Annotated in this window: 59 protein-coding genes, 1 tRNA gene and 1 pseudogene (1 of these 61 running past the window's edge); 37 read left to right on the forward strand and 24 right to left on the reverse strand. The window is 65.0% G+C overall.

The window, feature by feature from the left end:
- Window positions 1-155: DMT family transporter (locus tag Q1V43_RS14700; RefSeq protein ID WP_300520120.1), on the reverse strand; the 155-nt coding region annotated here is incomplete at its 3' end.
- A 166-nt stretch (window positions 156-321) separates the two neighbouring features.
- Here Q1V43_RS14700 and Q1V43_RS14705 point away from each other — a divergent pair.
- The gene (locus Q1V43_RS14705) at window positions 322-1,176 is read left to right on the forward strand and encodes a D-amino-acid transaminase (protein WP_300519558.1); all 855 of its coding nucleotides are present in this window, start codon (window positions 322-324) and stop codon (window positions 1,174-1,176) included.
- 56 nt (window positions 1,177-1,232) lie between these two features.
- Here Q1V43_RS14705 and Q1V43_RS14710 read toward each other — a convergent pair whose 3' ends face one another.
- The 5 genes and pseudogenes from Q1V43_RS14710 to Q1V43_RS14730 form a co-directional block, all read right to left on the reverse strand.
- Complete coding sequence (locus Q1V43_RS14710; RefSeq protein WP_300519561.1) at window positions 1,233-1,643, reverse strand: hypothetical protein; 411 nt, start codon at window positions 1,641-1,643, stop codon at window positions 1,233-1,235.
- Window positions 1,627-2,262, reverse strand: a complete 636-nt coding sequence (locus tag Q1V43_RS14715) for a DUF5671 domain-containing protein (RefSeq protein WP_300519564.1) — start codon at window positions 2,260-2,262, stop codon at window positions 1,627-1,629. The genes Q1V43_RS14710 and Q1V43_RS14715 overlap by 17 nt, the downstream gene beginning before the upstream one ends.
- A gap of 73 nt (window positions 2,263-2,335) precedes the next feature.
- Window positions 2,336-2,719 carry a hypothetical protein gene (locus Q1V43_RS14720; RefSeq protein ID WP_300519566.1) on the reverse strand — a complete coding sequence of 128 codons (384 nt, stop codon included), beginning with the start codon at window positions 2,717-2,719 and terminating at the stop codon, window positions 2,336-2,338.
- Window position 2,720: 1 nt separating this feature from the next.
- Window positions 2,721-3,028 (reverse strand): annotated as a pseudogene (locus Q1V43_RS14725) (DUF1244 domain-containing protein).
- A gap of 125 nt (window positions 3,029-3,153) precedes the next feature.
- The gene (locus Q1V43_RS14730) at window positions 3,154-3,894 is read right to left on the reverse strand and encodes an N-formylglutamate amidohydrolase (RefSeq protein ID WP_300519569.1); all 741 of its coding nucleotides are present in this window, start codon (window positions 3,892-3,894) and stop codon (window positions 3,154-3,156) included.
- Between the two features lie 134 nt (window positions 3,895-4,028).
- Here Q1V43_RS14730 and pyk point away from each other — a divergent pair, with 134 nt between their 5' ends.
- From pyk to Q1V43_RS14805, 15 genes are all read left to right on the forward strand, one after another.
- Window positions 4,029-5,477 (forward strand): pyruvate kinase, encoded by a 1,449-nt coding sequence (pyk, locus tag Q1V43_RS14735; RefSeq protein WP_300519573.1) that lies wholly within the window; start codon window positions 4,029-4,031, stop codon window positions 5,475-5,477.
- Between the two features lie 54 nt (window positions 5,478-5,531).
- Window positions 5,532-5,756 carry a hypothetical protein gene (locus Q1V43_RS14740; RefSeq protein WP_300519575.1) on the forward strand — a complete coding sequence of 75 codons (225 nt, stop codon included), beginning with the start codon at window positions 5,532-5,534 and terminating at the stop codon, window positions 5,754-5,756.
- A gap of 202 nt (window positions 5,757-5,958) precedes the next feature.
- Entirely contained in the window at window positions 5,959-6,159 is a 201-nt protein-coding gene (rpmI, locus tag Q1V43_RS14745; protein ID WP_300519577.1) for a 50S ribosomal protein L35, read from the forward strand.
- Between the two features lie 15 nt (window positions 6,160-6,174).
- Complete coding sequence (gene rplT / locus Q1V43_RS14750; protein ID WP_300519579.1) at window positions 6,175-6,537, forward strand: 50S ribosomal protein L20; 363 nt, start codon at window positions 6,175-6,177, stop codon at window positions 6,535-6,537.
- Window positions 6,538-6,711: 174 nt separating this feature from the next.
- Window positions 6,712-7,785 carry a phenylalanine--tRNA ligase subunit alpha gene (pheS, locus tag Q1V43_RS14755; protein WP_300519581.1) on the forward strand — a complete coding sequence of 358 codons (1,074 nt, stop codon included), beginning with the start codon at window positions 6,712-6,714 and terminating at the stop codon, window positions 7,783-7,785.
- Between the two features lie 35 nt (window positions 7,786-7,820).
- The gene (locus Q1V43_RS14760) at window positions 7,821-7,952 is read left to right on the forward strand and encodes a hypothetical protein (protein WP_300519582.1); all 132 of its coding nucleotides are present in this window, start codon (window positions 7,821-7,823) and stop codon (window positions 7,950-7,952) included.
- Between the two features lie 47 nt (window positions 7,953-7,999).
- Window positions 8,000-8,134, forward strand: coding sequence for a hypothetical protein (locus tag Q1V43_RS14765; RefSeq protein ID WP_300519584.1), 135 nt, complete (start codon window positions 8,000-8,002; stop codon window positions 8,132-8,134).
- 1 nt (window position 8,135) lies between these two features.
- A complete protein-coding gene (locus Q1V43_RS14770) occupies window positions 8,136-8,579 on the forward strand; it encodes an ASCH domain-containing protein (protein ID WP_300519587.1) in 444 nt (147 codons plus the stop codon).
- Window positions 8,576-10,969, forward strand: coding sequence for a phenylalanine--tRNA ligase subunit beta (gene pheT / locus Q1V43_RS14775; protein WP_300519589.1), 2,394 nt, complete (start codon window positions 8,576-8,578; stop codon window positions 10,967-10,969). The genes Q1V43_RS14770 and pheT overlap by 4 nt, the downstream gene beginning before the upstream one ends.
- Window positions 10,970-11,027: 58 nt before the next feature.
- Window positions 11,028-11,477 carry a YtoQ family protein gene (locus tag Q1V43_RS14780; RefSeq protein WP_300519591.1) on the forward strand — a complete coding sequence of 150 codons (450 nt, stop codon included), beginning with the start codon at window positions 11,028-11,030 and terminating at the stop codon, window positions 11,475-11,477.
- A gap of 94 nt (window positions 11,478-11,571) precedes the next feature.
- Window positions 11,572-13,158: a GMC family oxidoreductase N-terminal domain-containing protein gene (locus Q1V43_RS14785; RefSeq protein WP_300519594.1), complete on the forward strand. Its 1,587-nt coding sequence runs from the start codon at window positions 11,572-11,574 to the stop codon at window positions 13,156-13,158.
- A 112-nt stretch (window positions 13,159-13,270) separates the two neighbouring features.
- Window positions 13,271-13,711: a large conductance mechanosensitive channel protein MscL gene (gene mscL / locus Q1V43_RS14790; protein WP_300519597.1), complete on the forward strand. Its 441-nt coding sequence runs from the start codon at window positions 13,271-13,273 to the stop codon at window positions 13,709-13,711.
- A 138-nt stretch (window positions 13,712-13,849) separates the two neighbouring features.
- Complete coding sequence (locus Q1V43_RS14795) at window positions 13,850-14,485, forward strand: outer membrane beta-barrel protein (protein WP_300519600.1); 636 nt, start codon at window positions 13,850-13,852, stop codon at window positions 14,483-14,485.
- 105 nt (window positions 14,486-14,590) lie between these two features.
- Window positions 14,591-14,667: transfer RNA gene (locus tag Q1V43_RS14800), tRNA-Met, on the forward strand.
- Between the two features lie 371 nt (window positions 14,668-15,038).
- A complete protein-coding gene (locus tag Q1V43_RS14805) occupies window positions 15,039-15,728 on the forward strand; it encodes a Crp/Fnr family transcriptional regulator (RefSeq protein WP_300519603.1) in 690 nt (229 codons plus the stop codon).
- A 115-nt stretch (window positions 15,729-15,843) separates the two neighbouring features.
- Here Q1V43_RS14805 and ald read toward each other — a convergent pair whose 3' ends face one another.
- On the reverse strand, window positions 15,844-16,962 hold the full coding sequence (gene ald / locus Q1V43_RS14810; RefSeq protein WP_300519606.1) for an alanine dehydrogenase: 1,119 nt from the start codon (window positions 16,960-16,962) through the stop codon (window positions 15,844-15,846).
- Window positions 16,963-17,111: 149 nt separating this feature from the next.
- Here ald and Q1V43_RS14815 point away from each other — a divergent pair, with 149 nt between their 5' ends.
- Window positions 17,112-17,570, forward strand: coding sequence for an Lrp/AsnC family transcriptional regulator (locus Q1V43_RS14815; protein ID WP_300519609.1), 459 nt, complete (start codon window positions 17,112-17,114; stop codon window positions 17,568-17,570).
- 126 nt (window positions 17,571-17,696) lie between these two features.
- Here Q1V43_RS14815 and Q1V43_RS14820 read toward each other — a convergent pair whose 3' ends face one another.
- On the reverse strand, window positions 17,697-18,938 hold the full coding sequence (locus Q1V43_RS14820) for an MFS transporter (protein ID WP_300519610.1): 1,242 nt from the start codon (window positions 18,936-18,938) through the stop codon (window positions 17,697-17,699).
- A gap of 174 nt (window positions 18,939-19,112) precedes the next feature.
- Here Q1V43_RS14820 and zapE point away from each other — a divergent pair, with 174 nt between their 5' ends.
- Window positions 19,113-20,198: a cell division protein ZapE gene (gene zapE, locus Q1V43_RS14825; protein ID WP_300519612.1), complete on the forward strand. Its 1,086-nt coding sequence runs from the start codon at window positions 19,113-19,115 to the stop codon at window positions 20,196-20,198.
- Window positions 20,199-20,612: 414 nt separating this feature from the next.
- Here zapE and Q1V43_RS14830 read toward each other — a convergent pair whose 3' ends face one another.
- The 3 genes from Q1V43_RS14830 to Q1V43_RS14840 all read right to left on the reverse strand — a co-directional run bounded on the left by Q1V43_RS14830 (window position 20,613) and on the right by Q1V43_RS14840 (window position 23,874).
- Window positions 20,613-21,887 carry a folylpolyglutamate synthase/dihydrofolate synthase family protein gene (locus tag Q1V43_RS14830; RefSeq protein ID WP_300519615.1) on the reverse strand — a complete coding sequence of 425 codons (1,275 nt, stop codon included), beginning with the start codon at window positions 21,885-21,887 and terminating at the stop codon, window positions 20,613-20,615.
- Window positions 21,884-22,828 (reverse strand): acetyl-CoA carboxylase, carboxyltransferase subunit beta, encoded by a 945-nt coding sequence (gene accD, locus Q1V43_RS14835; RefSeq protein ID WP_300519617.1) that lies wholly within the window; start codon window positions 22,826-22,828, stop codon window positions 21,884-21,886. Before accD ends, Q1V43_RS14830 begins: the two co-directional genes overlap by 4 nt.
- Window positions 22,829-22,971: 143 nt before the next feature.
- Window positions 22,972-23,874, reverse strand: a complete 903-nt coding sequence (locus Q1V43_RS14840) for a type II CAAX endopeptidase family protein (protein ID WP_300519619.1) — start codon at window positions 23,872-23,874, stop codon at window positions 22,972-22,974.
- Window positions 23,875-24,072: 198 nt separating this feature from the next.
- Between Q1V43_RS14840 and Q1V43_RS14845 the strand changes: the two genes are divergently transcribed.
- The 8 genes from Q1V43_RS14845 to Q1V43_RS14880 all read left to right on the forward strand — a co-directional run bounded on the left by Q1V43_RS14845 (window position 24,073) and on the right by Q1V43_RS14880 (window position 31,649).
- Entirely contained in the window at window positions 24,073-24,786 is a 714-nt protein-coding gene (locus Q1V43_RS14845) for a hypothetical protein (RefSeq protein WP_300519621.1), read from the forward strand.
- A gap of 101 nt (window positions 24,787-24,887) precedes the next feature.
- Complete coding sequence (locus tag Q1V43_RS14850) at window positions 24,888-25,661, forward strand: DUF6478 family protein (protein WP_300519623.1); 774 nt, start codon at window positions 24,888-24,890, stop codon at window positions 25,659-25,661.
- 24 nt (window positions 25,662-25,685) lie between these two features.
- Complete coding sequence (locus Q1V43_RS14855) at window positions 25,686-26,066, forward strand: hypothetical protein (protein WP_300519625.1); 381 nt, start codon at window positions 25,686-25,688, stop codon at window positions 26,064-26,066.
- Between the two features lie 12 nt (window positions 26,067-26,078).
- Window positions 26,079-26,618 (forward strand): sigma-70 family RNA polymerase sigma factor, encoded by a 540-nt coding sequence (locus tag Q1V43_RS14860; RefSeq protein ID WP_300519628.1) that lies wholly within the window; start codon window positions 26,079-26,081, stop codon window positions 26,616-26,618.
- A gap of 65 nt (window positions 26,619-26,683) precedes the next feature.
- The gene (locus Q1V43_RS14865; protein ID WP_300519631.1) at window positions 26,684-27,397 is read left to right on the forward strand and encodes a glutathione S-transferase family protein; all 714 of its coding nucleotides are present in this window, start codon (window positions 26,684-26,686) and stop codon (window positions 27,395-27,397) included.
- A gap of 223 nt (window positions 27,398-27,620) precedes the next feature.
- Window positions 27,621-29,648 carry an NADPH-dependent 2,4-dienoyl-CoA reductase gene (locus tag Q1V43_RS14870; protein ID WP_300519634.1) on the forward strand — a complete coding sequence of 676 codons (2,028 nt, stop codon included), beginning with the start codon at window positions 27,621-27,623 and terminating at the stop codon, window positions 29,646-29,648.
- A 38-nt stretch (window positions 29,649-29,686) separates the two neighbouring features.
- On the forward strand, window positions 29,687-30,598 hold the full coding sequence (locus Q1V43_RS14875; protein ID WP_300519637.1) for an AEC family transporter: 912 nt from the start codon (window positions 29,687-29,689) through the stop codon (window positions 30,596-30,598).
- A 145-nt stretch (window positions 30,599-30,743) separates the two neighbouring features.
- The gene (locus Q1V43_RS14880; protein WP_300519639.1) at window positions 30,744-31,649 is read left to right on the forward strand and encodes a LysR family transcriptional regulator; all 906 of its coding nucleotides are present in this window, start codon (window positions 30,744-30,746) and stop codon (window positions 31,647-31,649) included.
- Window positions 31,650-31,740: 91 nt separating this feature from the next.
- On the opposite strand, the gene Q1V43_RS14885 is transcribed toward Q1V43_RS14880, so the two are convergent.
- Genes Q1V43_RS14885 through Q1V43_RS14900 form a run of 4 tightly spaced genes read right to left on the reverse strand, consistent with a single transcriptional unit; the run spans window position 31,741 to window position 34,710 of the window.
- Window positions 31,741-32,676 (reverse strand): OmpA family protein, encoded by a 936-nt coding sequence (locus Q1V43_RS14885; RefSeq protein ID WP_300519642.1) that lies wholly within the window; start codon window positions 32,674-32,676, stop codon window positions 31,741-31,743.
- The gene (locus Q1V43_RS14890; protein WP_300519644.1) at window positions 32,676-33,242 is read right to left on the reverse strand and encodes a peroxidase-related enzyme; all 567 of its coding nucleotides are present in this window, start codon (window positions 33,240-33,242) and stop codon (window positions 32,676-32,678) included. The genes Q1V43_RS14885 and Q1V43_RS14890 overlap by 1 nt, the downstream gene beginning before the upstream one ends.
- Window positions 33,239-33,976, reverse strand: a complete 738-nt coding sequence (locus tag Q1V43_RS14895; RefSeq protein ID WP_300519646.1) for a GNAT family N-acetyltransferase — start codon at window positions 33,974-33,976, stop codon at window positions 33,239-33,241. The genes Q1V43_RS14890 and Q1V43_RS14895 overlap by 4 nt, the downstream gene beginning before the upstream one ends.
- Window positions 33,973-34,710, reverse strand: a complete 738-nt coding sequence (locus tag Q1V43_RS14900) for a molybdopterin-binding protein (protein WP_300519648.1) — start codon at window positions 34,708-34,710, stop codon at window positions 33,973-33,975. Before Q1V43_RS14900 ends, Q1V43_RS14895 begins: the two co-directional genes overlap by 4 nt.
- 128 nt (window positions 34,711-34,838) lie before the next feature.
- Between Q1V43_RS14900 and sfsA the strand changes: the two genes are divergently transcribed.
- Both sfsA and map read left to right on the forward strand, forming a co-directional pair.
- Window positions 34,839-35,534 carry a DNA/RNA nuclease SfsA gene (gene sfsA, locus Q1V43_RS14905; protein ID WP_300519651.1) on the forward strand — a complete coding sequence of 232 codons (696 nt, stop codon included), beginning with the start codon at window positions 34,839-34,841 and terminating at the stop codon, window positions 35,532-35,534.
- An 87-nt stretch (window positions 35,535-35,621) separates the two neighbouring features.
- A complete protein-coding gene (map, locus tag Q1V43_RS14910; RefSeq protein WP_300519654.1) occupies window positions 35,622-36,470 on the forward strand; it encodes a type I methionyl aminopeptidase in 849 nt (282 codons plus the stop codon).
- A gap of 389 nt (window positions 36,471-36,859) precedes the next feature.
- Here map and rsmD read toward each other — a convergent pair whose 3' ends face one another.
- Both rsmD and Q1V43_RS14920 read right to left on the reverse strand, forming a co-directional pair.
- A complete protein-coding gene (rsmD, locus tag Q1V43_RS14915; RefSeq protein WP_300519656.1) occupies window positions 36,860-37,426 on the reverse strand; it encodes a 16S rRNA (guanine(966)-N(2))-methyltransferase RsmD in 567 nt (188 codons plus the stop codon).
- Entirely contained in the window at window positions 37,427-38,632 is a 1,206-nt protein-coding gene (locus Q1V43_RS14920; protein ID WP_300519659.1) for an FAD-dependent oxidoreductase, read from the reverse strand. It abuts the gene before it with no gap.
- Window positions 38,633-38,814: 182 nt separating this feature from the next.
- Here Q1V43_RS14920 and Q1V43_RS14925 point away from each other — a divergent pair, with 182 nt between their 5' ends.
- A complete protein-coding gene (locus tag Q1V43_RS14925; RefSeq protein WP_300519661.1) occupies window positions 38,815-39,297 on the forward strand; it encodes a peroxiredoxin in 483 nt (160 codons plus the stop codon).
- Here the strand turns inward: Q1V43_RS14925 and Q1V43_RS14930 are convergent.
- Genes Q1V43_RS14930 through Q1V43_RS14940 form a run of 3 tightly spaced genes read right to left on the reverse strand, consistent with a single transcriptional unit; the run spans window position 39,288 to window position 41,710 of the window.
- Window positions 39,288-40,469: a GNAT family N-acetyltransferase gene (locus Q1V43_RS14930; protein WP_300519664.1), complete on the reverse strand. Its 1,182-nt coding sequence runs from the start codon at window positions 40,467-40,469 to the stop codon at window positions 39,288-39,290. The genes Q1V43_RS14925 and Q1V43_RS14930 overlap by 10 nt on opposite strands.
- A gap of 30 nt (window positions 40,470-40,499) precedes the next feature.
- Window positions 40,500-41,252, reverse strand: a complete 753-nt coding sequence (locus Q1V43_RS14935; protein WP_300519667.1) for a glycerophosphodiester phosphodiesterase family protein — start codon at window positions 41,250-41,252, stop codon at window positions 40,500-40,502.
- Complete coding sequence (locus Q1V43_RS14940) at window positions 41,249-41,710, reverse strand: RidA family protein (RefSeq protein WP_300519670.1); 462 nt, start codon at window positions 41,708-41,710, stop codon at window positions 41,249-41,251. Before Q1V43_RS14940 ends, Q1V43_RS14935 begins: the two co-directional genes overlap by 4 nt.
- 354 nt (window positions 41,711-42,064) lie before the next feature.
- Between Q1V43_RS14940 and Q1V43_RS14945 the strand changes: the two genes are divergently transcribed.
- Window positions 42,065-42,811: a VacJ family lipoprotein gene (locus Q1V43_RS14945; RefSeq protein ID WP_300519673.1), complete on the forward strand. Its 747-nt coding sequence runs from the start codon at window positions 42,065-42,067 to the stop codon at window positions 42,809-42,811.
- Window positions 42,804-43,406, forward strand: a complete 603-nt coding sequence (locus Q1V43_RS14950) for a phospholipid-binding protein MlaC (protein WP_300519676.1) — start codon at window positions 42,804-42,806, stop codon at window positions 43,404-43,406. The genes Q1V43_RS14945 and Q1V43_RS14950 overlap by 8 nt, the downstream gene beginning before the upstream one ends.
- Before the next feature lie 45 nt (window positions 43,407-43,451).
- Here Q1V43_RS14950 and Q1V43_RS14955 read toward each other — a convergent pair whose 3' ends face one another.
- Window positions 43,452-44,321: a branched-chain amino acid aminotransferase gene (locus Q1V43_RS14955; protein ID WP_300519678.1), complete on the reverse strand. Its 870-nt coding sequence runs from the start codon at window positions 44,319-44,321 to the stop codon at window positions 43,452-43,454.
- A 215-nt stretch (window positions 44,322-44,536) separates the two neighbouring features.
- Between Q1V43_RS14955 and Q1V43_RS14960 the strand changes: the two genes are divergently transcribed.
- From Q1V43_RS14960 to Q1V43_RS14985, 6 genes are all read left to right on the forward strand, one after another.
- Window positions 44,537-45,952 (forward strand): YcjX family protein, encoded by a 1,416-nt coding sequence (locus Q1V43_RS14960; RefSeq protein ID WP_300519680.1) that lies wholly within the window; start codon window positions 44,537-44,539, stop codon window positions 45,950-45,952.
- A complete protein-coding gene (locus Q1V43_RS14965) occupies window positions 45,949-46,395 on the forward strand; it encodes a GNAT family N-acetyltransferase (protein WP_300519682.1) in 447 nt (148 codons plus the stop codon). The genes Q1V43_RS14960 and Q1V43_RS14965 overlap by 4 nt, the downstream gene beginning before the upstream one ends.
- A complete protein-coding gene (locus Q1V43_RS14970; protein WP_300519683.1) occupies window positions 46,392-47,387 on the forward strand; it encodes a TIGR01620 family protein in 996 nt (331 codons plus the stop codon). Before Q1V43_RS14965 ends, Q1V43_RS14970 begins: the two co-directional genes overlap by 4 nt.
- A 262-nt stretch (window positions 47,388-47,649) precedes the next feature.
- Window positions 47,650-50,550 (forward strand): isoleucine--tRNA ligase, encoded by a 2,901-nt coding sequence (ileS, locus tag Q1V43_RS14975; protein ID WP_300519684.1) that lies wholly within the window; start codon window positions 47,650-47,652, stop codon window positions 50,548-50,550.
- A 72-nt stretch (window positions 50,551-50,622) separates the two neighbouring features.
- A complete protein-coding gene (locus tag Q1V43_RS14980; protein WP_300519687.1) occupies window positions 50,623-51,081 on the forward strand; it encodes a methylated-DNA--[protein]-cysteine S-methyltransferase in 459 nt (152 codons plus the stop codon).
- Window positions 51,078-51,914 (forward strand): EamA family transporter, encoded by an 837-nt coding sequence (locus Q1V43_RS14985; RefSeq protein ID WP_300519690.1) that lies wholly within the window; start codon window positions 51,078-51,080, stop codon window positions 51,912-51,914. The genes Q1V43_RS14980 and Q1V43_RS14985 overlap by 4 nt, the downstream gene beginning before the upstream one ends.
- An 8-nt stretch (window positions 51,915-51,922) precedes the next feature.
- On the opposite strand, the gene Q1V43_RS14990 is transcribed toward Q1V43_RS14985, so the two are convergent.
- The 3 genes from Q1V43_RS14990 to Q1V43_RS15000 form a co-directional block, all read right to left on the reverse strand.
- Window positions 51,923-52,621, reverse strand: coding sequence for a CDP-alcohol phosphatidyltransferase family protein (locus Q1V43_RS14990; RefSeq protein WP_300519693.1), 699 nt, complete (start codon window positions 52,619-52,621; stop codon window positions 51,923-51,925).
- A 102-nt stretch (window positions 52,622-52,723) separates the two neighbouring features.
- Window positions 52,724-53,668, reverse strand: coding sequence for a tyrosine recombinase XerC (locus Q1V43_RS14995; protein ID WP_300519696.1), 945 nt, complete (start codon window positions 53,666-53,668; stop codon window positions 52,724-52,726).
- Window positions 53,665-54,122, reverse strand: partial view of a DUF484 family protein gene (locus Q1V43_RS15000; RefSeq protein ID WP_300519699.1) — the 3' portion only. The gene runs 247 nt beyond the window's last position; 458 of the gene's 705 nt are visible here — the last part of the coding sequence; the start codon falls outside the window, past its right edge — the gene reads right to left on this strand; the stop codon is at window positions 53,665-53,667. The genes Q1V43_RS14995 and Q1V43_RS15000 overlap by 4 nt, the downstream gene beginning before the upstream one ends.

A 54,122-nucleotide genomic window follows, 5' to 3' on the forward strand; every position in this document is an offset into this window, starting at 1 on the left:
ACGATGCTGGTCGTGGCCAGCGCGACCAGAAACAGGATCACCCCCGCCGCCACCGGCGAGCCCAACCGCTGCCCCAGCGCCGCGTTCAGGGCGGCCAGGACCGGAATGCCGATGCCCGCGGCCAGCATGATCAGGGCGGAATTGGTGGATGTCATGGGGCGCTCCTTTGTCACTGCGGCCAGCAAGCCGCAAAGCCCCGCGCGGGTCAACGCAGAAGGTTGGTGCCTTCGCTTATCTTTTACTGCCGGTGGCCTCGTGGTTGATTGGCGCCCGAAACCCGACTATGCCCGAGCCCGGGCGTCACACAGGAAAGGAACCGAAATGAGCCGCATCGTTTACGTGAACGGAGAATACCTGCCGGAGGCGGACGCGAAGATCTCGATCTTCGACCGCGGCTTCCTGTTTGCCGATGGTGTCTACGAAGTGACCTCGGTGCTGGACGGCAAGCTGATCGACTTCGACGGCCATGCGGTGCGGCTGGAACGCTCGTTGAACGAGCTGGACATGCCCAACCCGATTTCCAAGGACGACCTGCTGGAGGTGCACCGCAAGCTGGTCGCCGACAATGGGATTGTCGAAGGGCTGGTCTATCTGCAAATCACCCGTGGCGCGCCAGCCGACCGTGATTTCGTCTTTCCGAACCCGGACGAGACCAGGCCGACCGTGGTGCTGTTTACCCAGAACAAGCCGGGCCTTGCCGAGACCGTGAACCCGGTGAAGGTCATCTCGGTCGAGGACATCCGCTGGGGCCGTCGTGACATCAAGACGGTGCAGCTTCTGTACCCGTCGATGGGCAAGATGATGGCCAAGGCCGCCGGGGCTGACGACGCCTGGCTGGTCGAGGACGGTTATGTGACCGAAGGCACCTCGAACAACGCCTATATCGTCAAGGACGGCAAGATCATCACGCGGGCCCTGTCCACTGACATCCTGCACGGCATTACCCGCGCTGCCGTGCTGCGTTTCGCCAGGGAGGCGCAGATGGAAGTGGTCGAGCGGTCGTTCACCATCGCGGAAGCCCAGGCCGCCGACGAGGCCTTCTTTACCTCTGCCTCGGCTTTCGTCATGCCGGTGGTCGAGGTGGATGGCGCCCAACTGGGCGATGGGAACCCCGGCCCGGTCATGACCCGCCTGCGCGAGATCTATCTGGAAGAGAGCCTGAAAAAGGCGGTCTGATTCCGCCCCGCAGGTCGAAATGGAAACCCCGCGCCAGCACGCGCGGGGTTTTCGTTTCAGGGTCGGTAGTCGTAGCGGATGCAGCCACTTCCTGCGTCGAACTGGCCACCGCCAACCCAGGCCCTGTTCGCGTGGTCGTCACCCAGTTCAAGCGCCGGGCAGAGCTGGAAACTGCGCGCATCGAACTTTTCATAACCGACCGGCGCCCCGGTAAACGGGTCTTGCAGGCTGTCCCCGGGATCGCAGGCGGTCTGATCGGTCAGGGTTTCGGGCAGCGTGTCGCCAGTGGCACGGGCAAGGCAAAGCACGTGGTTGCGGGCCGTTTCGATCTGGCCAATCCTCAGCGCATCGCGCTGCTCCACCTTGCCGCGTCCGGGGCCACCGGCAACGGTCAGCCCGACAGCAACGGCAACCAGGGCCAGTCCGGCTATCGCACCGGGCAGGAGCAGCTCACGCGGCATCGTCATCCCTTCCCACTTGGTCGCGGAAATAGGCAAAGATCGCCCCGGCCACCCCGGCCAGCACGGCGGATTTCAGCGTGATCTGAAGGGTCAGGTCGCCGTCCAGCAAGCGATAGATCAGGTGCACCAGATCGCCCAACACCGTGGTTGCGGCCAGGAACATGGCCAGATAGCCCAGCCATTTGCGCACCGGCGAGCGGCGTTTGCCCGGCGCGCGGGAGACGTCTCGGCTGACGCGCATGTGCAGCCACAGAAACAGCGGGGTTGTCACGATCAGCGAGGCAATCGAGAAGCGCATCCAGTCGCGCTCCCATCCGGTAAACTCGTCACCCGGTTTGGGCACCAGAACGTCCACCGCCTGGAACAGCAGGCTGGTCACGTGCCAGGCGGTCCATCCCAGGGCGCCGAAGAGCAGCAGGTAGAAAAACGCCTCGCGCGCCGACAATTGCGGGCGCGGGCGGGGGATCGGCGGGGTAAAGGGTCTGTCGACCCAGGCCGCCAAAGCCTCCTCGACCTCGTTTCGCGCCCATCCCGCCTCGCAAAGCGCCTGGGAAATCTCGTCGCGGGACCGTCCCGCCTTCAAAGCCTCGCGGGCAAAATCCGCCAATTGATCCGATGGGCGCATGGAAGCCTCCTCTGCGTCTGCAATGGAGGTCATATGGGTTTTGAACGTTGTTCATTCAACCCGTGCCGCCGGATCAGTCTCCGCGCCTTACCCTGGCGCAGCCGGTCGAGGGGTCGAACTCTCCGCGCCCGTACCATTGATCGGCCACCCGTTCGGGTCTGTCGAAGCTGGCACAGACCTCGTAGGTCAGCGCGTTGATCTTGCGATAGCCGTAGGGCGTTCCGGTGGCCGGATCGGCCAGGCGGGTGTCACGGCCACAGCGGTCGAACGGGGCCAGTTCGTCGGGCAGCGTGCCGTCGTTCAGGTCGGCGGTGCAATAGACGAATCCGGACAGGTCGCGCAGGTCGGCCATGCGCGCCTTGTCGCTGCCCGAGGCCCGGCCCGCGCTGTTCTGAGCCATCAGGAAGGCCACCAAAACGACCCCCACCAGCACAATGACGATTTGGCGTGGCGACATGTCAATCCTCGTCCTTCAGCACGTTTTCGCGGAAGGCGACTTCGAATTCCGCCTGTTTTTCGGGGCTTGCGCCGGTCTGGTGCTGCGCCTTCCACTCGGAATAGGGCATGCCGTAGAAGGCCGTGCGCCCCTCGTCCTTGTCCATCTCGATGCCGCGTTCATTGGCGGCCTCCTGGTACCAGCGCGACAGGCAGTTCCGGCAGAACCCCGTCAGGTTCATCATGTCGATATTCTGCACGTCCCTGCGGTCTTCCATCAGGTGTTTGCGAAGGCGGCGGCCTCAAGCTCGATGCGGGTCTGGTCGTCCATGGTCGGTCCTTGGCTGTGTTCGCGGGGTCGGGCGCATTGGACCGTGGGGCGCGGGGAAGGTCAAGCCGGGTGCGCCGGGTGTGTTGGGGCGTGATCCTTCACCGAAACCACGCTGAAACGGCCCTTCACAGCCCGGTGGCGTCCAGCACTTCCTCGAGGATCGGTGCCAGCCGCCTGGCCCAGGCATATTGCTGCGCGTCGGTCTCGATCAGGTCGTTGCGGATCTCGATCAGCACGTTGGCGCGGCCCGGCTTGATGGCGTGGCGGTCGACGCTGTCGCCATCCAGATGCCCGCCATAGGGTTCGTTTTCACCGACGCAGAGATCCGGTTCCGCCTCCAGCCGGCGGATCAGCGGTTTCGCCAGCCGGTCGTCGCGCCCGTAAAGAATGCCCACATGCCAGGGCCGCGGCTGCCGCCCGCGCAGCTGGCGCGTGTAGCTGTGGATCGACAGCAGAACCGTGTCCTGCTGCCGTGCTGCCAGCCGGGCCTGCGCCTTGTGGTAAGGGCGGTAATAGGCCTCCAGCCGGCGTTCGCGTTCCTCCGGGCCCGCGTGTCGGTTGGCGGGAATGATCGTGCCGTCATAAAGCTTCATCAGCACGGTCGGGTCATCCTCGCCCCGGTTCGGGTCGATCACCAGGCGCGAGAAATTGGACAGGATCGCCGGGGCGTTCAGCATCTCGGCCAGGGCCAGGGTTACGCCCGCCGCGCCCGGGTCGAAGGCAATGTGACGCGCCATATCTTCCGGCGAAAGCCCCAGGTCGCCGCCGTTTACCTCCTGCGGCACCGTATTGGCCGCGTGGTCGCAGGTCACAAGCCAGCGGGCGGGGCGGTCTTCGCCGAAAACGTGAAAGGGCAGATATGTCATGGTCGTGTTTCACTCCGGGTTCAGACCCATTTATGCGAGCAAATCGGAAAGCGCCAGTTGTCACGTCGGGCGAATTGTTGCATAGAGCAGGTGGCCCACCGAAAATGACGAATTGCAAAGGGGAGAAGTGCGCGATGAGACGCCTTCGAAACGTCAAGATCGTGGCCACGCTGGGCCCCGCATCAAGCGACTATGACAGCATCCGGGCCCTGTTCGAGGCCGGCGCCGACGTGTTCCGCCTGAACATGTCCCACGGCACCCAGGACGAACAGCGTGCCCGCCATGACATCGTGCGCCAGGTCGAAAAGGACATGGGGCGCCCGATCGCCATCCTTGCCGACCTGCAGGGACCGAAACTGCGCTGCGGCACCTTTTCCGCCTCCGCCGCCGAACTGGACGAGGGCAATCCGTTCCGCTTCGATCTGGACGAAACCCCGGGCGAAGGCCACCGGGTCTGCCTGCCGCATCCCGAGATCTTCGCGGCGCTGAAACCCGGTGCGACCCTGCTGGTGAACGACGGCAAGATCCGCCTGCGTGTTCAGGACTGCGGCCCCGACTTTGCCGATTGCATTGTCGAGGTGGGCGGGACCATCTCGGACCGCAAGGGCGTGAACGTGCCCGACGTGGTGCTGCCGCTGGCCGCCCTGTCGGACAAGGACCGCTCGGACCTGGAATTCGCCTGCCAGCTGGGTGTCGACTGGCTGGCGCTGTCCTTCGTGCAGCGCCGCCAGGACATGGACGAAGCGCGGCAACTGGCCCAGGGCCGTGCTGCGGTGCTGGCCAAGATCGAAAAACCCGCCGCTGTCGATGCCTTCCCGGAGATCCTGGATGCCTCGGACGGGATCATGGTCGCGCGCGGTGATCTGGGCGTCGAACTGCCGGTGCAGGCGGTCCCGCCGATCCAGAAACGCCTGATCCACAGCTGCCGCCGTGCCGGCAAGCCGGTGATCGTCGCCACCCAGATGCTGGAAAGCATGATCGAAAGCCCGGTGCCCACCCGTGCCGAGGTCTCGGACGTGGCCAACGCGATCTATGACGGGGCCGATGCGGTGATGCTGTCGGCGGAATCGGCCGCGGGCTCCTACCCGGTCGAGGCGGTCACAACCATGGACAAGGTCGCGATCGAGGTCGAAAGCGACCCGACCTATCGTGAACAGATCGAGGCCAGCCGCGTGGCGAAACGCTCGACCGTCGCTGACGGTATCGTCGCCGCGGCACGCGAGATCGCCGAGACCACCGACATCAAGGCGATCTGCTGCTTTACCCAATCGGGCACCACCGCCGAACTGACCGCGCGCGAACGTCCCCGCGTGCCGATCATCGCGCTGACCCCGCTGGTGGGCACGGCGCGGCGCCTGTGCCTGTCCTGGGGCACCAACTGTTTCGTGACCGCCGGCGACGTGGAGCGGTTCAAGGCCGCCGTGGTTTCTGCGGCGCGGGCGGCCCGGTCGGGGGGCTTCGCCGAGGAGGCCGACCAGATCGTCGTCACCGCCGGCGTGCCCTTCAATGTGCCCGGCACGACCAATATCCTCAGGGTTGCGCCCTGCGCGGAACGGTTGATTTACGCAACTGACCCGGAGTAAACTTCCTCGCATTCCCTTACCGGTTGTTTCCGGAATTCTGTAAAGGTTTTGCGAATGACGAATGACCTGTATCTGGTGATCGGGGTCGTGGTGCTTGCGCTGTCGATCCCGCCTGTTCTGGGGGCGTTGCTGGACCACCGCGCGCCGCGCGTGCCTGCGATCATGATCCTGATCGGCGGCGGGCTGGTGACGCTGGCCGTGACCCAGCAGCCCGGCGGCTATACGCTCGAGGATATTCCCAACGCCTTTGTCCGGGTGATCGGCCAGTTCATCCGCTGAATTCCCGGCCCGCTGGCTTGCGCGACCGGGCGGCACCGTTCATAGGGGCACTGGTGGCGCCGCGGTGGCCCTCCCGCAAGAATTCCCGCCCGAATCCCCTTGCCTGTGTCCCCGATCCCGACTATACGGCGCACTTCAACTGCGCGGCCGGCTCGAGAGGCATGCCGAGTCGCGTCTGTACCGAACTCAAGAGGAGACGGAAATGCCCAAGATGAAGACCAAATCGAGCTGCAAGAAGCGGTTCAAGGTGACGGCGTCGGGCCGCGTGAAGGCCGGTCAGGCCGGCAAGCGCCACGGCATGATCAAACGCACCAACAAATTCCTGCGCAATGCGCGCGGCACCACGCTGCTGTCGGCCCCTGACGAGAAAATCGTCAAGGGCATGATGCCCTATTCGCGCTAAGCAGGAGGATCAGACATGTCCCGAGTTAAAGGCGGAACCACCACCCACGCCCGTCACAAGAAGGTCGTCAAGGCCGCGAAAGGCTATTACGGCCGTCGCAAGAACACCTTCAAGGTTGCACGTCAGGCCGTCGACAAGGCCAACCAATACGCCACCCGTGACCGCAAGAACCGCAAGCGGAACTTCCGCGCTCTGTGGATCCAGCGCATCAACGCCGCCGTGCGTGCCCATGATGAAAGCCTGACCTACTCGCGCTTCATCAACGGCCTGAACACCGCCGGCATCGAAGTGGACCGCAAGGTCCTGGCCGACCTGGCCGTGCACGAGCCCGAAGCGTTTACCGCCATCGTCGAAAAGGCGAAGGCCGCGCTCGCGTAAGCCCACCGGGCAAACGATATAGCGGAGCAATCCCAGGAAAAGTGGATACCGGTTTTCCGGTTCGGGATTGCGACCACTAGAAATGAAGCCGCGGACCTTTACGGGTCTCGCGGCTTCTTGCTTATTTGCGCCTCATTTCGTAGCAGGGGCATGACGTAATCCAAGGGGGTCCAGATGGACGATCTGAGGCAGAAATATATCGACGCGGTTGCCGGGGCGGCAGACGAAAGCGCGCTGGAGGACATCCGCGTGCAGGCCGTGGGCAAGAAGGGCGAAGTGGCCCTGAAAATGCGCGAACTGGGCAAGATGACGCCTGAGGAACGCCAAGTCATGGGCCCCAGGCTGAACGCGCTGAAGGACGAGATCAACTCGGCCATCTCCGCCAAGAAATCCGCGCTGGCCGATGCCGCGCTGGATGAACGCCTGCGCACCGAATGGCTGGACGTGACCCTGTCCGGCCGGCCCGAGCGGCGCGGGACCATTCATCCGATTTCCCAGGTCACGGAAGAGATCACCGCGATCTTCGCCGACATGGGCTTTTCCGTCGCCGAAGGCCCGCAGATCGAAAGCGACTGGTACAATTTCGATGCGCTGAACATCCCGCCGCACCACCCGGCCCGGCAGGAGTTTGACACGTTCTACATGCACCGCGACGCGGGCGACGACCGCCCGCCCCACGTGCTGCGCACCCATACGTCACCTGTGCAGATCCGCGCGCTGGAGGCCCACGGCGCGCCGATCCGCGTGATCGCTCCGGGCCGCGTCTATCGCTCGGATTACGATCAGACCCACACGCCGATGTTCCACCAGGTCGAAGGGCTTGCGATCGACAAGGACATCTCGATGGCGAACCTGAAATGGTGCCTCGAAGAATTCTGCCGCGCCTTCTTCGAAGTGGACAATGTCGAACTGCGCTTCCGCGCCTCGCATTTCCCCTTCACCGAACCCTCCGCCGAGGTCGACCTGCGCTGTTCCTGGGCGGGCGGCCAGCTGAAGGTCGGCGAGGGCGACGACTGGATGGAGATCCTGGGCTCCGGCATGGTGCACCCGAAAGTGCTGCAATCGGCGGGCGTCGACCCCGACAAATGGCAGGGCTTCGCCTTCGGCCTCGGCATCGACCGGCTGGCCATGCTGAAATACGGCATCCCCGACCTGCGCGCCTTCTTCGACAGCGACCTGCGCTGGCTGCGCCACTACGGGTTCAGCGCGCTGGACGTCCCGACCATGCGCGGGGGGCTGTCACGCTAATGCCGATCTGGATGAATGTTAGTGTGGTCTTGCTGATGGCTCTGGTTGTCCTTTGGGGCGTCAGGGGCCTGATCCGGGAAATTGACCACTCGATGGAAAATTCGGACGCCGAAGACGGCTCCGAACCGGAAGAAACGACCGCTGATGAGGATCGGGGCGACCGCTAGGACGCGCGGCCCGGACCTCTGCCAACCAGCTGACCGAGGAAATGAACATGAGATTCACACCCTCCCGCCTGAAAGACCACCTCGACACCACGGCTTCGGTGGGTGAGATCGCCGAGGCGCCGACCGGTCCGGGCCTTTACGGTGTGACCTTGACCAACGCCACCGGGCAACAGGGAGCCTGATATGAACGACGACATGGAAGACCTGCAGGTCACATATCCCGGCGCGGGGACGTTCAAGTTTGGCGATACGGCCAAGCTGTCGGCAAAGCTGCTCAAACGGGTGCGCGCGGGGCAGAAACGGGCGATCTCGGGCGCGCTTTCGGATTTCGCCGATGATCCGGCCTCGATGCCCAAGGTTGGCCGCTGCGATATTGCCGCCAACTGGGATGGCACGCCTGCGCTGGTGATCCGAACGAAATCGGTCCAGCAGGTCCGGTTTTGCGACGTGACCGAGGAACTGGCCCAGGCCGAAGGCGAAACGCTGGAAGGCTGGCAGCGCGGCCACAAGGCCTATTTTGAACGCAACGGTGGGTTTGACCCCGAAATGATGCTGCTTTTCGAGGTATTCGAAGTGGTTGAGGATCTGGCAAGCCGTCCGGCGATGCCGACGAAGGACAAGACATGAAATTCACACTCTCCTGGCTGAAAGACCACCTCGACACCACCGCTTCGGTGGACGAGATCGCCGAGGCGCTGACCGATCTGGGCCTCGAGGTCGAGGACATCATCAACCCCGCCGAACGGCTGGGCGCCTTTACGCTGGCGAAAGTCACCTCGGCCTCTCAGCACCCCGATGCCGACCGGTTGCGCGTCTGCACCGTGGCCACCGACGAAGGCGACAAGCAGATCGTCTGCGGCGCGCCCAATGCGCGCGAGGGCATTACCGTGGTGCTCGCCAAACCCGGCGACTACGTGCCCGGGATTGATGTGACGCTCTCCGTGGGCAAGATCCGCGGCGTGGAAAGCCACGGCATGATGGCGTCCGAGCGCGAGCTGGAGCTCTCGGACGAACACAACGGCATCATCGAGCTGCCCTCGGGCGAGATCGGCCAGAAGTTCACCGACTGGCTGGCGGAAAACGACCCGGCCAAGGTCGATCCGGTGATCGACATCGCCATTACGCCGAACCGTCAGGACGCGCTGGGTGTGCGTGGCATCGCGCGCGACCTCGCGGCCCGTGGTATCGGAACGCTGAAACCCGCCCCCGAAGCCAAGGTTGAAGGCAGCTTTGACAGCCCGATCACCGTCACCATCGACGAGGATACGCGCGACGACGCCCATGTCTTCATGGGCCGCCTGATCCGTGGCGTGAAGAACGGCCCGTCGCCCCGGTGGCTGCAGGACCGCCTGCGCGCCATCGGGCTGCGGCCCATTTCGGCGCTTGTCGATATCACCAACTTCTTCACCTATGACCAGAACCGCCCGCTGCATGTGTTCGACGCGGACAAGGTCAACGGCAACCTGCGGGTGCACCGCACCAAGGGCGGCGAAACGCTGGTGGGGCTGGACGAGAAGGAATACACCTTTCCCGAAGGCGCCGTGGTGATTTCGGACGACCATGAGATTGAAAGCATCGCAGGCATCATGGGCGGTCTGCGCACCGGCTGTACCGAGGAGACCGTGAACGTCTTTCTCGAGGCCGCTGTCTGGGACACGATCCAGATCGCCAAGACCGGCCGCGCGCTGAAGATCAACTCGGACGCGCGGTATCGCAACGAACGCGGAATCGACCCGCAGTTCAACGCGCCCGCGATCGAGCTGGCGACCCGGATGATCCTGGACTTCTGCGGCGGCGAGGCCTCGCATGTCGTGACCGCTGGCGAAGTGCCTGACACGTCGCGTGCCTACAAGCTCGACACCGATCGCGTGGTCAGCCTGGTCGGCATGGAGATCCCGGCGGATGAACAGCGCGCAACGCTGGAAGCCCTGGGGTTCGTGATGGACGGTGACATGGCCCGGGTGCCCAGCTGGCGCCCGGACGTGCAGGGCCCGGCCGACCTGGTCGAGGAGGTCGCGCGCGTGGCCTCGCTGACCAAACTGGTCGGCAAACCGCTGGCCCGTGTCGAGACCGGCGTGCCGAAACCGGTGCTGACCCCGATGCAGAAACGCGAAGGCATCGCGCGGCGCACCGTTGCCGCGCTGGGCTACAATGAATGCGTGACCTACAGCTTCATCGACGAAGCCAATGCGGCGGCGTATGGGGGCGTGGACGCGAACCGGCTGGAAAACCCGATTTCCAGCGAGATGAGCCATATGCGTCCCTCGCTTCTGCCCGGCCTGCTGGCCGCTGCTGCCCGCAACCAGGCGCGTGGCTTCATGGACCTGGCCCTGTTCGAGGTCGGCCCCGTCTTTCACGGCGCCGAACCGGATGAGCAGGAAACCCTCGTGACCGGCATCCTGGTCGGCCACACCGGGCCCAAGGACCGTTTCGGCGCGCGTCGTCCGGTCGACACGTTCGATGCCAAGGCGGATATCGAGGCGGTGCTGTCGGCGCTCGGCGCGCCGGCAAAACTGATGCACCTGCGCGACATGAACGCCTGGTGGCACCCGGGCCGCTCGGCGAAACTGTCGCTCGGGCCGAAGAACGTGCTGGGCGCCTTTGGCGAGCTGCACCCGAAAGCCATCGAGGCCGCCGATGTGAAAGGCCCCGTCGTTGCCTTCGCGGTGCATATCGGCAAGATCCCCTTCCCCAAGAACAAGGGGGCCACGCGCGCCGCTCTGGGCGCCAGTGATCTGCAATCGGTCGAACGCGATTTCGCCTTCGTGGTGGACGCGGACGTCGAAGCGGTGAACCTGGTGAACGCCGCCCAAGGCGCCGACAAGGTGCTGATCGACGAGGTGCGCGTGTTTGACGAGTTTATCGGCGGCTCGCTGGGCGAAGGCAAGAAATCCCTTGCCATCACCGTGCGCCTGCAACCGCGCGACGCGACCCTGACCGAAAAGGACATCGAGGCGGTCAGCGCCAGGATCGTCCAGAAGGTCGAGAAAGCCACCGGCGGCATGCTGCGCGGCTGACACATATTCTTTCCGAACGCCCCGCCACCTGCGGGGCGTCTCCATCTGTGAGGTTCCCATGACCCTGAACGTCTATCTTTCCGGCGAAATCCACACTGACTGGCGCGAGCAGATCATCGAAGGCGCCAAGGGGCTGGACGTCAGCTTTGCCGCGCCCGTCACGGACCATGACGCCTCGGACGATTGCGGCGTGGCGATCCTGGGCGCCGAGGACAACAAGTTCTGGCATGACCACAAGGGCGCGAAAGTGAACGCCATCCGCACCCGCCGCCTGATCGAGCAGGCCGACGTGGTCGTGGTGCGGTTCGGCGACAAGTACAAGCAGTGGAACGCGGCCTTCGACGCTGGCCAGGCGGCGGCGCTGGGCAAGTCGCTGATCGTCATGCACGGGCCCGACCACCAGCACGCGTTGAAAGAGGTCGATGCCGCCGCGCTTGCCGTGACCGAGACGCCGGAGCAGGTGGTGGAGATTTTGACCTACGTGCTGACCGGGGCGCTGCCGGGCTGAGGCAAACCGGTTTCTTCGAAAAATTCCGGCACCACCAGTCGTTAACGCATGGTCAGCATTCCCTGCCGCGCTTTTCCCCGGCTAGGCTGCGGCCATGGAATTCGATTACGTGATCGTGGGCGGCGGTTCGGGTGGGGCCACCCTGGCAGGCCGCCTGTCCGAAGACCCGAAAGTCACCGTCTGCCTGCTGGAGGCGGGCGGCAAGGGCGACGGGTTCCTGATCCGCGCGCCCGCCATGGTGGCGGCCATGGTGTCCGGCCGGCCACGGCTCAACAACTGGGCGCTGAAAACCACGCCGCAGCCCGGGTTGAACGAGCGGCGCGGGTTCCAGCCACGCGGCCGCGCGCTGGGCGGATCCTCGGCGATCAACGCGATGCTCTACGTGCGCGGGCACCGCAGGGATTACGACGAATGGGCCGCCCTTGGCGCCAGGGGCTGGGGCTGGGACGATGTGCTGCCCTGGTTCCGCAAGTCCGAGGGCAATGCGCGCGGCGCGGACGGGCTGCACGGGGCGGATGGCCCGCTGCAGGTCGGTGACATCTCCGAGCCCCATGCCATCAGCCCTGCCTTCGTTACCGCAGGGAAACAGTGCCAGCACCCGGAAAACACCGATTTCAACGGGTCTGCACAGGAGGGTGTCGGCCTCTACCAGGTCACACAGTTCGGTGACGGTCCCAAACGCGGCGAGCGCTGTTCGGCTGCCGCCGCCTACCTACTGCCGCACCTGAACCGCCGCAATCTGCATGTGATCACCGGCACCCAGGCCCATCGAGTGCTCTTCGACGGGCACCGCGCGGCCGGCGTGATACATGACAGGGGCAGGCTGAGGGCCCGGCGCGAGGTGATCCTGTCGGCAGGAGCCTTCCAGACCCCGCAGCTGCTGATGCTCTCGGGGATCGGTCCCGCCGCCCACCTGCGGTCCCACGGGATTGAGCTGCGTCACGACAGCCCCGAGGTCGGCCGGAATCTGCAGGACCACCTGGACCACGTGATCAGCTACCATTCCCTGCGCCCCGACACTGTCGGCCTGACCCCGCGCGGGATTTACAACATGGCGAAGGCCGGGGTGAAATGGGCGCGCACCGGGCAGGGGCTGTTTGCCACCCCCTTTGCCGAAGGCGCGGGGTTCCTGCGCTCCGAACCGGGGCTGGATCGCCCCGACCTGCAATTGCATTTCGTCGCAGGCATCGTCGACCAGCACATGCGCCGGCTGCATTTCCGCTTCGGCTATTCCTGCCATGTCTGCGTGCTGCGCCCGCATTCGCGCGGACAGGTCACGCTGAAATCCACCGACCCCCGGGCCACGCCGCGTATCGACCCGGGATTTTTGTCGGACGGGCGTGACCTCGACCTGATGGTGAAAGGCGCGCGCCTGACCGAGACGATCCTGGAGGCCCCGGCGCTTGCCCCCTGGCGCGGCCGCAGGCTCTATCCCCATGACGGAACCGACGAGGCCATTCGCGAGGACATCCGCAACCGCGCCGACACGATCTATCACCCGGTTGGCACTGCCCGCATGGGTGGTCCCGACGCGCCCTGCGACCCGCAGGGGCGGGTGCGCGGGGTCGATGGTCTGCGCGTGGTCGATGCCTCGCTCATGCCGCGCCTGATCGGCGGCAATACCAATGCGCCCATCATCATGATGGCCGAAAAGATTTCCGATGGGATGCGCGCAAATTGAGACCCCGGGCGGAATTTTCCCCTGAACGATCCGGGGCAAACATGCCAATCTGAGGCAGGATCTGCGAACGAAGGCCATTCGCGAGCAGGCAGGACAGTAGAGGTGAGGACACATGCTGCAGGAATTCAAGGACTTCATCGCCAAGGGCAATGTCATGGACATGGCTGTCGGCATCATCATCGGCGCGGCCTTTACCGCGATCGTCAAATCCATGGTCGGCGACCTGATCAACCCGTTCGTGGGCCTGTTCATGGGAGGGGTGGATTTCACCAACCTCTATGTGGTGCTGTCGGGCGAGGTGGCCGCGGGCGCCAGCCTGGAGGCCGCGCGCGAGGCCGGGGCAGCGGTCTTCGCCTATGGCGCCTTCATCATGGCCGTGATCAACTTCCTGATCATCGCCTTCGTCGTTTTCATGCTGGTGCGCTACGTGAACAAGGTCAAGGAAGCGGCTGCCAAAAAGGAAGAAGAGGCCCCGGCCGAGGAAGAGGCCCCCGCCGGCCCCACCGAAGTCGAGCTGCTGACCGAGATCCGCGACGCCCTCGCGGCCAAGTGAAAATGCGCCCCTGCTGGGGTGCGCATCAGGGCCGGTGCCATGCGGCGCCAGCCCTTCCGGTTGCGTCCCGCTGACAGGGGCGGTGTTTTGTGCTATACTTATTTCATTGATATCCGGTCTGAAAATTGGAGATCAGTGATGAGATTGCCATTTGCCTTCGCCATTCTTTGCGCCTCCATCGGCTCGGCGGCTCTTGCCGACGGGCCGCAGGATGTGATCGACCATGCAACTGCTGCCAGCCCCTATGCGCCCCTGCCCGGCAATGTCTACGACTGGAGCGGGCCCTATCTGGGCGGTCTGGCGGTCTATGGCGGTGGGAATATGCGATATGCCTCGCCGGATGCGCAGTTCCGGATCGAGGATGATGCGGGGTTTGGCGGCTTCGCCGGATACAACTGGCAACGCGGCCAGGCTGTCTTTGGCGGCGAGCTGTCGGTGCTGGATTTCAACGCTGTGCCGCCTGCATCCCCGGGCGAGGATTTCGGCATGCTGATCGACCTCAAGGCCCGCGCGGGCGTGGCCGCCGGCCGGACACTGGTTTACGGGTTCCTTGGCTATTCCTTTGGCGGATACGAGAGGCCCGCGCCCTTCGGGAACTGGGACGTGGAGGGGCCGACCTACGGGTTGGGCGCCGATGTTGCCGTGTCCGACAATGCTTTCGTAGGGATCGAATATTCGCGCCGCGAGTTGGACGGGCTGGTCGGAAATGGCGGCGGCCAGACCCAGGCCATCGACCTGGACCTCCTGCAATTGCGCTTCGGCTGGCGGTTCTGAACCCATTCCCCGCACAGTTCGCCAGGCTACGCTTTTTTTGCCCGCAACAGGGTGTTTTTCGTTTGACACCGCCCCCGGTCGGCAATAAATCAGCCTCCTGTGAATGGCGTGGTAGCTCAGCTGGTTAGAGCACAGCACTCATAATGCTGGGGTCGGCGGTTCAAGTCCGCCCCACGCTACCATTCACCTGCCGGGCCTGATGGCCGTGGACGACCCCGCCTCTGGTGGGGTTTTCTTTTTTCGCGACAGGAAATCGGGCCGCACAATTCAGCCAACCCGCCAGCGTGATCCGGTCTGTTTTCGCCGCTCCGCGTGCCGGTCTCCTCGGCCCGGCGGACTGCGGGGCCACAGGGGATTTCGTGCCCGGACGGGCGATTGTGAACCGCCCGGTAAATTTTTTGGTGCAAATCGCCGCATGCAAGCAATTGATTTTACGCGAAAACAATCCCTAATTGAATTATGTATGTGTGAAATATCGAAAAATTGATCTGCGTCAAAATGACCCAGGCATGAACCGTCTAAGGTGGCAGACCTCAGCCAAGGAGGGTTCCAGATGCTCGATATGTCGTCCTGCGCCACAACAGAGTTTCCATTGCTCCACCGCCTGTCCGACCACGTTGCCCGCTGCCTTCTGTCGCGCGGGGTGGAGCGGCGATATGCCCGTGGCGAAGTGATCTGCCTGCAAAGCGAACCCGCCCACACGCTCAAACTGATCACCGGGGGGTGGGTCAAGCTCTATCGCGTGACCTGCTCGGGCGACGAGGCCATCCTGGCCACGCTGAACCGCGGCGACAGTTTCGACGAGGTCGCCGCCCTGCGCGGTGGCAGCAGCAAGCTGTCGGTCGAGGCAATGACCGACTGCACGATCCTGCATTTCGACCTGAGTGCGATCTGTTCCTGCGCAGGGGCAGAGGCCGAAATTTCGGCGGCGGTGCTGCGGGCGGCTTCCGACAAGATGGACGAGTTGATCACCCAGCTTGAAGGGCTGAAGATCAAGACCGGGATCCAGCGGCTCTGCGAATTCCTGCTGGAGCTGGCCGGGGATACGCCCAAGGCTGCGCAGTTGGAACTGCCCTTCGACAAGATCATCCTGGCCGGCAAGCTGGGCATGCAGCCCGAAAGCCTGTCGCGCGCCTTCAAGAAGCTGAAGCCGCAGGGCGTGCAGAGCAACCGGCGCGACGTGCGTATCGACAATGTCACGGCGCTGCGCTGCTTTGTCGAGGATGAAGCCCTGGTGGCTTGACCCGGGCAAGCAACCACTTCCGACAAGAAAAAAGCCCGAGGCGCAGGCCTCGGGCAGTCATGTCTCCGGGAGGAGGGATGCGACGCGCCGAAGGGACAGGCGCGCCGCGAGGAGGTTATTTCTTCAACGCCAACGCCGGCGAGATCACGTCAAGCCCCAGCGCCTTGCCGACCGCGTAATAGGTCAGTTCGCCGGCATGCACGTTCAACCCGTTCAAGAGGTGCGGATCGTCCTCGCAGGCCTGTTTCCAGCCCTTGTCGGCCAGCGCCAGCATGAAGGGCATCGTGGCGTTGCCCAGCGCAAGCGTCGAGGTGCGGGCCACCGCGCCGGGCATGTTGGCGACGCAGTAATGCATGATGCCGTCCACCTCGTAGACCGGATCGGCATGGGTGGTCGCGCGCGAGGTTTCGAAACAGCCGCCCTGGTCGATGGCCACGTCGACCAGCGCCGCGCCCGGCTTCATGGTCGACAGCTGTTCGCGGCTGACCAGCTTGGGCGCCTCGGCACCGGGGATCAGAACCGCACCGATCACCATGTCGGCGGTCTGGATCAACTCGGCGGTGGCACCGGCGGTCGAATACTGGTTCTTGAATTCACGCCCGAACACGTCGTCGAGGTACCGCAGACGCGGCAGCGACCGGTCGAGGATGGTCACGTCCGCGCCCATGCCCGCAGCCACCTTGGCCGCGTGGGTGCCGACCACGCCGCCGCCGATCACCACGACCTTGGCCGGGCCCACACCGGGCACGCCGCCCATCAGCACACCGCGGCCACCGTTGGCCTTCTGCAGGGTCCAGGCGCCGACCTGCGGGGCCAGACGACCGGCCACCTCGGACATCGGGGCTAGCAGAGGCAACCCGCCGCGGTCATCGGTCACGGTCTCATAGGCAATCGCGGTGCAGCCGCTGTCCAGCAGGTCGCGGGTCTGCTCCGGGTCCGGGGCCAGGTGCAGATAGGTGAACAGAAGCTGGCCTTCGCGCAGCATCTTGCGTTCGACCGCCTGGGGTTCCTTCACCTTCACGATCATCTCGGCCTTGGCAAAGATCTCTTCCGCCGTGCCCAGCACCTCGGCGCCGATCGCGCGGTAGTCATCGTCCGAGAACCCGGCACCGGCGCCGGCGTTGGTCTCGACGATAACCTTGTGGCCGCGGGCAATGGCCTCGCCAGCCGCGTTCGGGGTCAGGCCGACCCGAAATTCCTGGGGTTTGATTTCCTTTGGGCATCCGATCAACATTTGCGCGCTCCGTTCCCTGTGTTTTCGTAAGCTGCCTCAATTTTGGGCAAGGCCGGGCGCAATTGCTTTGAATTCTTCGCGCAGGCTGCTAGGTCTTGTCGAAGGATTTCCCGCGTCCGGGAAGAATTGCGCAAGGAACGTGTGCGGACATGGAGCTCGACAGCATAGATCGTCGCATCCTGGGGGTATTGCAGAAAGCCGGACGGATCTCGAATGCCGAGCTGTCCGACCGGGTGAACCTGTCGCCCTCGGCCTGTCACCGCCGGGTGCAGCGGCTGGAGGCGGAGGGGTTCATCAAGGATTATGTCGCTTTGCTGGACGCGCGCAAGATGGGATGTCCGACGACCGTGTTCGTCGAGATCACCCTGTCCGGCCAGGCCGACGAGGTGCTGGAGGCGTTCGAGCGCGAGGTGGCGCTGGTGCCCGACGTGCTGGAATGCCACCTGATGGCAGGCAAGTCGGACTATCTGTTGAAGGTCGTGGCCGAAAACACCGAGGATTTCGCCCGCATCCACCGCCAGTACCTGGCCCGCCTGCCCGGGGTGCAGGGCATGCAGTCGAGCTTTGCCCTGCGCACGGTGTTCAAGACCACCGCGCTGCCGGTCTAGGGGGCGGGGGCTCCCGCCCGTCGTTGGGGCCTTCGGCCCCGCCTCCGGTTGGGCGTGGCCGCGCTTCGCGCGGCGGTTTCTTGCCTCCGGCGGGGATATTTTCGGAAAGATGAAAGGGGAAGGCGGTCAGGCTGGTCGCGCCGCCAGCGGCTGTTCCTTCACCGGCAGGTGCACGATGGCCGAGAAGGCGCCGACCCCCACGCCGATCCACCAGACCATCGTGTAATCGCCAAAGGCGTCATACATGCGGCCACCCAGCCAGACGCCCAGAAAGCTGCCCAGCTGGTGCGAGAAGAAGACGATGCCGTAGAGCGTGCCCATGTACCTGAGCCCGTAGATATGCGCGACCAGGCCTGAGGTCAGCGGCACCGTGGCCAGCCAGAGCGAGCCCATGGCGATGGAGAACAGGATCACCGACATCGGTGTGATCGGCATCAGGATGAACAGGGCGGCCACCAGCGTGCGCCCGGTATAGATCGCTGCCAGCAGATATTTCTTGGAATAGCGCTTGCCCAGGTAGCCCGCGTAGAGCGTGCCGGCGATGTTTGCCAGCCCGATGAGCGAGATCGACACCGCCCCCAGCGCCGAGGTGGTCGTGACCCCGATCGAGGCCAGAGGGCCCGAGGGGTCGATTGCGCCGCTCATCTCGGTCACGAAGGCGGGAAAATGCGCGGTGATGAAGCCCAGTTGGTAGCCGCAGGAGAAGAAGCCCAGGAAGATCAGCGAATAGGAAGGGTCGCGGAAGGCCTTTTTCAGGACCGCGCTCAGGCTTTCCTCCAGCTCTGCCCTGGTGGCGACGGTGTCGCTGCGCATCATCGGCAGAAGCAACAGAACCGCCAGGATCGCCACCGCAAACAGGCCGAAGACTGTCTGCCAGGGCATCAGCGTCAGCATCCATTCGGCCATCGGCGCGCCGAAGACCTGACCTGCCGAGCCCGCCGCGGTGGCAATCGCCAGCGCCATTGAGCGGTTATCGTCCGAGGCCGCGCGGCCGACCACCGCCAGGATCACGCCGAAGCCGGTGCCGGCGATGCCGAAGCCCACCAGGATCTCCAGGACCTGATGCGCGCCGGGGGTGACGGCATAGCTCGAGGCCACCAGCCCTGCCGCATAGGTCAGAGCGCCCAGGATGATCGCCTTGCGGTCGCCGATCTTCTCGGCGATGGCGCCGAAGATTGGCTGGCCGAGGCCCCAGGCCAGGTTCTGGATCGCGATGGCCAGGCTGAACTCGGCCCGCGCCCAGCCGAATTCTTCTGCGATGGGGATCTGGAACACGCCGAAACTGGCCCGGATCGCGAAGGACACGAGAATGATGATGCATCCGGCCATCAGGACCGGAGTGATGAGGGGCGCGCGCGTTTCGGTCATGGCGCGCAGGGTCGCGCAAATCCGGCCAGACGGTCAAATCATTGTTTCTGATGTCTTGCACCATGATTTCTTAACTGCGCGACAAGTGGGGCCACGTCGGACGGGGGAAGATGAATGTCCCGCCCCGTCGCACCCCCCCTTTTCTTAACCGCCGGGCCGGTCTATCCCATCCTCATGAGCACGTTGAACAAGATCTATCACGACCGGGTCCGCGCCGGCGATATTCATGCCGATCCCGCGCAGGAATCCGTGCTTCCGATCCTGGAAGACATCCGCCACCACCTCGAAACCACCCGGCAGAAGAAACGCGGCATCCTCGGTGGCCTTTTCCACAAGCCCGAGGAAACGCCGATGGGCCTCTACCTCTGGGGCGGGGTCGGGCGCGGCAAGAGCTTCCTGATGGACCTCTTCGTCGACAATATCGCGATCGAGGGCAAGCGCCGCGTGCATTTCCACGCGTTCATGCAGGAGGTCCACGCGGGCATGCACGAAGCCCGCCAGCAGGGGGTGGATGACGCGCTGGCCCCGGTGGCGGCCGAGATCGCCAGGGACGTGCGTCTGTTTGCCTTTGACGAGATGCAGATCACCGACATCACCGACGCGATGATCGTCGGCCGCCTGTTCGAGCTTCTGATGGAAGCGGGCGTGGTCATCGTCACCACCTCGAACCGCACTCCCGACGATCTCTACAAGGACGGGCTCAACCGCCAGCTCTTCCTGCCCTTCATCGACCTTTTGAAGGCGCGCATGGCGGTGCACGAGCTGATCAGCCCGAACGACTATCGCCAGAACCGTCTGGAGGGCGAGCAGGTCTATTTCACCCCCCCGAATGCCGAAGCCCGCGCGGCGGTGAACGCGATCTGGACCGATCTCACCGGTGGACAGGCCAAACCGCACACCATTACCGTCAAGGGCCGCGATGTCATCCTGCCCGCCTTCCACAACGGCGTGGCGCGGGCGGGGTTTCACGACCTCTGTGGCGCGATGCTGGGGCCGGGCGACTACCTGGCCATTGCCGAAACGGTAAAGGTGTTGATCCTCGACAACATCCCCGCGCTGTCACGGTCGAATTTCAACGAGGCAAAGCGTTTCGTCACGCTGATCGACGCGCTTTACGAGGCCCGGGTGCGCCTGATCGCCAGCGCCGCCGCCCAGCCCGAAATGCTCTATATCGAGGGCGCGGGGAGCTTCGAATTCGAACGCACCGCGTCGCGCCTGCGTGAAATGCAGGACAAGGATTGGGGCCGGGATACGGACTGACCCCCCCTTTTCATCTTTCCCCAAATGTCCCCGCCGGAGCCGAAGCCGAGAGATCGAGCGCGCCGCAGGCGCCCCTTTTGACAACAACGCAAAAGAAAGGGCCGCCCGGTGGGCGACCCCTTCCTGCCTCGACTGGTGCGGACGCGCCGGGCTGTTCCTGAATACCCGTGTCACGTGAAGGTCAACTGCTCGTATTTCCACTATATATTGAGCCATCATGCGGAATTCGTCAATATTCAGTAGCGTTTCATAGGGGCACCCGGAGTGGGCGGAAAAAGTGAGTCCTTTCCGCAGCTTGAGTCGGCCACGAGGGGGTCTTGCGTGGGGAGGGCCGAAAAATCTTTGCTCGACCGGTGGTAAAAAGGCGGGGAAGGGGCAAATCACCCCCGTCACCAAGGCACGGGTGAACCCCTGTCAGCCGTTTTGTTTCAGCACGTCGCCCGCCAGGTAAAGCGAGCCGCAGATCAGGATGCGCGCGCCGGGGTGGTCGGCGGTGATCTTGCGAATGGCAGCCTCCACATCCGGGGCGGTGGTGGCGCCCAGGCGCACTTGCTGGGCGAATTCCGCCGTATCCTCGGCCGGGATCGTATTGGGCTCCCCCGGGATCGACACGGCCGTGAGACTGTCGGCCACCGCCGCCAGCGGGCGCATATAGCCGGTCACATCTTTGGTGTTCAGCATGCCGCAGATCAGGTGGGTCGGTTTCGGCGGTAGCCCGGCCAATACATCGGCCAGCATTTCGCCGGCCGCCGGGTTGTGCCCGCCATCCAGCCACAGTTCGGCCTCGCCTGCCGCCGCGACCAGCGGGCCGGTCTTCAGCCGTTGCATGCGGGCGGGCCAGGTGACGTTTTCCATTGCCGCCACGCAGGCTTCCTCGCCGTATCCCAGAGCGCGCAGGGCGACCACGGCAGCGGCGGCGTTTTCCATCTGGTGACGGCCGATCAGCGCCGGTTTCGGCAGATCGAGAAGCCCGGTTTCATCCTGCACCACCAGACGGCCGCGTTCCTCGTGAAAATGCCAATGCTGCCCATGCACCAGCAACGGCGCACCCAGCCGGGCCGCGCGCGCCTCGATCACGTCCAGCGCCTCGTCGGGCTGCGGGCCAACCACGCAGGGCACGCCGCGCTTCAGGATCCCGGCCTTTTCGCCGGCGATCTTCGCCAGCGTGTCGCCCAGGAACTGCACATGGTCGATCGAGATCGGCGTGATCACCGTCAGCGCCGGTTGGTCCACCACATTGGTGGCGTCCAGTCGGCCACCCAATCCGGTCTCCAGCAGGGTATAATCCGCAGGCGTTTCCGCGAAAGCCAGCAGGGCCGCGACCGTGGTGATCTCGAAATAGGTAATGTTCTCGCCGCCATTGGCCCTGTAGCAGCGGTCCAGCACCTCGGTCAGGGCCGGTTCCGAGATCAGCGCGCCCGCCAGGCGGATACGCTCGTGAAACCGCGCCAGATGCGGCGAGGTATAGGCATGCACGGATTTGCCCGCGCCTTCCAGCCCCGCGCGGATCATCGCCTGGGTCGAGCCCTTGCCATTGGTGCCCGCCAGGTGGATCACGCCGGGCAGGCGGCGCTCGGGATGGTCCAGAGCGGCCAGAAGGCGCCAGACCCGGTCCAGCGTCAGGTCGATGATCTTCGGGTGCAGCGCCATCATCCGGTCGAGGATGACGTCCGATGTCGGCGCGCTCACGCCTTTTCGGCCTTCTCGGCGGGGTCCGCCGGGGCTTCGACAGGGGTCTCTTCCACCATTTCCGGCGCGGGCAGGTCGCCCTTTACCGCGGGCGGCTGGCCGGTCAGCATGCGCAGGATCGTCACCAGCTCGTCCTTCATGTCGCGCCGGTGGGTGACGCGGTCCAGCATGCCGTGGTCCAGCAGGTATTCGGCGCGCTGGAACCCTTCGGGCAGTTTCTCGCGAATGGTCTGTTCGATCACGCGCGGGCCTGCAAAGCAGATCAGCGCGTTGGGCTCGGCGATATGCACGTCGCCCAGCATCGCGTAGGAGGCCGTGACGCCCCCGGTGGTCGGATGGGTCAGGACGACAATGTACGGCAGCCCGGCCTCTTTCAGCATCTGCACGGCCACGGTGGTGCGCGGCATCTGCATGAGGCTCAGGATGCCTTCCTGCATGCGCGCGCCACCGGCGGCGGAAAACAGCACCAGCGGGCGGCGCGTCTGAACCGCCCGCTCGGCGGCGGCGATGATCGCATTGCCCACATACATGCCCATGGAGCCGCCCATGAAGCTGAAATCCTGTGCCGCGGCCACGATGGGCGTGCGGCCGATCTCGCCTTCCGCCACCAGCATCGCCTCACGCTCGCCGGTTCCCTTGCGGGCGGTTTTCATGCGGTCGGGGTATTTCTTCTGGTCCTTGAAGCTCAGCGGGTCATCGACCGGTGCGGGGACCTCGACCTCGGTAAAGATGCCGCCATCGAACAGCGCGCCGAAACGCTCACGCGGGGTGATCGCCATGTGGTGGTCGCAGCTGGTGCAGACATTCAGGTTCTCGGCCAGTTCGCGATGAAACAGCATGGTGCCGCATTTATTGCACTTGGTCCAAAGGTTCTCGGGCACTTCGCGGCGCGAGAAAAGCGAGTTGATCCGGGGGCGGACGTAGTTGGAAATCCAGTTCATCGCCGAGTCCTTGGTTTACGTTGCGCAACTATCTATGCCTCAGCGGCAGGATTTGCAATCGGCCCGTGGCGGTTCTTGACCGCCACCTGGTTCTATAGTGTGGCGGTTCTTGACCGCCACCCGGTTCGATAGTGGGGCGGTTCTTAACCGGCACCCGGTTCGGGCGTCTTGCGGTCCATCCAGCGCCACCAGGCAATGAAAATTCCGACGCTCAGCACGATGACAACGGTAAAGGACCAGGTCATGTAGCCACTTTTCGGCGTCACCACGAGGGCAAAGAGCGTCAGCCCCGCCATCTCGCCCTTTACCCCCATCACCAGAGCCAGCAGGTTGTTGGCGAAATGCAAGCCCGCCGCGGCTCCCAGATTTCCGGTGCGCAGAGTGACCATGCAGGCGATCACCCCCACCAGCGTCGTATTCAGCACATACATGTAGGCGTTCACGCCCCAGGTGGCCGGGGCGAAATGCAGCACCCCGAACAGGGCCGAAGGCAGGACGGCCGCAATCCAGAGCGAGCGGAACCTTGCCCGGAGCTGGCCCAGCAGGTAGCCGCGAAAGACCAGTTCCTCGGCGAGGCTCTGCATGAAGACGACCGGGATCACCAGCGGCAGCCAGAGCAACCATTCCCCCAGCGGGCGCAGCTGCACGATCTCCGGCGCGCCCGGCCACAGGATCTGCTCCAGCCCCGTCACCAGGAATCCGGCCAGGGCCAGCACTCCGATGGCGGCCATGCCATGGCGGAAATGGCGCAGGTTCAGGCGCAGGCTGGGGCCGAACAGGCTGCGGTATCCGCGCCGGTGCAGCAGCGGCAGCACCAGCGCCAGGCCGATGTGCAATCCCAGGAATGGCAGGAAGATCATCAGGGCGGTTGTCGGCGTGGCGGCCAGGGCGATCCCCTGGCGGGTCAGGCCGAACACCGCCACCATGACGATGATCAGCCCCATGGCGACCAGGGCGAAGATGGCCCAGGTCAGGACCAGCCCCAACAGGGTGCGCCAGAGCTGTGGCCGCGCAAGGGCCGGTTGCCAGAACGGAGGCTGTGTCACGCGAAACTCCTGTGTCGTTTCCGCACCTTGGCCCTTCCGCGCTGCGCTGTCCACCAGTCGCCCTGCTTGTCTGGCCCGGCCCGCCCGGCTATGTCGTGGCCAAGGGAGACGGCAGACGTGATTTCCAGGTATCAAACGCGGGCGGCGCTTTGGGCCGTCGTCATGGGGGTGAGCCTCGCAGGCTGTGTGGGCACGGGCATGTTGCCGTCCCTGGGCGGCACACAGGGCGCGCGGGCCGCGCAGAGCATGATGGTGGCCGGCGGGACGCTGCGTGTGAAGGGGCCCGAGGGCTATTGCGTGGACACCGGTGCCAGCCGGACGGGCGAGGCGGACGGCTTTGTCCTGCTGGGTTCGTGCCGGGCGATCTCCCATCATCCCCGCGATCCGCATCCGGAGCGGCCGATGGTGCTGACCGTTGCGGTTTCCGCCCGGGCCGGTCAAGCCCCGGCCGATCCCGAGGCGCCCCCCGCGCGTGACCTGGCCGGGCTCGAAACCTATCTGCGCTCCGACACCGGCCGCCAGGCGCTCAGCCGCACGGGGGATGCGGACAGCGTGCAGATCGCCCGTGCCCTGCAACAGGATGGCGTGCTTTACCTGCACATCACCGACGACAGCCCGAACCCGATGGGCGCCGTGACCGGAGCCTATTGGCGCGCCTTCTTTGATCTGCGGGGCGCGGCGGTCTCCGTGACCGTGACCGCGCTGGCCAGCCAGCCGGTTGATGAAGGCACCGCCCTGGCCCAGATCCAAAGGGCCGTCGCCGCCCTGCGCGCGGCCAACCCCGAGCGTGGAACAACCGCGGGAAGGGCCCTTGCAGGCCTGGCTGATCGTTTCCTTGGGCGAAACAACTCCGGGGCCGGGCCGGCGGACACCCCCGCGCCGATCCCGGGGGCATCCGCCGCAGCACGTTGATTTCCGGCGAAAATGCGAGATTTCTTAATTCAATCGCAGGAAAAAACCCACTAAGACTGGAAACAATGGACACCTCGAAGGCGACTGGTTACAGGCATCCCATGGCAAAAGGCGTAAACGGCATTCTGGATCGTATCCTGCATCGGCGGGTCATGCGCCGCTGGGCCAGGGTGGGGGATCGCGCGGCCACGCTGGACCTGGCCACGCTGCGCCAGCTGCGCGCCCGTGCCCGGGGGCTCCGGCGCCAGATCGACCGGCTGCTCCATGTTGCCGATGGCCGTCTGACCCTGCCGCTGGTCGGCTCCAACGCCTTTCAGAAACCCCTGCATTCCGACTGGGGCTGGCGCCCGCAGCTCTGGCGCGGCCCGATTTCGCCGCCAGGCGCCTCGGCGGTCGAGACCAAGGCGATGTTCGGCGACGAGGTCACGCTGTTTCACGACTGCCGGATTTCCGAACTCACCGTGCGCCAGCTGCGCAACACCCGCGCGCAGGATCTGGCCCCCTTCGGGCTGCGGATGGACGTGTTCCGCTTCGACGGTTCCTTCCTTTCCCTGGTGATCGACCTGCCGGACGAGGCGGTGGCGGGGCTGAAACGCAAACACCTGGTGCGGCTGTCCACCGTGGTCGAGCTGGAAAAGCCGCTGGAAATCTTTGCACGGCTCAACATCAGGCACGGGCCCAACACCGAACAGGTGGTGCGCGAACTGCCTCTGGACGAGGACGAGGTCATGGTCGAGTTCGACCTGGCCTATACCAAGATGAATGAAAAGCGTGTCGAAAGCGCCTGGGTCGACCTGATCTTCGAAAACCCGGAGATGAGCCAGGTCGTGCTGCGCGACGTGACATTCAGCCGCCGCCCGCGCGCGGAAGTGTGAAGTGCAAAGTGTGAGGAGGGCCTGATGAGCACCGAACTGACCCTGACGAAAACCCGCATCCAGGCCGGTGTCTGGGAAGGCGAACTGCGGGTTGCGGGCACGCGCACCGAACCGCGGATCGAGGTCAGCCACCTGACCCAGCCGATCGACGGTGTCGAGATCGCCGAGGACCCCGAAACACCCGGCCGCTTCATCCTGCGCGTGCCGATCCCGCGTGAGGTGCTCTATGACGGGGTGCAGAGCTTCGTGATCACCGAGGCGGTGTCCGGTGAAAAACTGGGCAGTTTCACCATAGTGACCGGCCAGCCGCTGGAGGATGACGTGCGCGCGGAAATGGCGCTCCTGCGCGAAGAGCTCGACATGCTCAAACGCGCCTTCCGCCGCCACTGCCTGGAAACCACCTGACGGGGGCGGGAAATGCGGCTTGAGGACATCTGGAAGGACTACAGCGCTGGCCTGCGTCGCTATCTCTCGGCCCATCTGGCCGACCCGGATGATGTCGAGGACGTGCTGCAGACCGTGCTGATCAAGACCCATGCCAATCTTGACCGGCTGGGCGAGGTCGCCAACCTGCGCGGCTGGCTCACCCGGGTTGCCCGCAACGCCGCCGTGGATTTTCACCGCCGCAAGGGCCGGGTGGTGCCGCATCCCGACGACCTCTGGTACACGGATGACGAGACGCCCGACGACTCCAGCCTGGACCGCTGCGTGCACCCGTTCCTTGACGCGCTGCCCGCCAGTCAGGCCGCGCTGCTGCGCGCAATCGACCTTGAGGGGCAAAGCCAGAAAGTCTATGCCGCCGAACACGGCCTGGTCTATTCCACAGTCAAATCCCGCGTGCAGGCCGCCCGCGCTGCCCTGCGCCGCGTGTTCGAAACCTGTTGCGCGCTGAAGATCGACGCCCGCGGGCGGGTCATCGAAACCACTCGCAAATCAGGCTTTTGCGGCGATTGTTGAAAAAATCTCGTCCCTCTCAGGCCCCCTGCGTCTTTTCTGTGTAACCGTCAGAAAGGACAAACTCGATGATCAAAGTCATCTCCTTCACCATCTGCCCCTTCGTCCAGCGCGTCACCGCCTTGCTCGAGGCCAAGCAGCTCTCCTATCAGGTCGAGTTCATTTCGCTCTCGAACAAGCCCGGCTGGTTCCTCGACATCTCGCCCAACGGGCAGGTGCCGGTTCTGGTGACAGAAGGCGGCGTGGCCCTGTTCGAAAGCGATGCCATCGTTGAATATCTCGAAGAGGCCTACCCGCCGCTGATCCCCGGCCTTGCCCCGGAACAGAAGGCGCAGGACCGCGCCTGGGCGTATCTCGCGACCAAGAATTACCTGGTGCAATGCGGTGCGCAGCGCAGCGCCGATCTGACCACGCTGAAGGAACGCGGCGCGAGGTTGGGCACGGCCTTCGACAAGATCGAAGCGGCGCTGGCCGACCGGCCCGGCCCGTTCTTCGCGGGCGACACGCCGGGTCTGGTGGACCTCGCCTGGCTTGTGCTCCTGCACCGCGCGGCAATCATCGAGGCGCGTTCGGGCTACGATTTCATCGGCGGGGCACGGCCTCGGGTCAAGGCCTGGCAGGCGGCGCTGATGGGCACCGGTCTGGCCGAGGCCTCGGTCGCGCCGGAGTTCGATGCGGCCTTCACCGGCTTCTACCTGTCGGATCAGACCTACCTCGGTCGCGGCTGCGACGCGGACAGCGATTGCGCTGATCAGGCCTGCGGTTCGGGCGGCTGCTGCTGATCGCGGCGGGGCGGTGTTTTTCGCGCCGCCCCCCTTTAACATCTTTAAAATCGGCCCCCGCGCCCGGCTGGAAACTTTAAAGTATGTGGCGTTTGACCCTTTAAACCTTTTAACATTCCGTGACGCGACGTTCTTTACGCGCACGTCACCTTGTTGACGCGGCGTTCCGCGTGACAAGCTCCTGCCCCCCGCGCAACATCCCCCGATACCGCAGGAGGCCCTTATGACCAGCTACCCGAAAATGCTCGCCCCGCTCGACCTGGGCTTCACCACGCTGAAGAATCGCGTGCTGATGGGGTCCATGCACACGGGGCTGGAGGAGCGCGGCGACTGGGATCGCGTGGCCGAGTTCTATGCCGCCCGGGCCCGCGGCGGGGCTGGGCTGATCGTCACCGGCGGCATGGCGCCGAACCGCGAAGGCGGGGTTTTCCCGGGTGCGGCGGGGCTGTATTCCGACCAGGATATTGCCAACCACAAGTCCGTCACCGACCGGGTGCATGAGGCCGGCGGCAAGATCGCGATGCAGATCCTGCACGCGGGCCGCTACGCCTACGGGCCGGACTGCGTGTCGGCCAGCCCGGTGAAATCGCCAATCTCCCCCTTCCCGCCGAAAGAGCTGGATGAGGAGGGAATTCGGAAACAAATCAATGACTTCGCTACCTCCGCCGCGCGCGCCAAACAGGCCGGATATGACGGGGTCGAGGTGATGGGGTCGGAAGGGTATTTCCTCAACCAGTTCCTTGTCACCCATACCAACAAGCGCGAGGACGGCTGGGGCGGGTCATATGAAAACCGCATGCGTCTGCCCATTGCCGTGGTCAAGGCCGTGCGCGAAGCGGTCGGGCCGGATTTCATCATCATCTACCGCCTGTCGATGATCGACCTCATCCCGAACGGCTCCACCTTCGACGAGGTGATCCAGCTTGCGAAAGAGATCGAGGCCGCGGGCGCCACCATCCTCAACACCGGCATCGGCTGGCACGAGGCGCGCATTCCGACCATCGCCACCTCGGTCCCGCGCGCCGCCTTTACCTGGGTGACAAAGAAGCTGATGGGGCATGTGACCATCCCCGTCATTACCTCGAACCGGATCAACCATCCGCAAGTGGCTGAAAACGTTCTGGAATCCGGCTGCGCAAACATGGTGTCAATGGCGCGGCCCTTTTTGGCGGATGCCGATTTCGTCACCAAGGCCGCTGAGGGACGGGCGGATGAAATCGCGCCCTGCATCGCCTGCAACCAGGCCTGTCTGGACCACACGTTCGGTGGCAAGATATCGACTTGCCTGGTCAATCCCAGGGCCTGCTACGAGACCGATCTGGAGTGGCAACCCGCTGAAAAACCCAAGAAAGTCGCCATCGTCGGGGCCGGGCCGGCGGGCTTGTCCACCGCGCTCGTTGCCGATGAGCGCGGCCATGAGGTGACGCTGTTCGATCGGGCCGAAGAGATCGGCGGGCAGCTCAACATGGCCAAGCAGGTGCCGGGCAAAGAGGAGTTCCGGGGCCTTGTCGACTGGTACCGCACCATGCTGGCGAAATCCGGTGTGACCCAGCGTCTAAATACCGAGGTCACGGCCGACGACCTGCAGGGGTTCGACGAGGTGGTGATTGCCACGGGCGTCACCCCGCGCGATCCTGGTATTGACGGGCAGGACCGCAGTAACGTGTTGACTTATATAGACGTTCTGCGCGGAAAGGTGCCGGTGGGTGAGCGCGTTGCGATTATCGGCGCTGGCGGGATCGGCTTTGATGTGGCCGAATACCTGACCCAGAAAGGCGACAGCCCGACCGAGAACCTGGACGCGTGGCTGGCCGAATGGGGCGTGGCCGACCCGGCCCTTCAACGCGGTGGTCTGGCCCCCGGGGGTCCGCAGCCCGAAGCCCCCGCGCGCAAGGCGGTGCTGATGCAGCGCAAGGCCAAGGCGCTGGGCAAGGGGCTGGGCAAGACCACCGGTTGGATCCACCGCTCGACGCTGAAGATGAAACAGGTCGAGATGGTCGGCGGCGTGAATTACGAACGCATCGACGACCGGGGCCTGCACGTCAGCAGCGGCGAGGCGCGCGAGAACCCGCGCGTGGTGGAGTGCGACACGGTAGTGCTCTGCGCCGGTCAGGTCAGCGAACGCAGCCTCGCTGATGCGCTCGAGGCCAGGGGCATGACCCCCCACGTGATCGGCGGTGCCGACGTGGCCGCGGAACTGGATGCCAAACGCGCGATCAACCAGGGCACGCGACTGGCGGCCGAGCTGTAAACCTTGCGCCCCGCCCCCCGGCGCGATACGGGGGCCTCATGGTATTTGCGGCGATCCTTCTGGGCCTACTGCCCTCGTTCCTGATGGTCGGCCTGGGGGGCCTGGTGCGCAAGCGTCTGTCGGCCAATGCCTGGCAGGGGCTGGACAAGCTCAACTTCGAGATCCTGTTTCCCGCGCTGATCTTCGTCGCGGCCTCGTCGCGACCCATTGAACTTGCGGATATGGCGCGGATCGGACCGATGGTCTGGGCGGTGTTGGGGCTGGGCTTTGCCTTGGGCTGGCTCACCCGCCGCGTGGGGCCCGCGCGCTTCCTGTACTTTGCCGGAGCCTGGCAGACCGCCTGGCGCTTCAACACGGCGCTGGCCTTTGTCGCCATTGCGACCCTGCCCGGCGCTGACGTCGGCCAATTGGCTGTCGCCGTGGGCATGGCCATTCCGGTGGCCAACATCCTTGCGGTCTCGGCCCTGTCTCGTGGACAGGCGATGGGGCTGGGCGCGACGCTGAAAAAGGTCGCGCTGAACCCGTTTCTGCTGGCGTCCCTGAGCGGCGTGACCGTCGGCCTGTCGGGGCTGGTGATCCCCGGCCCGGTGATGGCACCGCTGGAAATGCTGTCCAAGGCGGCCATTCCCATCGCGCTTCTTTCGATCGGGGCAACGATGAACTGGGGCGCTCTGGCACGGCTGGACCGGTTCATGGGCGCGCTGAATGCCATCCGCCTGGTGATCCTGCCCGCGCTGACAATTGCCGCCTGCCTTGCGCTGGGTGTCGGCGGATCTCTGGCGCAGGTTCTGGTGCTGTTTGCGGCACTTCCCACCGCCTCGGCGGCCCATGTTCTGGCCGCCGGGTTCGGTGCCGACCGCGAGCTGGTCGCCACGCTGATCGCGCAGATGACCCTGCTGGCCGCTGTGACGCTGCCTTTGTGGATCACGGCCGCTACCCTGGCTTTCTGAGGCCGGAAACACAGCGTTCCTGCGTTTCCCAGCCAAAAACGATTCGCCAATTACCCCGGTATTGTCGGCATCCTTCCACAGTGCTGCCCCAATTGAACGCGATACAATCCAGACCGAGGGGCGTGGACTGTAGAAAGAACAAGACATGGATCGTTTGACTGAAATGGAAGCTTTTGCCATGGTCGTTGACCAGGGTGGCTTCACCGACGCTGCGAAGAAGATGGGGATTTCCAAATCCGCGGTCTCCAAGCATGTGTCCTCGCTCGAGGCCCGCCTTGGCGCGCGGCTTCTGAACCGCACCACCCGCCGCGTCAGCCCGACCGAGATCGGCCTGGCCTATTATGACCGGGCGCGGCGCGTGCTGAACGACGCGGGCGAAGCGGACGCGCTGGTGACGTCGATGCAGTCGGCCCCGTCCGGCCTGTTGCGCATCAGTGTGGCAACTGATTTCGGCGTGAACCACCTGAGCCCGGTTCTGGGTGAATTCCTGCAGGAATTTCCTGACATTACGGTAAATATGGTGCTGAACAACCGCTATGTGGAGCTGATATCCGAAGGGTTCGACATGGCGATTCGGGTAGGCGAACTCGAAGACAGTTCCCTGCGGGCCCGCAAGTTGACCGAGACCACACGCCGCATGGTTGGCTCACCCGGCTATTTCCAGAAATACGGCCGCCCGACGCGGATCGACGATCTGAACGAACACAAGCTTCTGCACTATTCCAGCCAGTCATCGGGCAATGTCTGGAAAGTGCCCGCCCCCTCGGGCGAGGTGCGCCAGGTGCGCACCGCGGGCTGGCTGTCGGTGAACGACGGGCAAAGCCTTCTGAACGCCGCGATTGCCGGGCTCGGCATCGCCTATCTGCCCAGCTTCCTCTATGCCGACGCGCTGGAACAAGGGCTGATCGAGGACGCGATTCCGGAGCTGCCGGAAGACCGTCAGGGCATCTACGCGGTCTATCCGCCGGGCCGCTTCACCCAGCCGAAAGTGCGTGCTTTCATCGACTTCCTGGTCCACGCCTTCGCCGACAAGGGGCCGAACATCTGGTAAGATTTCCTGATCCACTGTCTTGGGATTGACTGGGTGCCCTCCGATGCGGAGTGGCACCCTTTTTTGTTGTCCCGCTGAACTTCCGAGCCATTCATTCGGTCGTGGTCAGGATCACCTCGACCCGGCGGTTGGCCTCGCGGCCCTCTTCGGTCTGGTTCGAGGCCACGGGGGACAGGAACCCGACCCCGTCCGCCGCCACCTGGCCCGCGCCTGCGCCATAGCGGTCGATCAGCGTCTGTCGCACCGATGCCGCGCGTTCGCGGGAGAGGGCGATGTTGTTTTCCAGGCTGCCCACCGCATCCGTGTGACCCACCAGTGTCACGCGCTTGTCGGGATTGGCGGCTAGGTAGCCTGCCAGCTCGGCAAGAGAGGCAAAATCGGCATCACCCAGAGCGGAGGAGCCGGTCTGGAATGTCAGATCGGACAGCACCGCAAAGCCCGCCTGTTCCATCTGGATGCCAAGGCCCACGGGTGTCACCGCCTCTTCGGAGGCGGGGAAGCCGACCACGGGCGGGGTGCCGGTCATGTCCGACCCCGTGGTGAGCGGCGGGAGCTCTTGTCCCGGCCCCACGCGCAGCACCTGCACATAGCCTGCGCCGGGGCTGCGGCTGACAAGCAGGGCGATGTGGCTGCCCTCCTTGCTGGCGGCAAGATAACGGTAGTCGCCAAGGTCCACATGCATGACGGGTTCGCCGAAGACCAGCGTGGCGAAGCGGAAATCGAATCCGCCACACGTGACCTCCTGGCAATCGAATGTCACCCGCCAGCCGTCTTCGCTGAGCTGTGAGCGGAATTGCTGCATCAACTGGGCGGTGGTCAGGCCCGTGCCCGGCAGGCGCCAGGCCTGACGGATCACCGCGCCATCCACCGAATGGGTCGGCACAGAGCCGTCGACAAATGGCCCGGTGGCGATGGCCAGACTGCCGCGGCGGTCGTTGTCCTCGCCGGTCATGACCGCACCTGCCGGCAGTTCCAGCGCAAGCGCCGGACCGGCCAGAAGGAGCGATATGACGGCGGGGCGCAGCATCAGCGGGCCTGCGCGTGGTATTCCGGGTTGGGCACCATGCCCACGGCCGAGGCCATGCGGTTGGACATCGAATAGAACCCGACCGTGGCGGCAATATCCCAGATGTCGCGGTCGCTGAAACCCGCATCGCGCAGCGCCTGGCGATCTGCCTCGCCGGTCTCGCTCGACGCCTTGGCAACCTGTTCGGAAAACACCAGCATGGCGGTCTGGCGGGCGTCCAGCGGCGCGGCGCGCCAGTTCATCACCATCGCCTCGCCCAGGGCCGGATCGCCGGACAGCGCGCGCACCGCGGCACCATGGGCGACCTGGCAGTACCAGCAGTTGTTGATCGAACTGACCACCACCGCGATCATCTCGCGCTCCAGTTTGGACAGGCCGCTGTCGCCCAGCATCAACTCGTTATACATCGCCATAAACGGGCGCAGCTTTTCCATGTCGAAGGCATAGGCCTTCAGCACGTTCGGCACGAGCCCCAGCTTTTCCTCGCAGATGTCGAAGTATTTCCGGATGTCCTCGGGCAGGGGATCGACCATCGGCAGGTCGAGTTTGGTGACGGGCTCGCTCATGTGTCTCCTCCCTTGATGCGATAATGGTAATGACCCACCAATTGCATACCAAGGGAAGCGTAGAGAGGGTTGGCCGCCAGATTACCCTGCGTCACGATCAGGCTGAGCACCTTCGCGCCCTCGGCCTTGGCCCAGTGGGCGGCGGTCAGGATCATGTGACGCCCTGTGCCCATGCGGCGCAGCGCCGGGTCCACATGCAGGGCGTGGATCATCGCGACGCCATCATGGATGGCGACGAACCCGGCCCCGGCGGGAGTGTCATCGGTGCGGCCCAGGATGCCTGTTTTCGGGGTGCAGGCACGTTCCATTACCGCGCGGCGCCGGGCATGGACACCGCCCTGTTCCCAAAGCTCGGTCATGATGTTCAGGGGCGGCCAGACCGCAAAGCCCGACACCGGCGGCGCGGTCTCGCGGGTGATCTTGTCGACCGCGACGGCCCAGATGTTCACCGGATCGATGATGTCGTAACCATGAGCCCCCAGCATCTTGTCCAGCGCCTCGTCGCCCGGGCGGATCTGGAACAGGAGCGGCTGTTTCAGATCACGCATTGCCGCTTCGGCCTGTTTCAAGTCCGCTTCGGTGGTCGGAAAGTTTTCGGTCGTGGCCGAGGCGCGTTTGCCGCCGCCCGCCCCGTCGCGCACGGTCCAGGCCCCTTTCAACTCGCGTTTGGCCGGCGGCCAGGTGGCCTCGCAGACCTCCATCAGGGTTTCGACCGAGGGCAGGGGGGTGATCATGTATCCTCCGCAAAGAGCTGAGACAGAGCGGTCATGGCGGCATCCACCCGGGCGGCATCGGTGCCGCGAATGATGATGTCCGCGCCATAGGCACCGTTGAGTTGGAACGGGTAGGAGCCGACCGACAGGTCGTCGAACTCGGCCGCCAGGCCGCGCAACGGACCGGCGATGTCGCCCTCGCCACGCTGCACGCGCAGGCTTTGCGACAGAAGCGGCGCGCCGCCGGTGAGCATCGGCAGAACGCTGGCCACCATGGCCTGAAAGACCGCGGGAACGCCAGCCATGACATGCACGTTGCGAATGGTGAAACCGGGCGCGATGGAGACCGGATTGTCGATCAGGGTCGCCGTGTCGGGAATACGCGCCATGCGCTGGCGTGCTTCGTTGAACTCGCGCCCGGAGGCGGCGTAGTGGTCGCCCAGCAACTTTGCCGCATCCGCGCGCACGTCGATATGGGCGCCAAAGGCCTCGGCCACGCAATCGGCGGTAATGTCATCATGGGTCGGGCCGATGCCCCCCGAGGTAAAGACCTGGTCAAACCCGCCCGACAGGGCACGCACCGCGGCGACGATGGCCGGCGCGTCGTCCGAGACCACCCGCACCTCTTTCAGGTCAATGCCTGCAGAGGCCAGTTCTCCGGCCAGGTAGTACATGTTGGCATCGCGGGTCCGGCCGGACAGGATTTCGTCGCCGATGACCAGCATGGCGGCGGTTGGATTGCGCTGTGCTCCCATGGTCGACCCTCTGTGTGTCCCAGCGCGGCTGTCCGTTTCCTGCAACGAAAACTGTCCGGAATCGTCAAGAAATCCGGGTCCGCCCGCGAGGGCTGTTTCTTTCCCTGTTCCCGGTATATGCCTCACTCATGCGATTTCCCACCCCCCTTGTCCCTGCGGTCCTGATCCGGCGCTACAAACGTTTCCTGGCCGATTGCCGGTTGGAGGACGGGCGCGAGGTCACGGCCCATTGCGCCAATCCCGGCTCGATGATGGGGTTGAAGGACGAGGGGCTGCGCATCTGGCTGGAGCCCAATGACGATCCGAAGAAAAAGCTGAAATACGGCTGGCGGCTGGTTGAACATGAAGGCGGGCATTTCACCGGCGTTGATACCTCCGTGCCCAATCGGGCGCTGCGGGCGGCTCTGAAAACCGGCGATATCCCCGAGCTGGTCGCGCCTTCCGTGCAGGCCGAGGTCAAATACGGCGAGAACTCTCGTATCGACTTCCTGCTGACCGGTGCCGGGCCGGACAGCTATGTCGAGGTGAAATCGGTCACACTGCGCCGGACGCCCGGCCTGGCGGAGTTCCCCGACAGCGTGACGGCGCGTGGGACAAAACACATGGGTGAACTGGCCGACATGGCCCGCCGGGGCCACCGTGCCGTGGTCTTTTTCCTTGTTCAGCGCACCGATTGCGAACGGGTGACGATCGCGCGTGATCTCGATCCGACCTATGCCCGGGCCTTCGATGCTGCGCGCGCCGCCGGGGTCGAAGCGATCGCCTATGATACGCGGATCACTCCAGAGGGCGTTTGGTTGGGGCAGCGGCGTCCGGTCGTGTGATGGATTGGGGGTAGCATCCCCGCATCCGTGCGATCTGCGCCGATGCCTGTCCCGAGCCGCGCGCACCCTCTGGCGTCTTGGCCCCGCATGGCCTATCTAGGGCCAAAGACAAGAAGGATTGGGCCCTTGGACGACACCCGTGGACGCACCACGCGCGATGGCATTCGCATCTACGAGCCCGGCGACTATGCCGGCATGCACAAGGCAGGTGCTCTGGCCGCCGACATCCTGGACCGCGTCGCGCCCATGGTGCAGCCCGGCGTGACGACCGGTGAACTGGACGCGGCGATCGAGGCGATGGTGGACGACGCGGGCGCCGTGTCCGCGACCATCGGCTACAAGGGCTACAAACATGCCAGCTGTATCTCGCTGAACCATGTCGTGTGTCACGGCATCCCGGGCGAGAAGAAGATCAAGGATGGCGATATCCTGAATATCGACGTGACCGTGATCGTCGACGGTTGGTACGGCGACACCTCGCGCATGTATGTGGCCGGCAAGCTGTCGCGCAAGGCCGAGCGTCTGATCCAGGTCACGCACGACGCCCTGTTCGAAGGGATCAAGGCGGTCAAGCCCGGCAATACGTTCGGCGACATCGGCCACGCGATCCAGAAATACGTTGAAAGCCATCGCATGTCCGTGGTGCGCGACTTTTGCGGTCACGGGCTGGGGCGCGTATTCCACGCCCCGCCAAACGTGCTGCACTATGGCCGCCCGGGCACCGGCCCGATGCTGGAAGAAGGCATGTTCTTCACCATCGAGCCGATGGTGAATCTGGGCCGCCCGGAAACCAAGGTGCTGTCCGACGACTGGACCGCCGTGACCCGTGACAAATCGCTGTCTGCGCAGTTCGAACATTCGGTCGGCGTGACGGCGGATGGAGTCGATATCTTTACCCTGTCGCCTGCGGGCAAGTACCACCCGACCTGGGGGTAGGCGACTGAACCCGCAGGCGCGTCAGGATCAGAGGTTTTAACGTCTGGGCCTTGAGGGGAGCGGTTCCGCTTCGGTCAGATCCCAGCAATCGTAGGCTTCGTTGTGCTGCGGTTCATGCGGGACAGGTTGCACAACGATGCCGCCGAAGCGGGCCGCGCTGACCATTACTGGCTGCCCACGAACAAGGCATCGGACGGAAATGCAGTCGGTCCATTCCCCGGCGTCGCCATACCGCCAGGCCAGGCCACCGGAAAGGCTGGTGTTGGAAAAGGTAATCCGCCTCCCGGTCCCATCGGTGGTGTGCGTCGCGCATTCATGGCAGAAAAGCCAAGAATTGCGTCCGGCGTGTTCTATGAGCTTCCCACAGCCAGGGCAGAAATGGTCCATGCTCAATCCCTTTCGAGAAAAGATATCCTCGTATCCCCGAACTTGCGGCTGTCCAGCAGGCTCACACCCTCGGGCGGGGTGATGGGGGCGCTGTCTTCCCAGACGATGAAGGCCTCGGGGGCCACCCAGCCGCCCGCCAGGGCGGCGGCCAGCGCCGTTTCTCCCAGCCTCTTGCCATAGGGCGGGTCGAGGAAGATCAGGTCATGAGGCTCGCCATCCCCGGTGAATGGGCCCAGCCGGGTTGCGTCGCGGCGCACGATCCGGGTCCGCTCCTGCACCCGGCACTTGGTAATGTTCTCGCGGATGAGGCTTAGCGCCTTGCGCCCGTCATCGACGAAAGTGACTGACGCGGCCCCGCGTGACAGTGCCTCGAGCCCCAGCGCACCGGTGCCCGCGAAAAGGTCCAGCACGCGGGCACCCGTCACCGGGTCGCCGAAACGCCCGCCCGAAAGGATCGAAAACAGGCTTTCGCGCACGCGATCCGTGGTCGGGCGCAGATGCGCGCCCGCGTCGCCCTTGCCGACGGATGCCAGCGCGAGCCCGCGATATTTCCCCGCGATGATACGCATTTACATGAGCGATTTCAGGTCGACGGATGTGTCCGCGACAGAGACCCTGTCCGGGCTTTTACCGCCCTCGATCAGGCGCTTTCCGATCATGTAGGCGCGCGGGTCGTTGGCAGCGTCCACTGCCAGCAGCTCGTCGCCCCTGTAGTACCAGAAGCTCACCGACCCATCCCTGTCGCCCGGACGCGTGACCACCGTGTCATAGCCCGCGTTCAACCCGGCGATCTGCAGTTTCACGTCATACTGATCCGACCAGAACCACGGTTTGGCCACGTAATCCACGCCCTCGCCCATCATGTTGCGCGCGACCACCTCGGCCTGGTCGATCGCGTTGGGCACGCTTTCCAGCCGGATGCGGCTGCCGCGATAGGGGAAGGAGGCGCAGTCGCCCGCCGCAAAGATCGACGGGTCCGAAGTTCGGCCCCGCGCGTCGGTCCTGATGCCGTTGTCCAGCTCCAGCCCGGCGGCTTCGGCCAGGGCCGTGCCCGGGGCGATGCCCACGCCGACCACGACGAAATCAACCGCCAGCGCGGTGCCATCGGTCAATTTCGCCCCGGTGACGCGGGTCTTGCCGGTCAGGTGGTCCAGGCCCACGCCTTCGAGGATTCTGACTCCGTGCGAGCTGTGCAAGTTTCGGAAATAATTCGAAGTCTCCGGCGCGGCCACCCTTTGCAGGATGCGGTCGGCCATTTCGACCAGGGTCACGTCCAGCCCTTTCTTGGCGGCAACTGCCGCGGCTTCCAACCCGATATAACCACCGCCGACGATCAGCACGCGGCGACCCTCGGCAAACTCGGGCTCCATTGCGTCCACGTCGTCCAGGCCGCGCACCACGTGCACGCCCTCCAGCGCGCCGCCAATGGCGGCGGGCAGGCGGCGCGGGGTCGATCCCGTGGTCAGCGCCAGCATGTCGTAGTTCAGCGCCTCACCGCCGATGCTTACCGTCTTGGCCGCAGGGTCGATCGCATCTACCCGGGTGTCCAGCCGCAAGGCAATGTCGTTTTCGGCGTAAAAACTCTCGGGCCGCAGGAAAAGGCGCTCCAGTTCCATCTCGCCCAGCAGGTAGGCCTTGGACAGAGGCGGGCGCTGGTAGGGCGGGGCTTTTTCCTCGCCGATCAGAGTCACCTGACCGTCAAAACCCGAGTTGCGCAGCTTGGCCACCAGGGAGGCCCCGGCCTGGCCGGCGCCGATGACGACGATATGGGTCATGAAGAGCGTTCCTTCCTGTTTCCGGGCGAGCCTAGACCGTTTCGCAGGCGAAGCGAAACAGGAAAAAGCCGGGCAGGGCTTCGGCAAAAACGAACCTGTGAACAGGGCGCGCAGAAAGCGGTTTGCAAGCGCCCCGGGGCTTGGGCAATCTGGGAGCGACCAAGCAGGTAGGAGAGACGAAGATGGCCATTGAAACCGGGCAGCGCCTGCCCGATGCCGTGTTTACCGAAAAGGATGCAGAGGGCATTCACCCGGTCGAGCTGGGCCCGAAACTGGCCGGGCGCAAGGTTGTGATCTTCGGTGTGCCGGGGGCCTTTACCCCGACCTGCGACAGCGCTCATCTGCCGGGGTTCATCCGCAACCTCGATGCGTTGAAGGCGAAGGGTGTGGACGAGGTGATCTGCGTCTCCGTCAACGACCCCCATGTCATGCGGGCCTGGGCCGAGGCGCAGGGGGCCGAGGGGATCACCATGCTGGCCGATGCCGAATGCGCCTTTACCGAAGCGATCGGCATGCGGTTCGACGCGCCGCCGGTCGGGCTGATTGCGCGGTCGATCCGCTACACGATGGTGGTCGAGGACGGGGTAGTCACGCACCTGAACACAGAGGCGCAGCGGGGGGTCTGCGAGTTGACCGCTGCGGAGGCGCTTCTGGATCAGCTCTGACCCGGGCGGCGGAACGGACCCATATTGGCGAGGATCTCGATATCCTCGCCGATGGCCTCGGCCTCGCGGGTGACGAAGTCCTCCACCGCCCCGCGAAATCCAGGATCTGCGATCCAATGCAGCGAATGCGTGGGCACCGGCATGTAGCCGCGCGCGAGCTTGTGGTCGCCTTGCGCACCCGCTTCGACGCGGCCCAGCCCCATCGCCAGGGCGTGGTCGATGGCCTGGTAGTAACAGAGCTCGAAATGCAGACAGGGATGGTGCTCATTCGCGCCCCAGTACCGGCCATAGAGCGTGTCCCGACCGATGAAATTGAGCGCTCCCGCGATGGGTTCGCCACTGCGTTCGGCCATGATCAGCAGGATGTCGTCCGCCATGGTGCGGTGGACCTCGTCAAAGAACTCCCGCGTCAGGTAAGGGCTGCCCCATTTGCGCGCGCCGGTGTCCTGATAGAAGCTCCAGAAGGCGTCCCAATGGGTGTCGTCCAGAGCGTCGCCGGTCAGGGCAATGATCTCTCCACCGAAGCTCTGCGCGGTGGCACGTTCCTTGCGGATGTTCTTGCGTTTGCGGGAACTCAGGCTGGCGAGGAACCCGTCAAAATCCGCGTAGCCATTGTTTTCCCAGTGGTATTGCTGACCGAGCCGGTGGATCAGTCCGATTTTTCCGCCCGCGATTGCTTCGGCCTCGGTGCAGAAGGTCACGTGCAGGGAGGACAGCCCGTTGTCCGCCCCCACCTGCACCGCGCCTTGAACAAGGGCGGCCAGCCCCTGTGCCTCATACCCCGGCCGGGTCAGGAACCGGCGGCCGGTCACGGGGGTAAATGGCACGGCGATCTGCAGTTTCGGATAGTACCGCCCGCCCGCGCGTTCCAGGGCATGGGCCCAGGAGTGGTCGAACACATATTCGCCCTGGCTGTGCCCCTTGGCATAAAGCGGGGCGCAGGCGATCATCAGCCCATCGTGGTGCGCGGTCAGGTAATGTGGCTCCCACCCGGCGCCCTTGCCAACGCTGCCCGAGGCTTCCAGCGCATGCAGGAACCGATAGGTGGTAAATGGATCAACCGGTCGGGCGCTGCCCCCAAGCTGTGTCTCGGGGCAGGCGCAGCCATCCCAGTCTTCGGGCGCAATGGCCTCCAGGCTGTCATGCAGCCGTATCTCGATCCTGTCGTCCATGGTCTGAAGCTAGGGCGTGAGGGCACGCGGTCAAGCCGCGTAGCCCTCGAAGGTCACATTGTCCGCGACCTTGCGGGCGCGGGTCTCTTCCTCGGGCGAGCGGATGGTCCAGCAGAGGATCGACAGGCCCTGTGATTTCAGCTCGGCGACGCGGGGGTTGGCAAGGTCGCGGTGGTCGTGGCTGATGAAACTGGCGCCAACCCGGTCCACATCGGGAATTGTGCGCAGGGTGCGGCAGGTGTCGGCTGGCAGGAGCTTCCAGTCGGCCTCGTCAAAGCCGCTCGTGGTCAGCCCGACCGGTAGGCCGGTGCCCCGGGCGGCGAAGGCCGCGACCGAATGCGGGTTGAAGGACATGACGGCGGCGGGGCCGGTGTAATCCGCCAGGGCCGCAGCGGCGGCCTGTTCCAGCGGGCCCACGGCGGGGCCCATTGCGCCGTCCTGGTCCTTGATCTCGATCAGCAGGGGCACGCGGCCCGAGACCAGTTCCAGAACCTCGGCAAATCCCGGGATCGTCCCCTCCCCACCCGTAAGCGGAATGGCGGCAAGCTCGGCCGCCCGACGCTGGCGAACCGGGCCATCGGCTGCGGTCAGGCGTTCCAGCCCATAGTCGTGAAACACCATGGCCTGCCCGTCTGCGGACAGTTGCAGGTCGATCTCTATCCCGTAGCCGCCCGCGATCGCCGCCTCGATTGCGGCGCGGGAGTTTTCGGGCCGCCCCGCTGTCACATCATGCAGGGCACGATGCGCGATGGGGCGGTCCAGGAAGGCCGCGGGGAGGGTCATTTGACCTGAAAAACTCCTTCGATTTCAACGGCAACGCCGAAGGGCAGCGACGCGGCTGAAACGGCGGAGCGGGCGTGACGCCCGGCATCGCCCAGGGCCTCGACCATGAAGTCCGAAGCGCCGTTGATCACCTTGGGCTGGTCGCCAAACCCGGCGGTGGAGTTCACGAAGCCCACCAGTTTCACCACGCGCACCAGCCGGTCGAGATCCCCGCCACAGGCCGCCTTGACCTGGGCCAGCAGGCTGATGGCGCAGGATCGGGCAGCGGCGGCGCCGGCCTCGGCATCCATGTCCTCGCCCAGTTTGCCCTTGATGAATTCACCCTCTGCCATGCTGATCTGTCCCGAGACATGCACAAGGTCGCCGACCTGTACATAGGGCACGTAGTTGGCTGCGGGAGCCGGGGCGTCGGGAAGGGTGACGCCCAGCTCGGCCAGGCGCGATTCGTAAGCGCTCATATCAGGGTCCTTTCCTGTTCACTCGCGCGGACGCTAGCGGTGAAAGGGGCGGTTGGAAAGCCTCAGTTTTCGCGAAGGGCCCTGTTGGAACGATCCGTCGAGCGCCCGCAGGACCGGGGTGCCGAACAGCGCTGGCGCCGACCCCCGTGAAACTCTTTCGGCCCCTTTTCGCGCTCACCCGCCCTCGTCTTGGCAGAATGCCTTTCCGTTCGCACCTAACGCTTGTATCATGGCCGTTCGGCAGGATGCCGCGTGCAATTGTTCCCATTTGGCCACATATCGGAGCTGCCAACCGGTAAATGGCTGGGCAACCCGTCCTCATCGGTTATGGGAAACCGGACCTGGGCGGAAAGGATGTTTGTTGTGAACTCGATTGGTGTACGAATTGTTGTGACCGCGTCGGCGCTGGTTTTGACCGCATGTGCGCAGGCGCCCGTGCCCGAGGCTGTGTTTGATCCCAATGAAGCCTCCAATCGGAAAATGTTCGCCTTCAACCAGAAACTGGATCGGGCCCTGCTGGCGCCGGCCTCCAGCGCCTATGGCGAAGGGCTTCCGCCCGGCGTACGGCGCGGGGTAAGCAACTTTTCCGACAATGTCGATTTGCCGGGCACGGTGGTCAACAAGATCCTTCAGGGCGAGTTCGAGGATGCGATGCACAACACGGTGCGTTTTGCCTTCAACTCGACCTTCGGTCTCCTGGGGCTATTCGACGTGGCCACCGGCATCGGGTTGGAGGAACGCGACACCGATTTCGGCGAAACCCTGCATCGCTGGGGCATAGCCGAAGGCCGTTATGTGGTGCTGCCGGTCTTTGGTCCGTCAACAGACCGTGACGCGGCCGGGATCGTAGTTGATTTCGTGCTGAACCCGCTTAGCTATGTGGTTCCAAGCCCGGAAAGCAACGTACTGCCCGTGGCGAATGTGGTTTCGCGGCTGGGGGACCGGTATGAGTTCGGCGGGACGATCGACGCGGTCCTGCATGAGGGGGAGGATCCCTATGCAAGCGCTCGTTTGTTCTATCTGGATGCGCGGCGCTATGATCTGGGCGTCGAAGTGGCTGAAGAGGATCTGTATGACCTGTATGAGGAAGCCTATGAGTGAATTTTCGACAACGCGTCGTGTGGCCATGGCGGGTCTGGCTGGCGTGGTGGCCCTGGCGGCGCTTCCGGGGCGGGCTCTGGCCTTTACCACGGCTGAGGCCGAGGCGCTGATCGACAAGGTCGTGCGCGACATCAACAGGATCATCAGCAGCGGCAAGTCCGAGGCCGCGATGATCCGCGACTTCGAGAAGATCTTCGTCGACTACGCCGATGTGGCGCGCATCGCGCTTCTGGTTCTTGGCCCGGATGGGCGCGCGGCCTCGGCCTCGCAGAAAAGCGCCTTTACCCGGGCGTTCCAGGGTTATGTCGGGCGCAAATACGGCAAGCGTTTCCGCGAGTTCATCGGTGGCCGGGTCGAGGTAAAGAGCGCCAGGCCGGTCAAGAGCTTCTACGAAGTGCGCACGATCACCACGATCAAGGGCTACGCGCCCTTCGAGGTGGTCTTTGTCGTGTCGGCACGGAACGGCCGGTTCATCGACATGAAGATCGAGGGCATCAGCCTGGTGAAATCCGAACGCAGCGAGATCGGCGCGATGCTGGACCGGCGCCGCGGAGACCTGAACAAGCTGATCGCCGATCTCAAGACCATCGGCTGACCGCGACCCCGGGCCCGTGGCGCGGGGGCGGGGCAACACCGGGTCTCACCCCGCGCTGTGGGCCCAGTCCCAGTACATTTCGCGCACCCGGCGGGTCATCGGCCCGTGTTGATACATGGTGCCTTCGAACTCGGTTACAGGGGTGACTTTGGACATGTTTCCGGACAGGAAAACCTCGTCGGCGGCACGTACGTCGTCGAAGCTCAGCACACACTCATGCACCTTGACTCCGTCCGCGGTCAGGTTCGCGATATGCCGCGCGCGGGTAATGCCGGACAGGAATGTGCCATTGGCGATCGGGGTAAAGACCTCGCCGTCACGCACGATAAAGACATTGGCGGTGGCGCTTTCGGCGACATTTCCCAGGGCGTCGGCGACCAGGGCGTTCTTGTAGCCCTTGGCGCGGGCTTCGACCAGCATGCGGGCGTTGTTCGGATAGAGACAGCCCGCCTTGGCGTTCACCACCGAGCTTTCCAGAACCGGACGGCGGAAACGGGTGGTGGCGAGCGTCGTGCTGGCCTTGGCGTCCGCCATGCCGATCGCTTCGAGACTGATCGCAAAGCCGGTTGTTTCACCCGAAGGCGGGATCGCGCCGGCACGCATGTCGGCGTCGATTCCCCAATACATCGGTCGGATATAGACCGCCTGATCGGTGCCGAAGCCCTTGAGCCCCTCGCGCACGATCTCGACCATGTCCCCGGTCGTGACCGTGGGCGTCAGCATCAGCGCAGCAGCCGACCGGTTTACCCGCGCGCAATGGGCGTCGAGGTCGGGGGCGATCCCTTCGAACCAGCGGGCGCCGTCAAACACGGTGGTGCCCAGCCAGGCGCCGTGATCTGCGGCGTTCATCACCGGGATGTCGCCCTCGTGCCAGCTGTCGTTGAACCAGGTGCGAATTTTGCTGCCGAATGCCATGCTGGATCCTCCTTGGCGCGGACTGTACCAGCGCTGCGGGCGCTGTCCAGAGCACCTGTTGTCCCATCGGCGGGCAAGGGCGCCAACCGCGCGGAGCCCCCTGTCCGCCCTCGGGTCTCGTCGTGCGGATGTCCGGTGATCCCGCAAGGCGCGGAGAACTGGAACCGAACCCCGGAAGTGCCTATGTTCCCGGTAAGGATTAGAGGAGCAGGCGATTGGGGCTGGGTGATCTTGCCGACGGAATTGCACGTCAGATCGAAGCGGTCGGCGATGCCACGCATGAGGCGCTGTTCGAACCGGTGATCCGGCTGGGTGTCACGGGCCTGTCACGGGCGGGCAAGACGGTATTCATCACCTCGCTGGTGGCCAATCTGATGAACCGCAGCCGCATGGTTCAACTGGTTGCCGCCGCCGACGGGCGTATCCACACGGCGTTCTTGCAACCGCAACCCAACGACACCGTGGCCCGTTTCGAATTCGAGGAACATCTGGCCGCCGTGACCGGACCCGCCCCGCACTGGCCCGAAGGCACCCGCGCGGTCAGCGAGCTGCGCCTGTCCTTCCGGGTGCAGCCCACGGGGGTGCTGGGCGGAATGCGTGGTCCGCGCACGGTGCATCTGGATATCGTCGACTACCCGGGCGAATGGCTTCTGGATCTGGGCCTGCTGGACTTGAGCTATACCGATTGGTCGGCGCAGGTACTGTCGCGCATTGCCCATCGGCCCCAGGCTGCCGGGTTTCTGTCCCTCGCCGATCATGCGGACGCCGAAGCCCCGTTCGAGGAACCCGCCGCCAAACCGGTGGCCGAGGCATTTGCCGCCTATCTGAGGGACGCACGAAAGGCGGGGTATTACGACTGTACGCCGGGACGGTTCCTTCTGCCCGGTGACATGGCGGGCAGCCCGGCCCTGACCTTCGCCCCGCTGCCGAAACCCGCCTCCGCCCCGCGCCGCAGTCTGTGGCGCGAGATGGAGCGGCGTTTTGAAGCCTACAAGTCCCGCGTGGTGAAACCCTTCTTTCGCGATCATTTCGCCCGGATCGACCGGCAGGTGGTGCTGGTCGATGTGCTGGGCGCGATCAATGCGGGGCCTGCCGCGCTGGACGATCTGCGCCGCGCCATGGCCGAGATCCTGTCGGCTTTCCGCCCGGGGCGAAACGCCTTTCTCAGCCAGCTCCTGCTGGGCAAGCGCATCGATCGCATCCTGTTCGCCGCAACCAAGGCCGACCACCTGCACCACAGCCAGCACCCGCGCCTGACCGCCATAACCGAGGCGCTGCTGCGCGAGGCGCGCGACCGGGCGGATTTTGCGGGCGCCAGGACCGCGGCCATGTCGATTGCCGCCCTGCGCACCACCACCGAGGATACGCTGGACCACAAGGGGCGCCGCCTGGACTGCGTGCGCGGCACCCTGCTGGACACTGGAAAGTCCGCTGCCTTCTATCCGGGGGATCTGCCCGAAGATCCGGCCCGCCTGCTGGCGCCCGCCCGGGAGGGGGCGGAGGCCTGGCTCAACGCGGACTATCGCGTCATGCGGTTTGCGCCCGCCCGGATCAGCCTGAAACCCGGCGAGGGGCCGCCGCATATCCGGCTCGACAAGGCGGCTGAATTCCTGATCGGAGACCGGCTGTGATCACGACGCTCACCCCGGTTCCCGCCGCCCCTGAGGACGCCCCGGCCATCGCCCGGATCCTGTCCGACTGGATCGACGCCACCCCCTGGATGCCACGGGTTCACACCCGTGAAGAGGATCAGGGGTTCGGTCGCATGTTGGTCACACGGGGCTGGACCCAGGTTGTGCGAGCGGGAGGCAACGCCGTTGGCTTTCTGTCGCGCGACGGGGCCGAGGTGCATGCGCTCTATGTCGCGCGGACCGCGCGGGGGCGGGGCGTGGGCAAGGCGCTGCTGGACCAGGCGAAAGCCGCGGCGCCCCTCCTGCAACTCTACACGTTCCAGGCCAACACCGCCGCGCAGCGGTTCTATCTGCGCGAAGGCTTTGTCGAGATCAGCCGCACGGATGGTGCCGGCAATGACGAACACCTGCCCGACATCCGCTATGAATGGAGGCACGCATGAGTGACGAAAAGGGACCGGTCCTGATCGAGCTGGACAGCCCGGGTACGGACACGCCGGCCTCCGCGCCGCCGGTGCCCGACCCCGAGGCGCCGGTGCCCACGGGGCAGGCGATGCAGACCGTCGCCACCCTGGCCGCGCGTCCGCCCAACCGGCTGCTGCGTTGGGTTCTGTCGTTGGGCGTGGCGTTGGTGGGCTTCGTGGCCAGCGTGGCGGCCTATGATTTCGTGACCGGGCTGATTGCCCGCTCGCCCGCCCTGGGGGCGACGGCCATGGTGCTGACCCTGGCCTTCGTATTGGCCCTGCTGGGGCTGGCCCTTCGCGAATGGATCGGCTTTGTCCGCCTGCGCCGGGTCGATGGGCTGCACCGCAAGGCCGAAGCGGCCTTGTCGCACAACTCCCTGCCCGAGGCCCGCGATGTTGTGGCCGGGCTGAAACGGCTCTATTCCGGGCGTGACGACGTGAAATGGGGGCTGAGCCGGTTTGCGGACCACGCCGGGGAACAGTTCGAGGCCGAAGACCTGCTGGCGCTCGCCGAGGTCGAAATCCTCGCGCCCCTTGACGCGCAGGCCCGCACCGAGGTCGAGGCGGCCGCGCGCCAGGTCGCCACGGTAACGGCTCTGGTGCCGCTTGCGCTGGCCGATGTGGTCACGGCGCTGACCGCCAATATCCGCATGATCCGCCGGGTGGCGGAGATCTATGGCGGTCGTTCGGGCACCCTGGGCAGCTGGCGCCTGACCCGTGCCGTGATGACCCACCTGGTGGCCACCGGTGCGGTGGCGGCGGGCGATGACCTGATCGGCTCGCTGGCCGGGGGCGGTGTGCTGTCGAAGCTCTCGCGCCGCTTTGGCGAGGGCGTGGTGAATGGCGCGCTGACCGCCCGTGTCGGTGTGGCCGCGATGGAGGTCTGCCGCCCGTTGCCCTTCCGCCGCAAAACACGGCCCTCGGTTTCTGCTTTGGTCAGCCGCGCGCTGGCGGGGTTGTTCGGGCGTTGACGCGGCACCGGTTCCGCCGCGAGCCGGTTCGCCCATCGTCCTGCGGACCCCGCGGCCGATCCGGCGGGCAGGGCAGGGGAAAACCCGCGCACTGGACGGCGCCTGCCCCCCGGCCTATAAGGCGCTCATGATGTTTGCTCAGGCCATCATTATTCGAATTATCAGCCCGGCGCTCTGACGATACGAGCCGCCGGGACAAGGCGTATGGAAAACCGCGTCGCCCCATCCAAAGTCAAGAATTCCCCTGAAAAGGACCGGACAGATGTGTTCCGACACCCCCGACTACAAAGATACTCTGAGCCTGCCTCAGACCGATTTTCCCATGCGCGCGGGCCTGCCCAAACGCGAGCCCGAATGGCTGGAGCGCTGGGAGAAGATCGGCGTCTATGACCGCCTGCGCGAGAAAGAGGGCCGCGCGCCCTTTACCCTGCACGACGGCCCGCCCTACGCCAACGGCCACCTGCATATCGGCCACGCGCTGAACAAGGTGCTGAAGGACATGATCGTGCGCGCGCACCAGATGATGGGCTTCGACGCGCGCTATGTGCCCGGTTGGGACTGCCACGGTCTGCCGATCGAATGGAAGATCGAGGAACAGTATCGCAAGAAGGGCCGCAACAAGGACGAGGTCAATGTCGTCGATTTCCGCCAGGAATGCCGCAAGTTCGCGGAAGGCTGGGTCGACATCCAGCGTGAGGAATTCAAGCGCCTGGGCGTGACCGGAAACTGGCCCGATCCCTACCTGACGATGGATTTCCACGCTGAACGTGTGATCGCCGAGGAATTCATGAAGTTCCTGATGAACGGCACGCTCTACCAGGGCTCCAAACCCGTGATGTGGTCGCCGGTCGAAAAGACCGCGCTGGCCGAGGCCGAGATCGAATATCACGACCACAAGAGCCACACGATCTGGGTGCCGTTTTCGTTTGCCAATGCCGGAGGCGACCTGACTGACGCCCGCGTGGTGATCTGGACCACGACCCCCTGGACCATCCCGTCGAACAAGGCGGTGGCCTTCAACAACAAGGTGGCCTACGGGCTCTACCGCGTGGAGGCGACCGAGGAGGAAAGCTGGACCAAACCGGGTGATCTGTACCTCTTCGCCGACACCCTGGCCGAGGACGCGCTGCGCAAGTCGCGCGTGACCGGGTTCACCCGGGTGCGCGACGTGGCCGCGTCCGAATTCGAAGGGCTGGTTTGCAAACACCCGTTCCACGGGCTCGACGGCGCGGACGGCTTCTGGGACTACGACGTGCCGATGATCGACGGCGACCACGTGACCGATGACGCGGGCACGGGTTTCGTGCACACCGCGCCCAGCCACGGTGCCGACGACTACGAAGCCTTTGTCGCGCGCAACTGGATCGACCGCATGACCCACAATGTGGGCGAGGAAAGCGAGTTCCTGCCCCACGTGCCCTTCTTCGCAGGGCTTCAGGTCTTTGACCGCAAGGGCAAGGAAGGCAAGGCGAACAATGCCGTGATCGCCAAGCTGGTCGAGGCCGGCGGCATCATCGCGCGCGGGCGGGTGACGCACAGCTACCCGCACAGCTGGCGCTCGAAGGCGCCGATCGTGTTCCGCAATACGCCACAGTGGTTTGCCAGCGTGGATCGCGAGGTCGGCGACGGTCAGGACGATCTGGGCAAGACGATCCGGGAACGGGCCCTGACCGCCATCGACCAGCAGGTCAAATGGCATCCGCAGACCGGTCGCAACCGGCTCTACAGCATGATCGAGGCACGCCCGGATTGGGTGCTGTCGCGTCAACGCGCCTGGGGCGTGCCGCTGACCTGTTTCGTGAAGAAAGGCCTGCTGCCGACGGATGAAGGCTTCCTGCTGCGCGACCCGGACGTGAACGCCCGCATCGCCGAGGCTTTCGAGGCCGAGGGCGCCGATTGCTGGTATGAGGATGGCGCCAAGGAACGCTTCCTGGGCAATGGCTACAACGCCGATGAGTGGGAACAGGTCTTTGACGTGCTGGACGTGTGGTTCGACTCAGGCTCGACCCACGCCTTCGTGCTGCGCGACCGCGCGGACGGGACCGAGGACGGCGTGGCCGATGTCTATCTGGAAGGCACCGACCAGCACCGCGGCTGGTTCCATTCGTCGCTGTTGCAGGCTTGCGGCACCAAGGGTCGCGCGCCCTACAAGAACGTGGTGACGCACGGGTTCACGCTGGACGAGAAGGGCATGAAAATGTCCAAGTCGCTCGGCAATACCGTCGCGCCGGAGCAGGTGATCAAGCAGTACGGCGCGGATATCCTGCGCCTCTGGGTGGCGCAGTCGGATTACTCGGTCGATCTGCGCATCGGGCCGGAGATCCTGAAAGGGGTGGCCGACAGCTACCGCCGGTTGCGCAACACCATGCGCTTCATGCTGGGCAACCTGGACGGGTTCGCGGATGCCGAGCGGGTCGAACCCGCCGACATGCCCGAGCTGGAGCGCTGGGTGCTGCATCGCCTGGCCGAACTGGATCACGTGGTGCGCGACGGCTATGCCAAGTTCGACTTCCAGGGCGTGTTCTCGGCCGTGTTCAACTTTGCCACCGTGGATCTGTCGAGCTTCTATTTCGACATCCGCAAGGACGCTCTGTACTGCGACGGGGCAGACAGCCTCGAGCGCCGTTCGGCCCGCACGGTGCTGGACGTGCTGTTCCACCGCCTGACCACCTGGCTGGCACCGGTTCTGTGTTTCACCATGGAAGATGTCTGGCTGGATCGCTTCCCGGGCGAGGGCAGTTCGGTGCACCTGGTCGATTTCCCGGTTACGCCTGCCGACTGGCTGGACGAGCCCCTGGCGGCCAAATGGGTGGGTATCCGCCAGGCGCGCCGCGTTGTCACCGCAGCCCTGGAAATCCAGCGCCGCGACAAGGTGATCGGCGCCTCGCTGGAGGCCGCGCCGGTCGTGCATGTGCGCGACGCCGGGGTTCTGGACGCGCTGAAATCGGTGAACTTCGCCGATGTCTCGATCACCTCGCAGGTGGTGCTGACCGGCGATCCGATGCCCGCCGAGGCCTTCCGCCTGCCCGAGGTCGAAGGCGTGGGCGTGGTGTTCGAGAAGGCCGCAGGCGACAAGTGTCAGCGCTGCTGGAAGATCCTGCCCGACGTGGGCAGCCACGATCACGCCGGCACCTGTGGCCGTTGCGACGACGCTCTGGGCTGATCTGCCCGAAAGCGCGGGAAATGGAACGCCCCGGTGGTTTGCACCGGGGCGTTTCGTGTTTAGGCTCGCCCCATGATAGTTGCGGTTCTGGATACGCCCGTGGGGCGGCTGGGCGTGCGGGAGGACGCAGGTGCGATCACCCGTCTGACCTGGGACATGGAGGCGGAGGGAGAGGTGACACCCCTGCTTTCCGAGGCACTGTCCCAGCTCGCGGCTTATTTCGACGGGCGGCTCCGGGATTTCGACCTGCCCCTGCGGGTCGGCGGGTCCGATTTTCAGCGCGCGGTCTGTGCGGCCATGTCCGCCATCCCCCTTGGCGAGACACGGACCTATGGTGAAATCGCCAGGGCGGTAGGCCGACCGGCCCAGGCGGTGGGGTCGGCTTGCGGAGGCAATCCGATCCCGATCATAATTCCCTGTCACCGGGTCCTGGGCGCGGGGGGCAAGATGGTTGGATTCTCGGGCGCCGGCGGTGTTGAAACCAAGGTATGGCTCTTGCGCCACGAAGGCGCGGCAGGGTTGTTGATATGAGCTTGATCACCTTGCTGGCCGTGCTGGGGGCGGCCCTTCTGCATGCCAGTTGGAACGCGCTGATCAAGACCGGGGGCGACAAGCAGATTGCGATGCTGATGCTGACCCTGGGCCACGCCGCGATCGGCGCAATGGTCGTACTGTTTCGCCCCTTTCCCGCGACCGAGGTCTGGCCCTGGCTGATCGCCTCGGGGGCCATTCACACGGCCTATCAGCTGTTCCTGGCCTATGCGTATGAACACGGCGATCTCAGCCGGGTCTATCCGATTGCGCGCGGGGGCGCCCCGCTGATCGTGGCGCTGGTCGGGGCAGTGGTCCTGGCCGATGTGATCGCTGCAATGGAATACCTTGGGGTATTGGTGCTGGGATTGGGTATCCTGCTGATGGCGCGGGGGGTGTTTCAAGATGGTGAAAGCCGGCGATTGTTGCCCTTCGCGCTGGGCTCGGCGGTGGCCACGGCGGGATACTCTCTGGTCGACGGGATGGGCGCGCGACTGTCCGGTGACGCGGTGGGGTTCGTGGCCTGGCTGCTGATCATGTCGGCCCTGTTCTATACCCCCGTGGTGCTGGTGCAGAAGGGGACGAAGGTGCTGCGCGCCCCGGCGAAGTCCTGGGCTTTCGGAGCCGTTGCCTCGGCGGCGTCCTATCTGGCCTATGCGGTGGTGGTCTGGGCGATGACACAGGCGCCGATCGCCCTGGTCACGGCCCTGCGCGAGACCTCGATCCTGTTCGCGGTGCTGATCGGGCGCCTGTTCTTTGGCGAGCCTTTGCAGAATGGCAAGCTGCTGGCGGTGGGGCTGATCGTCACCGGTGTCGTTCTGACCCGCCTGTAGGCGGGGCGTCACTCTTGTGAGCGGGCCGGGACGATCTGCTGCGCAATGCCTGCCAGAAGCAAGTAGACCGAGGTTGCCGTCAGCCCCCAAAGCGCCCAGCTTTCCGGGTGGAATTCGACCCAGGCCGCCCAGCCGGCGAAGCTGGTCCAGGCAAGTGCCACGGGCAGCGAGACCGCGCGCCAGCGCTCGGTGCGCACCGGGTGGATGAACTTCAGTGGCGTGAACATGGCCACGGCCAGGGCCACGACGATTCCCAGCATCAACCAGAAATTGGGTTCGGTGGCAAACAGCACGATGATCACCATGTTCCAGCAGCCTGGAAAGCCGGAAAATGAATTGTCCTTTGTTTTCATCCGTGTGTCGGCGAAGTAGATGACACTTGCATAGGTGATGACGATGATCGCCACCCAACCCGTCCAGCCGGGCAGAAGTCCCGACTTGAACAGGGCATAGGCCGGAATGAATACATATGTCAGGTAGTCGATGATCAGGTCCATCAGGACGCCATCGAATTGCGCGGCGTTGGTCTTGACGTGATAGCGGCGTGCCAGCGGCCCGTCGATTCCGTCGACAACGAAGGCGACGACCAGCCAGACGAACATGAGCCCCCATTTCTCTTCCACTGCGGCGAGCGTGGCCAGCATGGCAAAAACGGCGCCGGTCGCGGTGAAGAGATGGACGGCCAAAGCTTTCGTCTGAATGTTCATCCCGGCTTTCTGCCGTAAATCCGGTCCGGGGGAAAGCGAAAACCCGGAGGCGGCCACGCGCCGGGATCACATGCGGTCCGCGAGGACCGAAGCTCCAGCCGGTCAGTCTGCCCGGGACTTCGTCCTGGCGCGGGGATGGGCGGCGTCGTAAATGTCCATCAGGCGGGCGGCATCCACGGCGGTATAGGCCTGTGTGGTCGACAGGCTGGCATGCCCCAACAGCTCCTGAATCGCGCGCAGGTCGCCACCGGCGTTCAGCAGGTGGGTGGCGAAACTGTGGCGCATCGCGTGCGGTGTCGCCGAGGCAGGCAGGCCCAGTTGCAACCGGCTTGCTTCGACCGCCTTCTGCACCTGTCGCGCGCCCAGCGCACCGCCGCGCACACCCCGAAACAGCGCCACGTCGGCCTCCATCGGGTGGGGGCAGAGCGAGACATAGGCCTCGACCGCTTCACGCGCGACAGGCAGGACCGGAACCATCCGCACCTTGCCCCCTTTGCCGGTAATGCGCAGGACCTCGGGCAGGGGCATGTCTGCGCCGGTCAGACCCAGCGCTTCCGAGACCCGCAGCCCGCAGCCGTACATCAGAGTTACCACCGCCATGTCGCGCGCGCCGACCCAATCCTGGCGCGCCTGCACGCCGGTGGTCTCGATCACGCGCATGGCGGCATCGGCGGCCAACGGACGGGGCAGCTTGTTGGTGAATTTCGGGGCGCGGGTGGACAGGACGGCGGTGGCGTCGAAATCATCGTGGTCCGACAGCCAGCGGTAGAAGTTCTTCACCGCCGAGAGCTTGCGCGCCAGGGTGCGGGCCGAGCTTCCCGCCGCACGTTCATGGGCCATCCAGGCGCGCATATCCCTCAGAACAACGCCAGCCAGCGCCCCGCGCCCCTGGGGACCGCCCAGGTGCTCCCCCAGGAAGGTCAGAAAGCCAACCAGATCGGTCTGATAGGCCTTGAGCGTATTCTCGGCGGCGTTGTCCAGCGCGCGCATATGGTCGATCCACGCGGAAAGGGCCGCGCGGGCCCCGTCCGAGATCGCCAGGCTCACGACAGCCAGCGGCGCATCGCGCGTTCGAATACGCCGCCGAAAAAGGCCAGAAGGTCGGTGCCCTGGCCCGGTTTGAATTGATGCGGATCCTCGGCGCCCATGACCAGCATGCCGGGCAGGCGGCCGTCGCCCAGATCAAGGCGCAGGCAGGCTTCGGAGCGGACCCAGAACGGGGTTTCGCCATAGATGCGCCGCTCGGGTTCCTGCACCTGGCGCAGAGTGACCGGACGGGCAAAATCACGGCTCTGGGTAAGGTATTCGTCGATGAAACCGGGTTCGGCGGTCGCCAGCACCGCGCCCAGGTTGCGCACCGCCGGGTTGTTTTCGGTCTGCACGGTTTCCAGCACCAGCCGCACGCAATCGACGCGCAGGATCTCGGCCACTTCGCCGTCCAGGTCCTTGAGGAAGTCAGCGAAATCCGCCGGGTCCATCATGCGCAGGATCGCCTTGTGGA

The organism is Aliiroseovarius sp. (assembly GCF_030148435.1).
Lineage (GTDB): Bacteria > Pseudomonadota > Alphaproteobacteria > Rhodobacterales > Rhodobacteraceae > JASBTN01.

Bases quoted from the DNA above. Each gene is read 5' to 3' on its own strand.
- Q1V43_RS14705 (WP_300519558.1), top strand. From the start codon at position 322: ATGAGCCGCATCGTTTACGTGAACGGAGAATACCTGCCGGAGGCGGAC.
- Q1V43_RS14710 (WP_300519561.1), bottom strand. From the start codon at position 1,643: ATGACGATGCCGCGTGAGCTGCTCCTGCCCGGTGCGATAGCCGGACTG.
- Q1V43_RS14715 (WP_300519564.1), bottom strand. From the start codon at position 2,262: ATGCGCCCATCGGATCAATTGGCGGATTTTGCCCGCGAGGCTTTGAAG.
- Q1V43_RS14720 (WP_300519566.1), bottom strand. From the start codon at position 2,719: ATGTCGCCACGCCAAATCGTCATTGTGCTGGTGGGGGTCGTTTTGGTG.
- Q1V43_RS14730 (WP_300519569.1), bottom strand. From the start codon at position 3,894: ATGACATATCTGCCCTTTCACGTTTTCGGCGAAGACCGCCCCGCCCGC.
- pyk (WP_300519573.1), top strand. From the start codon at position 4,029: ATGAGACGCCTTCGAAACGTCAAGATCGTGGCCACGCTGGGCCCCGCA.
- Q1V43_RS14740 (WP_300519575.1), top strand. From the start codon at position 5,532: ATGACGAATGACCTGTATCTGGTGATCGGGGTCGTGGTGCTTGCGCTG.
- rpmI (WP_300519577.1), top strand. From the start codon at position 5,959: ATGCCCAAGATGAAGACCAAATCGAGCTGCAAGAAGCGGTTCAAGGTG.
- rplT (WP_300519579.1), top strand. From the start codon at position 6,175: ATGTCCCGAGTTAAAGGCGGAACCACCACCCACGCCCGTCACAAGAAG.
- pheS (WP_300519581.1), top strand. From the start codon at position 6,712: ATGGACGATCTGAGGCAGAAATATATCGACGCGGTTGCCGGGGCGGCA.
- Q1V43_RS14760 (WP_300519582.1), top strand. From the start codon at position 7,821: ATGGCTCTGGTTGTCCTTTGGGGCGTCAGGGGCCTGATCCGGGAAATT.
- Q1V43_RS14765 (WP_300519584.1), top strand. From the start codon at position 8,000: ATGAGATTCACACCCTCCCGCCTGAAAGACCACCTCGACACCACGGCT.
- Q1V43_RS14770 (WP_300519587.1), top strand. From the start codon at position 8,136: ATGAACGACGACATGGAAGACCTGCAGGTCACATATCCCGGCGCGGGG.
- pheT (WP_300519589.1), top strand. From the start codon at position 8,576: ATGAAATTCACACTCTCCTGGCTGAAAGACCACCTCGACACCACCGCT.
- Q1V43_RS14780 (WP_300519591.1), top strand. From the start codon at position 11,028: ATGACCCTGAACGTCTATCTTTCCGGCGAAATCCACACTGACTGGCGC.
- Q1V43_RS14785 (WP_300519594.1), top strand. From the start codon at position 11,572: ATGGAATTCGATTACGTGATCGTGGGCGGCGGTTCGGGTGGGGCCACC.
- mscL (WP_300519597.1), top strand. From the start codon at position 13,271: ATGCTGCAGGAATTCAAGGACTTCATCGCCAAGGGCAATGTCATGGAC.
- Q1V43_RS14795 (WP_300519600.1), top strand. From the start codon at position 13,850: ATGAGATTGCCATTTGCCTTCGCCATTCTTTGCGCCTCCATCGGCTCG.
- Q1V43_RS14805 (WP_300519603.1), top strand. From the start codon at position 15,039: ATGCTCGATATGTCGTCCTGCGCCACAACAGAGTTTCCATTGCTCCAC.
- ald (WP_300519606.1), bottom strand. From the start codon at position 16,962: ATGTTGATCGGATGCCCAAAGGAAATCAAACCCCAGGAATTTCGGGTC.
- Q1V43_RS14815 (WP_300519609.1), top strand. From the start codon at position 17,112: ATGGAGCTCGACAGCATAGATCGTCGCATCCTGGGGGTATTGCAGAAA.
- Q1V43_RS14820 (WP_300519610.1), bottom strand. From the start codon at position 18,938: ATGACCGAAACGCGCGCGCCCCTCATCACTCCGGTCCTGATGGCCGGA.
- zapE (WP_300519612.1), top strand. From the start codon at position 19,113: ATGAGCACGTTGAACAAGATCTATCACGACCGGGTCCGCGCCGGCGAT.
- accD (WP_300519617.1), bottom strand. From the start codon at position 22,828: ATGAACTGGATTTCCAACTACGTCCGCCCCCGGATCAACTCGCTTTTC.
- Q1V43_RS14845 (WP_300519621.1), top strand. From the start codon at position 24,073: ATGTTGCCGTCCCTGGGCGGCACACAGGGCGCGCGGGCCGCGCAGAGC.
- Q1V43_RS14850 (WP_300519623.1), top strand. From the start codon at position 24,888: ATGGCAAAAGGCGTAAACGGCATTCTGGATCGTATCCTGCATCGGCGG.
- Q1V43_RS14855 (WP_300519625.1), top strand. From the start codon at position 25,686: ATGAGCACCGAACTGACCCTGACGAAAACCCGCATCCAGGCCGGTGTC.
- Q1V43_RS14860 (WP_300519628.1), top strand. From the start codon at position 26,079: ATGCGGCTTGAGGACATCTGGAAGGACTACAGCGCTGGCCTGCGTCGC.
- Q1V43_RS14865 (WP_300519631.1), top strand. From the start codon at position 26,684: ATGATCAAAGTCATCTCCTTCACCATCTGCCCCTTCGTCCAGCGCGTC.
- Q1V43_RS14870 (WP_300519634.1), top strand. From the start codon at position 27,621: ATGACCAGCTACCCGAAAATGCTCGCCCCGCTCGACCTGGGCTTCACC.
- Q1V43_RS14875 (WP_300519637.1), top strand. From the start codon at position 29,687: ATGGTATTTGCGGCGATCCTTCTGGGCCTACTGCCCTCGTTCCTGATG.
- Q1V43_RS14880 (WP_300519639.1), top strand. From the start codon at position 30,744: ATGGATCGTTTGACTGAAATGGAAGCTTTTGCCATGGTCGTTGACCAG.
- Q1V43_RS14885 (WP_300519642.1), bottom strand. From the start codon at position 32,676: ATGCTGCGCCCCGCCGTCATATCGCTCCTTCTGGCCGGTCCGGCGCTT.
- Q1V43_RS14890 (WP_300519644.1), bottom strand. From the start codon at position 33,242: ATGAGCGAGCCCGTCACCAAACTCGACCTGCCGATGGTCGATCCCCTG.
- Q1V43_RS14895 (WP_300519646.1), bottom strand. From the start codon at position 33,976: ATGATCACCCCCCTGCCCTCGGTCGAAACCCTGATGGAGGTCTGCGAG.
- Q1V43_RS14900 (WP_300519648.1), bottom strand. From the start codon at position 34,710: ATGGGAGCACAGCGCAATCCAACCGCCGCCATGCTGGTCATCGGCGAC.
- sfsA (WP_300519651.1), top strand. From the start codon at position 34,839: ATGCGATTTCCCACCCCCCTTGTCCCTGCGGTCCTGATCCGGCGCTAC.
- map (WP_300519654.1), top strand. From the start codon at position 35,622: ATGGCCTATCTAGGGCCAAAGACAAGAAGGATTGGGCCCTTGGACGAC.
- rsmD (WP_300519656.1), bottom strand. From the start codon at position 37,426: ATGCGTATCATCGCGGGGAAATATCGCGGGCTCGCGCTGGCATCCGTC.
- Q1V43_RS14920 (WP_300519659.1), bottom strand. From the start codon at position 38,632: ATGACCCATATCGTCGTCATCGGCGCCGGCCAGGCCGGGGCCTCCCTG.
- Q1V43_RS14925 (WP_300519661.1), top strand. From the start codon at position 38,815: ATGGCCATTGAAACCGGGCAGCGCCTGCCCGATGCCGTGTTTACCGAA.
- Q1V43_RS14930 (WP_300519664.1), bottom strand. From the start codon at position 40,469: ATGGACGACAGGATCGAGATACGGCTGCATGACAGCCTGGAGGCCATT.
- Q1V43_RS14935 (WP_300519667.1), bottom strand. From the start codon at position 41,252: ATGACCCTCCCCGCGGCCTTCCTGGACCGCCCCATCGCGCATCGTGCC.
- Q1V43_RS14940 (WP_300519670.1), bottom strand. From the start codon at position 41,710: ATGAGCGCTTACGAATCGCGCCTGGCCGAGCTGGGCGTCACCCTTCCC.
- Q1V43_RS14945 (WP_300519673.1), top strand. From the start codon at position 42,065: ATGTTTGTTGTGAACTCGATTGGTGTACGAATTGTTGTGACCGCGTCG.
- Q1V43_RS14950 (WP_300519676.1), top strand. From the start codon at position 42,804: ATGAGTGAATTTTCGACAACGCGTCGTGTGGCCATGGCGGGTCTGGCT.
- Q1V43_RS14955 (WP_300519678.1), bottom strand. From the start codon at position 44,321: ATGGCATTCGGCAGCAAAATTCGCACCTGGTTCAACGACAGCTGGCAC.
- Q1V43_RS14970 (WP_300519683.1), top strand. From the start codon at position 46,392: ATGAGTGACGAAAAGGGACCGGTCCTGATCGAGCTGGACAGCCCGGGT.
- ileS (WP_300519684.1), top strand. From the start codon at position 47,650: ATGTGTTCCGACACCCCCGACTACAAAGATACTCTGAGCCTGCCTCAG.
- Q1V43_RS14980 (WP_300519687.1), top strand. From the start codon at position 50,623: ATGATAGTTGCGGTTCTGGATACGCCCGTGGGGCGGCTGGGCGTGCGG.
- Q1V43_RS14985 (WP_300519690.1), top strand. From the start codon at position 51,078: ATGAGCTTGATCACCTTGCTGGCCGTGCTGGGGGCGGCCCTTCTGCAT.
- Q1V43_RS14990 (WP_300519693.1), bottom strand. From the start codon at position 52,621: ATGAACATTCAGACGAAAGCTTTGGCCGTCCATCTCTTCACCGCGACC.